General features: G+C 42.3%; 32 protein-coding genes, 2 tRNA genes, 3 rRNA genes and 3 pseudogenes (2 of these 40 only partly in view). 29 read left to right on the top strand and 11 right to left on the bottom strand.

From position 1 onward, the window contains the following. Positions 1 to 732 carry the beginning of an ATP-binding cassette domain-containing protein gene (locus AC4CU3_RS09110; protein ID WP_005401769.1) on the bottom strand. It extends 1,209 nt beyond the left edge of the window, so only the first 732 of its 1,941 coding nucleotides appear in the window; it begins with the start codon at positions 730 to 732; its stop codon lies beyond the left edge, outside the window. A gap of 276 nt (positions 733 to 1,008) precedes the next feature. Here AC4CU3_RS09110 and AC4CU3_RS09115 point away from each other — a divergent pair, with 276 nt between their 5' ends. From AC4CU3_RS09115 to erpA, 6 genes and pseudogenes are all read left to right on the top strand, one after another. After that, positions 1,009 to 1,623: an IS607 family transposase gene (locus AC4CU3_RS09115; RefSeq protein WP_005402019.1), complete on the top strand. Its 615-nt coding sequence runs from the start codon at positions 1,009 to 1,011 to the stop codon at positions 1,621 to 1,623. Beyond that, a complete protein-coding gene (locus tag AC4CU3_RS09120) occupies positions 1,620 to 2,774 on the top strand; it encodes an RNA-guided endonuclease InsQ/TnpB family protein (RefSeq protein ID WP_005402020.1) in 1,155 nt (384 codons plus the stop codon). Before AC4CU3_RS09115 ends, AC4CU3_RS09120 begins: the two co-directional genes overlap by 4 nt. 141 nt (positions 2,775 to 2,915) lie before the next feature. After that, positions 2,916 to 3,621: pseudogene (locus tag AC4CU3_RS09125) on the top strand (putative solute-binding protein); the annotation flags it as partial. Between the two features lie 254 nt (positions 3,622 to 3,875). Then, positions 3,876 to 4,886, top strand: a complete 1,011-nt coding sequence (locus tag AC4CU3_RS09130; RefSeq protein ID WP_005401767.1) for a putative solute-binding protein — start codon at positions 3,876 to 3,878, stop codon at positions 4,884 to 4,886. Positions 4,887 to 5,116: 230 nt separating this feature from the next. Further along, positions 5,117 to 6,118, top strand: coding sequence for a putative solute-binding protein (locus AC4CU3_RS09135; protein ID WP_005401766.1), 1,002 nt, complete (start codon positions 5,117 to 5,119; stop codon positions 6,116 to 6,118). Between the two features lie 118 nt (positions 6,119 to 6,236). Then, on the top strand, positions 6,237 to 6,572 hold the full coding sequence (gene erpA / locus AC4CU3_RS09140; protein WP_004697409.1) for an iron-sulfur cluster insertion protein ErpA: 336 nt from the start codon (positions 6,237 to 6,239) through the stop codon (positions 6,570 to 6,572). A 46-nt stretch (positions 6,573 to 6,618) separates the two neighbouring features. Here the strand turns inward: erpA and AC4CU3_RS09145 are convergent, their stop codons facing one another. The 6 genes and pseudogenes from AC4CU3_RS09145 to grpE all read right to left on the bottom strand — a co-directional run bounded on the left by AC4CU3_RS09145 (position 6,619) and on the right by grpE (position 13,066). Beyond that, on the bottom strand, positions 6,619 to 7,920 hold the full coding sequence (locus tag AC4CU3_RS09145) for an IS4 family transposase (RefSeq protein ID WP_039891156.1): 1,302 nt from the start codon (positions 7,918 to 7,920) through the stop codon (positions 6,619 to 6,621). A 113-nt stretch (positions 7,921 to 8,033) separates the two neighbouring features. After that, complete coding sequence (locus tag AC4CU3_RS09150; protein WP_005401765.1) at positions 8,034 to 8,408, bottom strand: hypothetical protein; 375 nt, start codon at positions 8,406 to 8,408, stop codon at positions 8,034 to 8,036. Between the two features lie 115 nt (positions 8,409 to 8,523). Continuing rightward, positions 8,524 to 9,435, bottom strand: a complete 912-nt coding sequence (locus AC4CU3_RS09155) for a matrixin family metalloprotease (protein WP_201952982.1) — start codon at positions 9,433 to 9,435, stop codon at positions 8,524 to 8,526. 83 nt (positions 9,436 to 9,518) lie between these two features. Beyond that, positions 9,519 to 10,343, bottom strand: a pseudogene (gene blaOXA, locus AC4CU3_RS09160) (OXA-211 family carbapenem-hydrolyzing class D beta-lactamase). Positions 10,344 to 10,457: 114 nt separating this feature from the next. Beyond that, positions 10,458 to 12,398 (bottom strand): molecular chaperone DnaK, encoded by a 1,941-nt coding sequence (gene dnaK / locus AC4CU3_RS09165; protein WP_125275024.1) that lies wholly within the window; start codon positions 12,396 to 12,398, stop codon positions 10,458 to 10,460. A 119-nt stretch (positions 12,399 to 12,517) separates the two neighbouring features. Further along, positions 12,518 to 13,066 (bottom strand): nucleotide exchange factor GrpE, encoded by a 549-nt coding sequence (grpE, locus tag AC4CU3_RS09170; protein WP_490738138.1) that lies wholly within the window; start codon positions 13,064 to 13,066, stop codon positions 12,518 to 12,520. 922 nt (positions 13,067 to 13,988) lie between these two features. Here grpE and AC4CU3_RS09175 point away from each other — a divergent pair. Further along, positions 13,989 to 14,216, top strand: coding sequence for a hypothetical protein (locus AC4CU3_RS09175; protein ID WP_201952980.1), 228 nt, complete (start codon positions 13,989 to 13,991; stop codon positions 14,214 to 14,216). A gap of 136 nt (positions 14,217 to 14,352) precedes the next feature. On the opposite strand, the gene AC4CU3_RS09180 is transcribed toward AC4CU3_RS09175, so the two are convergent. Next, complete coding sequence (locus AC4CU3_RS09180; protein WP_201952979.1) at positions 14,353 to 14,901, bottom strand: hypothetical protein; 549 nt, start codon at positions 14,899 to 14,901, stop codon at positions 14,353 to 14,355. A gap of 199 nt (positions 14,902 to 15,100) precedes the next feature. On the opposite strand from AC4CU3_RS09180, the gene AC4CU3_RS09185 reads away from it, so the two are divergent. Then, entirely contained in the window at positions 15,101 to 16,174 is a 1,074-nt protein-coding gene (locus AC4CU3_RS09185) for an alpha/beta hydrolase (protein WP_279746225.1), read from the top strand. A 47-nt stretch (positions 16,175 to 16,221) separates the two neighbouring features. Here the strand turns inward: AC4CU3_RS09185 and AC4CU3_RS09190 are convergent, their stop codons facing one another. Further along, a complete protein-coding gene (locus AC4CU3_RS09190; RefSeq protein WP_201952974.1) occupies positions 16,222 to 16,890 on the bottom strand; it encodes an acetoacetate decarboxylase family protein in 669 nt (222 codons plus the stop codon). Between the two features lie 96 nt (positions 16,891 to 16,986). Here AC4CU3_RS09190 and AC4CU3_RS09195 point away from each other — a divergent pair, with 96 nt between their 5' ends. From AC4CU3_RS09195 to AC4CU3_RS09275, 17 genes and pseudogenes are all read left to right on the top strand, one after another. Continuing rightward, on the top strand, positions 16,987 to 17,556 hold the full coding sequence (locus tag AC4CU3_RS09195; RefSeq protein WP_004697389.1) for a peptidylprolyl isomerase: 570 nt from the start codon (positions 16,987 to 16,989) through the stop codon (positions 17,554 to 17,556). 427 nt (positions 17,557 to 17,983) lie between these two features. Further along, positions 17,984 to 19,521, top strand: a 16S ribosomal RNA gene (locus AC4CU3_RS09200). A gap of 61 nt (positions 19,522 to 19,582) precedes the next feature. Continuing rightward, a tRNA-Ile gene (locus AC4CU3_RS09205) sits at positions 19,583 to 19,659 on the top strand. Between the two features lie 68 nt (positions 19,660 to 19,727). Beyond that, a tRNA-Ala gene (locus AC4CU3_RS09210) sits at positions 19,728 to 19,803 on the top strand. A 395-nt stretch (positions 19,804 to 20,198) separates the two neighbouring features. Next, positions 20,199 to 23,092 (top strand): 23S ribosomal RNA (locus AC4CU3_RS09215). A 170-nt stretch (positions 23,093 to 23,262) separates the two neighbouring features. Beyond that, positions 23,263 to 23,377: ribosomal RNA gene (rrf, locus tag AC4CU3_RS09220) — 5S ribosomal RNA — on the top strand. Together the 16S, 23S and 5S rRNA genes with 2 tRNA genes alongside form the textbook arrangement of a ribosomal RNA operon. A 367-nt stretch (positions 23,378 to 23,744) precedes the next feature. Beyond that, positions 23,745 to 25,103 (top strand): MFS transporter, encoded by a 1,359-nt coding sequence (locus tag AC4CU3_RS09225; RefSeq protein ID WP_078425160.1) that lies wholly within the window; start codon positions 23,745 to 23,747, stop codon positions 25,101 to 25,103. A 144-nt stretch (positions 25,104 to 25,247) separates the two neighbouring features. Next, positions 25,248 to 25,806, top strand: a pseudogene (locus tag AC4CU3_RS09230) (DUF4256 domain-containing protein). 964 nt (positions 25,807 to 26,770) lie between these two features. Beyond that, on the top strand, positions 26,771 to 28,249 hold the full coding sequence (locus tag AC4CU3_RS09235; RefSeq protein WP_395001111.1) for a sodium-dependent transporter: 1,479 nt from the start codon (positions 26,771 to 26,773) through the stop codon (positions 28,247 to 28,249). A 10-nt stretch (positions 28,250 to 28,259) separates the two neighbouring features. Beyond that, entirely contained in the window at positions 28,260 to 28,403 is a 144-nt protein-coding gene (locus AC4CU3_RS09240; protein ID WP_081313279.1) for a methionine/alanine import family NSS transporter small subunit, read from the top strand. 323 nt (positions 28,404 to 28,726) lie between these two features. Further along, positions 28,727 to 31,378, top strand: coding sequence for a hypothetical protein (locus AC4CU3_RS09245; protein WP_490738139.1), 2,652 nt, complete (start codon positions 28,727 to 28,729; stop codon positions 31,376 to 31,378). Positions 31,379 to 31,393: 15 nt separating this feature from the next. Continuing rightward, the gene (locus AC4CU3_RS09250; protein WP_490738140.1) at positions 31,394 to 34,051 is read left to right on the top strand and encodes a hypothetical protein; all 2,658 of its coding nucleotides are present in this window, start codon (positions 31,394 to 31,396) and stop codon (positions 34,049 to 34,051) included. Next, the gene (locus AC4CU3_RS09255; protein ID WP_490738141.1) at positions 34,038 to 37,937 is read left to right on the top strand and encodes a prealbumin-like fold domain-containing protein; all 3,900 of its coding nucleotides are present in this window, start codon (positions 34,038 to 34,040) and stop codon (positions 37,935 to 37,937) included. The genes AC4CU3_RS09250 and AC4CU3_RS09255 overlap by 14 nt, the downstream gene beginning before the upstream one ends. 497 nt (positions 37,938 to 38,434) lie before the next feature. Further along, the gene (locus AC4CU3_RS09260) at positions 38,435 to 38,929 is read left to right on the top strand and encodes a hypothetical protein (protein ID WP_490738142.1); all 495 of its coding nucleotides are present in this window, start codon (positions 38,435 to 38,437) and stop codon (positions 38,927 to 38,929) included. Between the two features lie 46 nt (positions 38,930 to 38,975). Beyond that, positions 38,976 to 41,705 carry a beta strand repeat-containing protein gene (locus tag AC4CU3_RS09265; protein WP_490450352.1) on the top strand — a complete coding sequence of 910 codons (2,730 nt, stop codon included), beginning with the start codon at positions 38,976 to 38,978 and terminating at the stop codon, positions 41,703 to 41,705. Between the two features lie 161 nt (positions 41,706 to 41,866). After that, a complete protein-coding gene (locus tag AC4CU3_RS09270) occupies positions 41,867 to 47,812 on the top strand; it encodes an SdrD B-like domain-containing protein (protein ID WP_490738144.1) in 5,946 nt (1,981 codons plus the stop codon). Further along, positions 47,812 to 48,363: a hypothetical protein gene (locus tag AC4CU3_RS09275; RefSeq protein ID WP_078425152.1), complete on the top strand. Its 552-nt coding sequence runs from the start codon at positions 47,812 to 47,814 to the stop codon at positions 48,361 to 48,363. The genes AC4CU3_RS09270 and AC4CU3_RS09275 overlap by 1 nt, the downstream gene beginning before the upstream one ends. Positions 48,364 to 48,449: 86 nt before the next feature. Here AC4CU3_RS09275 and rsmB read toward each other — a convergent pair whose 3' ends face one another. Continuing rightward, the gene (rsmB, locus tag AC4CU3_RS09280) at positions 48,450 to 49,754 is read right to left on the bottom strand and encodes a 16S rRNA (cytosine(967)-C(5))-methyltransferase RsmB (protein WP_078425151.1); all 1,305 of its coding nucleotides are present in this window, start codon (positions 49,752 to 49,754) and stop codon (positions 48,450 to 48,452) included. Next, the gene (fmt, locus tag AC4CU3_RS09285) at positions 49,754 to 50,713 is read right to left on the bottom strand and encodes a methionyl-tRNA formyltransferase (RefSeq protein ID WP_490738146.1); all 960 of its coding nucleotides are present in this window, start codon (positions 50,711 to 50,713) and stop codon (positions 49,754 to 49,756) included. Before fmt ends, rsmB begins: the two co-directional genes overlap by 1 nt. Before the next feature lie 471 nt (positions 50,714 to 51,184). Here fmt and ilvD (AC4CU3_RS09290) point away from each other — a divergent pair, with 471 nt between their 5' ends. From ilvD (AC4CU3_RS09290) to AC4CU3_RS09305, 4 genes are all read left to right on the top strand, one after another. After that, on the top strand, positions 51,185 to 53,014 hold the full coding sequence (gene ilvD / locus AC4CU3_RS09290) for a dihydroxy-acid dehydratase (protein ID WP_490738148.1): 1,830 nt from the start codon (positions 51,185 to 51,187) through the stop codon (positions 53,012 to 53,014). A 481-nt stretch (positions 53,015 to 53,495) separates the two neighbouring features. Further along, positions 53,496 to 55,181, top strand: a complete 1,686-nt coding sequence (gene ilvD / locus AC4CU3_RS09295; protein ID WP_270428714.1) for a dihydroxy-acid dehydratase — start codon at positions 53,496 to 53,498, stop codon at positions 55,179 to 55,181. A 71-nt stretch (positions 55,182 to 55,252) separates the two neighbouring features. After that, positions 55,253 to 56,551 carry a hypothetical protein gene (locus tag AC4CU3_RS09300; RefSeq protein WP_234965027.1) on the top strand — a complete coding sequence of 433 codons (1,299 nt, stop codon included), beginning with the start codon at positions 55,253 to 55,255 and terminating at the stop codon, positions 56,549 to 56,551. 202 nt (positions 56,552 to 56,753) lie between these two features. Further along, positions 56,754 to 57,671, top strand: partial view of an IS701 family transposase gene (locus AC4CU3_RS09305; RefSeq protein WP_176537626.1) — the 5' portion only. It continues 111 nt past the right edge of the window; only the first 918 of its 1,029 coding nucleotides appear in the window; the start codon lies at positions 56,754 to 56,756; its stop codon lies off the right edge, out of view.

The raw sequence follows: 57,671 nt of genomic DNA on the forward strand, positions 1-57,671 counted from the left end.
TTGTTGTGCTAAACGTTCTGCACGAGTGGTTTCAAAGGTGGAATAGTTACCGCTATAGAGGGTGAGTTCTTGATTTTCGATATGTAAAATACGGTTGGTAATCGCATCTAAGAAATCGCGGTCATGCGAAATTAAAATTAGGGTGCCCGTATAGGCATTTAACCAATCTTCTAACCATAAAATAGCATCGAGATCTAAGTGGTTGGTCGGTTCATCCAGTAATAATAGATCCGAACGGCTCATCAGGGTACGCGCTAAGTTTAAACGCATCCGCCATCCACCAGAGAAACTCGAAACCAAGAGTTGGTTTTGATGTTCCATAAAACCCAGACCGGCCATAAGCTGAGCGGCTTTAGCGGGTGCGGAATAACCATTAATTTCGTCGAATCGGCCATGTAAATCAGCCAGTTCAGTGTCAGTTAACTGTTCAGGATGGTTGAGCTGTTGTTGAATGTTCCAATATTCTTCATCACCGGTCAGGACGAAATCAATCGCAGCCATATCTAAGGCTTTTACTTCCTGCGCCATGTGTGCCACCGTCCATACGGCAGGGCGGCTCAGGGTGCCATCATCAGGACCTATCGAGCCTAAGAGAGCAGCAAACAGGGTTGATTTTCCAGCACCGTTGACACCGGTGAGACCAACTTTCCAACCCGGATGGATTTGCATGGAGGCTTTTTGAAATAACACTCGTCCACCACGGCGCAATGAAACTTGATCAAGCTGAATCATGGAACTATCAAATATCAGAAAAAGGTGCGCCTATTCTAATGGATGCGTCAGCAAAAGACTAAACATTCAAAATTTATCTGAACTGAAATCTCTAAGGGTTTCTTTATAAGGGGAGGATGAAACCATTTGACCTTTGGTCGGAAAGCTAAAAGTTGACCTTTTTTGACCTATATTGAGGAATAGCACACAGATATATTTCCCCCAGTAAAACAAAAAACATGAAGGGTTTGTAACTGCTAATTGAAATCTACTTATTTCTATACTATTATATACAACATGAGTAAATATGTAAGCATTAGCGTTGCAGCTAAAACATTAGGTGTTTCCATTCAAACATTAAGGCGTTGGGATGAAGAAGGCACTTTGGTTGCAGATCGAACCCCTAAAAATCATAGACGATATGATCTGAGTAAGATCACGCCTGAGCAAATACACAAGCCCGATAGTCAACTTCAAAGGAAAACCATTGCATACGCAAGGGTATCGAGTCATGACCAAAAAGAAGATTTAATTCGACAGCAACAAGTTCTTGAAATGTACTGTGCAAATCAAGGTTGGACGTTTGAATTAATCTCCGATCTTGGTTCGGGTATGAACTATAGAAAAAAAGGCTTAAATAAGCTGCTAGAAGCAATCATGAATGATGAAATCGGACGTTTGGTTTTAACGCATAAAGATCGCTTATTGCGGTTTGGTGCTGAGTTGGTTTTTGCCTTATGTGAAGCTAAAAGCGTGGAGATCGTCATTCTTAATAAGGGTGAAAATTTGTCTTTTGAGGAAGAACTTGCTCAAGATGTTTTGGAAATCATTACAGTGTTTTCGGCAAGATTATATGGTAGTCGTAGTAAGAAAAACCAAAAGTTAATACAGGCAGTCAAAGACGCACTATGAGCCGATTCATACGAGGGCATGTAATCCAATTACTGCCAAATAATAAGCAAGCAAGTCATTTCGCTCAAGCGAGTGGTGTTGCTCGTTTGTCGTATAATTGGGCTTTAAAAGAATGGCAACGTCAATATAAAGCAGATAAGGAATATAGAGATCAGTGTGACTATTATGGCGTTCAGGTGGATAAAAAACTTCTAAATAAACCATCCGAAGCTAAAATAAGAAAGCACTTAAACTCGTTCAAGCGTGAGAAATACCCTTTCATGCTTAAAGTGACCAAATGTGCGCCACAACTTGCGATTAAGCAATTGGGTAGTTCATTTGATCGTTTTTTTAATGGTCAATCCAAATATCCAAAGCCTAGAAAAAAAGGCGTAGATGATCGCTTCTCATTATCAAATGACCAATTCAGCATTAAAGATAGAAAAATTAGTATCCCAAACTTGGGTTGGGTAAAAATGACTGAGGATTTGCGTTATCAAGGAAAAATATTATCAGCGAAAATATTTAAACAGGGTGGTAAGTGGTTTGCTTCGATTGCTGTTGAATTAAATCAGCCTGAGAAACTTCACCCCAAAACAGGTTTATCTGTTGGTATTGATTTAGGTGTTTCCAGTCTTGCCACTTTATCTAATGGCGAGGTTGTTCCATCAAGTGCGCCACTAAAGAAACAGCTTGCCAAGTTAAGACGACTTGCTAAGTCTTTTAGCCGTAAAAAGAAAGGTAGTCAAAACAGAGAAAAAGCGAAAACCAAGCTCTCTCGTTTGCACTACAAAATATCATGCTTGAGAAAAAACAATCTTCATCAAGTCACATCTGATTTAGTTAAGCGATTCGATCTGATTGCGATTGAGGATTTAAATGTGAAAGGTATGGTACAAAACCGTAAGCTCTCAAGAGCCATATCGGATATGGGCTTTTATGAGTTCAAGCGACAGTTGATTTACAAGGCTAAACAGCATGGCAAATCAATACTTTCTGTTGGACGATTCTTTCCAAGCAGCAAGATGTGTTCGAATTGTGGTGAATTAAACCAAAACCTGACACTTGCAATGCGTGAGTGGCGATGTTCATGTAACACCCTGCATCACAGGGATATTAATGCTGCCATCAATATTCTAAAACATGCAGATAAAGAATTGGTGGCTACATAAGCCACCAATGGCGGTGAGTTACACCGTGACAGCCTATGGAATTGAGGTAATCCCAAGCGCAATAGCAATTGGTTCTTGATGATGAAGTAGGAATTAAACATTAAACCCACGTAAGTAGGTTTAAGTAGGTTTTAAATAACGGTACCGAGCAATAAAATTGCACAAAAGGCGGTGGAATATGTACTCGATCCAAGAAATACCAAACGCATGACCACCACGCTGCAAGGGGACAGTTATGAAGTGGCAGGCATTGGCTTGATTGGTTCAGCTTATATTTTTGTCAAAGACCGAAGTCTGAACACTATTGAGAAAGCACAAGGTAAAAAATTTGCCATCCTGCATTATGACCGCGCACAACGAGTGATGGTGGAGCGGGTAGGCGCTGTACCTGTAATGTCGGATATTTCCAACTTTATAAAAAAGTTTAATACAGGCGAAGTCGATGTGGTTGCTGCACCTGCATATGCCTATAAACCACTAGAAATTGAAAAAGGCCTAGGCTCTAAAGGGGGCTATGCTTAACTTTCCCGTGGTCAATGTCACTGCAGATTTAATTGTTAGACCCGAGCGTTTTCCTGCTCAATTTGGTGAGCAATCACGGCAATGGTTTTTACAAAAAATCCCGCAATCCTTTGCCATGGTGCAGCGACTAGAAGCTGCCATTCCAAGCAAAATCTAAATGCAGCTCAGCAAAGAAGACAAAGAAAAATATCAGCGCTTGCTACGGGAAGGGCGCATTGATTTAACCAAACAAGGGATCTATGACCCAGGCATGATGCGCGTGCTGAAAAAAGCCCGCTGTACGGTTGAACGCACCAATTTTGAATGTTCATTGGGTGGTGAATAAGGCGAAAATCTGTATTTCTTTGTAATATTAAGCATCATTCATGTAAAACGGATGATGCAGGCTTTTTATTTTAATATGATGAATTTAAAATGCTTTTACTAATCCTGTGAAAATAAAAATGAGAGAAAAGAAAAAAATTTGCCCAATTGACGGTGGTTTTTGAGTAAATGCTCTATTTTTTTAATTTTAACTTGCTTAATATTTTGCATGTGTATGGACACCTGTTAAACAACAAAACGAACAAGGACACAAGAATGAAAAAATTAACCCTCGCACTCGCTGCTTTTTCTGCTTTGGGTGTGGCGTCAACAGCACAAGCGGCTAAAGTGGACATCTGTGTATTTGACTTGCTTGGCAAATCTGGTGAGTCGTATCAAATGGCGCAAGAATGGGCTTTGGCGGCAAAAGGCTGGGGGGCTGAAATTAATTTAATCCCTCGTCAAGATGAAGCCGTTGCCGACAACGACTTTAAAGCAGGCAAGTGTGATGGCGTGTTTATGACCGCTATGCGTGCACGCCAGTACAATAAATTTGTCGGTTCTATTGATGCTTTGGGCGGAGCGCCAAGCAATGCCATTGCACAACGTGCAATTACTTTTGCATTGGATCAGCGTAATGCGACCAAAATGGTGACCAATCTTGGAGGTAAAAAATATGAAGTGGCAGGGATTGCACCTTTAGGTTCAGCTTTTATTTTTGTACGCGATAAAAGTATTAATTCCATTGAAAAAGCGGCAGGTAAAAAGTTTGCAGTCTTGGGCTATGACGATGCCCAAAAAATCATGGTACAACGCGTCGGTGCGCAAGCGGTGATTTCCGATGTGTCTAACTTTGTGGCGAAGTTTAATAATGGTCAAGTCGATATGGTCGGCGCACCGGCTTATGCCTATAAGCCCCTAGAAATTTATAAAGGTTTAGGCACGAACGGCGCCATGTTTAACTTCCCTGTACTACAAGTGACAGCTGACTTTGTGATTCGCCCAGATCAATTCCCCGCAGGCTTTGGACAAAAATCGCGAGATTGGTTTGTGAAAAACCTACCGAAAAGCATCGCGATGATAGGCCGTTTAGAAGCAGGCATTCCTGCAAAATACAAAATGAATCTCAGCGCAGAAGACAAAACCAAATATCAAAAAATGTTGCGTGATGGCCGGATGGATATGACCAAACGAGGCATTTATGACCCAGCGATGATGTCAGTCTTGAAAAAAGCCCGTTGCTCGGTGGATAAAGCCAACTTTGAATGCTCACTGGGCGGTGAGTAATTTGACGAGTGTAATCAAAGAAAGCTCAGTTTAATTGAGCTTTCTTTTTTGCTTTTAATCGACCGATTTAAATGCTCTTGAAGCGGCCAATTTGTATAGCGCGTAGGAAATGAGTGGTTTTGAACCGAATGAAGTGTCATTCGGGGCATTAAAAAATAACAAAGAGCACAAGTGAATGGCTCATCACAATAAACAACAATAAGTCAAAAGGAAGATACATGAAACAGTGGATGAAAAGCCTCAGTGTCGGGACATTAGTCATTTCTGCAACAGCGATGACACAGGCCAAACAAGTGGTTTGTGTATTCGACTTAGTCGGTAAAAATGGTGATGTGTATAGCCTGATGAAAGATTATCAGTTGGCGGCTAAAAACTGGGGCGCGGATATTGAACTGCGGGTCGGACAAAATGAAGCCGTGATTGCTGAGGATTTTAAAGCAGGAAAATGTGATGCCATTAGTGTTACAGGCATGCGCGGGCGTCAATTTAATTCGTTTACGGGTTCACTTGACGCGATTGGCGCGATTCCCGATCTCAATTTAGCGGTTAAAGTGATGCAAGGTTTGGCCAGCCCAACTTTTGCTAAACATATGGTCAATGGCAAGTACGAAGTGGCAGGTGTTATTCCTGTGGGGGATGCTTTTTTAATGGTGAATGATCGTAGCATCAATACTGTAGCGAAAGCTGCAGGCAAGAAAATTGCGGTTTTGGACTATGACCAAGCGCAAAAAGTCATGGTTCAACAAATTGGTGCGCAAGCTGTGAGTGCCGATGTCACGAACTTTGGTGCAAAGTTCAATAACGGTCAAGTCGATATTATTGGTGCGCCTGCTGCGGTTTTTAAGCCCTTAGAGTTACATAAAGGCTTGGGAACGAAAGGGGCGATTGTGAATTATCCGATTTTACAGGTCACAGGTAATATCATTATTCGTCCAGATAAATTCCCTGCAGGTTATGGACAAAAATCACGGGAATGGGTTAAAGGCCAGCTGCAGCGTGCATTCGGTATCTTGGGTAAAATGAAAGCTGAAATTCCGCAAAAATATTGGATGCAGGTGCCCGCTGCAGATCAACCTGGTTATCAAAAGATGATGCGGGAAGCACGAATTGATCTCACCAACCGCGGTATTTACGATAAGCGAATGATGAAACTGTTATGGCAATTCCGTTGTAAGCAAGCGGCGAAAAACTTTGAATGTGGACTACAGGATGAAAATTACAAACAATCTTGAGAAAATTAGTCTGATTTGACTTTAAATATTCAAATAGGGACCATATATTGAGTATGCTATACTCGAAATATGGTCTTTTTGATTTGAAAGACAGCTGAACCGAACTGAGGAATCTAAGATGAATGCCCAAGCACTTGAACTAAGCGACAATGCCGCAAATAAAGTACGTCAATTACGTGACAGTGAAGGTAATCAAGATTTAATGCTTCGTGTATATGTCACGGGCGGTGGTTGTTCAGGTTTTTCTTATGGTTTTAACTTTGCTGAAAACCAAAATGAAGACGACGCAGAATTTATCAATGGTGATGTGAAAATGTTGGTTGATTCATTGAGTTATCAATATTTGGTCGGTTCAGTGGTGGATTATATTGAAGGTTTAGAAGGATCACGTTTCATCGTGCAAAATCCAAATGCAACCACGACCTGTGGTTGTGGTTCATCTTTCTCGATCTAAACCTGATCTGATTAAAAAAGCCCTCATGATGAGTAATGCCAGTCAGTTAAGAAATTGACTGGCATTTTCTTGGGTACTTTTGAGGCTTTATTTTGACGACTCTAGGGCATTGCCTTGATCTTCTTTCAGGCAAAACAAACATTTTAGACTGTTCCAGCAAACGCTCTAAATGCTTGGGCAAATTCCCTGCCGATTCCAGCGGAGTATGCCTTAATATATTGATAATGCTGATTGAAGCAATATGGAAACTGATACGCAAAGGGCTGACTTTCGCCCGTTGAGCCATAAATTTCATTTGCCTTCTAAGAATATTATAAGCAATCAATACACCCCATAATTCCTGATACACCAATTCAGGCTGCTTGCTTCTTAAATGCATCCCATCTTGCAGGTCGCTCTTGATTTCACGGTAGCACATCTCGATTTCCCAGCGCTGAGCATACAGCGTACTGACCTCTTCCAGAGGATAAGCCTTTGAATCTAATAATGATGTAACGTATCGTCTAACCCTTCCAGACTGTTCAGTTTCAATCAGGCGGGCTTCCCAATAGTCACCTAAATCCGGATTCAGTTTCTTCGCTCTTGGAGAAACAGGCATTCTGATTTGAAAGTCATGCGCTGAGTTTTTCCTGATAATTTCATAGCGCAGATTGTCTTTAGCCCGCATAAGCCAATGGCAGTTTTCCCGAGACTGCCACCCTGATAAGAAATCAGCAGAGAAGTAGGCCCGGTCAAATAAAGTCAGGCTATTTGCAGGCACTTTCAATTTCTTCGCTAAAGTCAGCTCGCCTTGATCCATACTTCCAATCCCGGCATCAATCACTTCATGAGTATTGGTGTTGATCAGGCAAACCGCTCTGGCTTGCGGCCAAGGTGCTGCTATCGTTTTGCCTTTGGAAGAACCGAAGTGCCTGAAGTTCTCATCTGTGTGGGGCATGGACCAGACGGCTCCATCTACAGCGCAGATGCTTAGGCCATGAAAGGCGGAATATTGCGGCTGAGAATCTTCAAACCATGTCTGACTCAGTGTATTGAACAGGACATTTAAAGGCTCCAGACCCAAGCGCTGTCTGGCCTGCACTGATGCGCTTGGGGCGCAGCTTTCAGCCGTGCCAAAAACCAGCTGCAGCTGCTGAACAACATACCAGATGGGCTGGTCGCGGAACAATGCAAGTCCAATAACTAGCCATACAGCATGCTCTGCGGGGAGTTTTCTTTTTCTGACCGATGCTTTCCCGGTCCGTTTTAAACAGTCTTCAATCCAGTTTAAATCAATTAATTCGCTAAAATTAGAAAGTGAAGGAGCTGTCTGCTGAAATGCTGAACTTAAATTCTGAGAAAAAGTCATAAAAAAATGAGCGTATCTGGATACGCTCATTTTTACCGCATTTCAGCTATTTTGTCTTAACTGATCAGCATTACTGCATATGCAGGGCTTTTTTTATATGCAATCATTCGCTTTCAATCGAGTTTAATTGCATCGAGTAAGTCAAAAATAATCGTGGTGACATCTTGGCTTAAGTCACGGTTATTAAAAACTTCATAGGCAGTAATGGTGACATCGGTGTCACTCGGTAACAGTTTCTGTTCTTCTTCGATCAAGTCATTGATCGGTAAAAGCGTCTGTTTCACTTCCAGATGTAAAACATCCTTAAACTCTAAATTTTCATCTTCAAGTTCTAACAGTTGCTCGTTGAAATAGGGCAATAGAATAGAATGGAGATAAGGTTGAATCTCAACAATATCAAAGATTTCGATATCACGAGTTTCTTCAATCGTACTGATGTGGTCATTTACTTCGATTAAGATATGGTAGTAACTCACATTCGTCTCCAAAGCTTCTAGTGGATATTCAATTATTTACAATAACACGAACCCGAGTCAAGATGTGCTGTGATTGTATTTCATACACCCATTAAAATTAGGGGATTATTTTTAGTAATCCATCACTTCAACGGGCATTAAATAACGCAATATCAGCACTTTGTAAACGAAAATTCTGCATATTTTGCTCTTCTAGCATTGGGTACATCAGGGCTTTCGGATCATTATGATGTTTCATTCCGAGGGCATGGCCAAATTCATGCGCTAAAGTCAGACGTAAGTCTTCTTTGGACTCAAACTCATAAATATGAATTTCACGCCCATTGAACAGTCCTTTATCAAATAGACGGGGTTGAAAGCGCTGGTTGAACTGGTCGATGGCCAGATTATGGCCTTGATCCAAACGGTTCAGTTCATCTACCTTTTGATTGTAGGCATTCACTTGCAGGTTAAAGCTGGCAATTTGTTGGTCTAAAACGTGTTGCTGTTGACGCAGCTGCACCAAACTCTGTTGTACTGTAGCTTGCTGCGAAGCAGGGACTCCGCCGTGCTGGTTATACTGACGGATCATGGCATTATAGTTTTGGCTAAGGTCTTGTAGACTCTGTTTTTGCACATCTAAAGCCCCTGAGTGACGTGCCAGATTTTGCTGCATGGCTTTGAGTTCATTATTTTTTTGATTCAGCCCGTGTTCATTTTGTGTCAGTTTAGACAGTTGATCACGGCGTTGTAACGACTCATCTTGACGCTGGTCATAAATGAGTCGAATACTGAGCTGAGCATTGGGGTCATAGACAAAGTAGTCTTGGCCCAAACCCTGCTTCCAAATATCCGTGGCTTGCTGGCTAATGTACTTTAACTCATGTTCACTGAGACCAAAACGCGGATCGACTTCCGCAATACGATAGCGAATACGCTGATCGAATGGATGGGTGAGTCGATCCAGCAGTGGATTGAGACGCAGCTGGGGCTGTTGCATATTTTGATACAGAATCAATCCTAAAAAGCACAGTAAAGCAAACAAGAGACTTTGACGCATATTTCATTCATATATCTTTATTTTTAGCTACTTTAGCGTAAAAAATACCTTTGCAACATAAAAAATACGTCTTCTCTATGGGCTTAAATTATTCCCAGTGCTGTCAGATTTTGTTTGATCAGTTGCTCACGCACGCTGGCTGAAATCCCTGTTTTCATTTGCATATTCAAAGCAAAATACACTTTTTCACCTGTTGCTGTTTCGCCCCAGCCTGTCCACCAGCCCACTTGCGGTTCTAGGTCCATGCACTAACCTGATTTTGCATAGAGTTTATAATTCGGTTTTTGTTCAATCAGTAGGATATCTTGTACTGTATGTTGCACATCTGGCTTAAAAGCGAGTTGTGTATTGGCCAGCTTCTCTACAAAAAGGACTTCTTGAAGAGGCGTAATTTGCAGTGGACCGACTAACCAAAAATTATCGACAACGATGCCAATCTGTTGATTGCCATATCCAATGCGTTGTACTTCTTTTTGTATTAGGTCTAGGCCAATGCGCCGTGCTAGCTTCTGATAAACAGGAACGGTAGATGCTTGCATGGCTTGCCCTAAAGTCATGTCTTTTTCCTAAGTAGGGAAGCTGCGCTTTTGACCATCCCATTTAAACACCTCGGTGCTGGTTGCTTTACCATGTTCTAGTCCGATTAAGGCATTCAGCATTTTAAAGGCAGAGGCGGGTACATAGGGTGTCTGAGCACGGCTCAAGTCATTGCCGTAGCTGTGTAAGCCATACTTATCCTTAATGAAAATCACCCCAGTGGTTTGGAGTTGATCGAAGCCCTGTTGGATCTGCTGCTGCGCACTTTGTTGCTGTTGGTTTTTAGCTGTTTCTACGGAGGGGCTTATTGTTGTACATGCGGAACCGAAGGTTGTAATGAGGACGATGAGTCCCAACTGTATAGTTTTCATGGGTGGCTAAGATCTAAATTTTTTATCAGCCTAAGGTAAAAGTGGAATGTGAAACAACAATATTGAGGTAATAAAAAACCGCGCTTTCGCGCGGTTTTTTATTAAAGAGACAAATTATTTTTTGTCATCTTTTACTTCAGTGAACTCAGCATCTACAACGCCATCGTCCGCTTTTTGTTGTTGACCAGCGTCACCACCGAATGCATTCGGGTCGAACCCTTCAGCACCGCCTTGACCTTGCGCAGCTTCATAAGCGCGTTGCGTAATCGGCATGATGATGTTTTGAAGTGCTTCAGTTTTCGCTTTGATGTCTTCTACATCATTTTCTTTAGTCGAAGTTTCAAGCTCAGCGACTGCAGTTTCAACAGCAGTTTTTTCGTCAGCAGTTACTTGCTCGCCTAGATCTTTCACTGCTTTTTGAGCAGAAGACACTAATGCATCCGCTTCGTTACGTGCTTTCGCAAGTTCTTCAAACTTACGGTCTTCTTCAGCATTCGCTTCAGCATCTTTGATCATTGCTTCGATTTCAGCATCAGACAAACCTGAGTTTGCTTTAATCTGGATTGATTGCTCTTTACCAGTGCTCTTATCTTTAGCCGATACTTTTAAGATACCGTCAGCGTTAATGTCGAACGATACTTCAATTTGTGGCACACCACGTGGAGCAGGTGGAATGTCGCCCAATTGGAAGTTACCCAACAATTTGTTTTGCTGTGCCATTTTACGTTCACCTTGGAACACAGAAATGTCTACAGCAGGTTGGTTGTCCGCAGCAGTTGAGAACACTTGAGATTTCTTCGCAGGAATCGTGGTGTTTTTCTCAATAATTGCTGTTAACACGCCGCCCATGGTTTCGATACCAAGTGTCAACGGAGTAACGTCAAGAAGAAGTACGTCAGTTTTGTCACCAGACAATACCGCACCTTGAATCGCAGCACCCATTGCTACCGCTTCGTCAGGGTTCACGTCTTTACGTGGTTCACGACCGAAGAACTCTTGTACTTTTTGTTGTACAAGTGGCATACGAGACTGACCACCCACCAAGATCACATCAGAAATCTCAGAAGTTGAAAGACCTGCATCTTTAAGTGCAATACGGCAAGGCTCGATTGTACGTTCAACCAAATCAGCCACTAAACCTTCAAGTTTCGCACGCGTTACGTTGATCACTAAGTGTTTAGGACCAGTCGCATCCGCCGTGATGTACGGTAGGTTAATTTCAGTTGCATTTGACGAAGAAAGCTCGATTTTTGCTTTTTCAGCTGCTTCTTTCAAACGTTGTAATGCAAGTGGATCTTGTTTCAAGTTGAAGTTTTGTTCTTTCTTGAACTCTTCAACCAAGAACTCGATTAACGCGTTATCAAAGTCTTCACCGCCAAGGAAGGTATCACCGTTAGTCGACAATACTTCAATTTGTTGGTCGCCATCAAGGTCTGCGATTTCAATGATAGATACGTCAAAAGTACCACCACCTAAGTCATAAACCGCGATTTTACGGTCGCCTTCTTTTTTGTCCATACCGAACGCAAGTGCAGCAGCCGTTGGTTCGTTGATGATACGTTTAACTTCTAAACCTGCGATTTTACCCGCATCTTTAGTTGCTTGACGCTGTGCATCGTTAAAGTAAGCAGGAACCGTAATCACAGCTTCAGTTACTGTTTCACCTAAGTAATCTTCTGCAGTTTTCTTCATCTTTTTCAAGATTTCAGCAGAGATTTGTTGTGGTGCAAGTTTCTTGTCGTTTACTTCAACCCAAGCATCACCATTGTCAGCTTTGATGATTTTGTAAGGGACAAGACCGATGTCCTTTTGAACCGCTTGGTCTTGATACTTACGACCGATCAAGCGTTTGATTGCGAATAATGTGTTTTTAGGGTTAGTCACTGCTTGACGTTTTGCAGACTGACCCACCAAGATTTCGCCATCTTTATACGCAATAATCGATGGTGTTGTACGTGCACCTTCAGCGTTGTCGATCACTTTAACTTTGTCGCCTTCAAGTACAGCGACGCAAGAGTTTGTTGTACCTAAGTCAATACCAATGATTTTAGCCATTTGGATGATTCCTCAAAAATTTTTGCAATGTTTTTGCTTGTTATTCGATATGAGAGCCGTTCAATTTTTTTCAAGTGATAATCAAGAAAAAATTTTACAAACTCTCGAATTTATAGAGTTTATGCGCCAACCATGACCATTGCTGGACGAAGCAAACGACCATTTAAGGTATAACCTTTTTGTAATACCGTTCCGATCTCGTTGGCTTTCGCATTTGGATCAATCCCGACTGCTTGATGCAAGTCCGCATTGAAACCATTTGCTGTATCAACTGCGACCACACCAAATTTTTCCAGTGCAGTCAGTAACGATTTCAACGTCAGTTCCACACCTTCAAACATTGGTGTTTTTTCCTCACCCGATGCGCTAAGGGCACGTTCTAAATTATCCACTGAGTCCAGTAACTCTTTTGCGAATTTTTCGAGAACGGTGTCTTTATGCTTCTCTGATTCACGTTGAATACGCTCTACACTTTTTTGTGCTTCGTATACAGCATTTGCAGTGCGGGCTTTTTCAAGTTTTAAACTTTCTTCCAGATTAGTGATCTGGGCTTGTAAATCTTCAACTGAAACTTCAGCTTGCTCCGTTTCAGCTTGAGTTTGCGCTGTTTGTGAATCCGCTTGCTCTTGCCCTAGATCTTGAGCTTCTTGATTTTGCTCAGTCGCCATTGATTTACTCCGTTTAAATGGGTTCTTAAACATGTACAGTCCTTCAGGCATCAGTGTTAACTGGGTTAATCTGAACTGCCATGCGTTATTGAATTCAGGATTACTACAAAAGGTCGGGGCAACAGCCAAAAATTCAAGCGGCTTCAGTGATTAATTCATGTATTTTTGGTAAAAAATTGCTGAAATCAGGCTTTCTTGGTGCTTATTCTGTCCGAAGGTCCATTTCCAATCTGGCTTTAGTTTTTTTATGTTGAAAAAGGCTAATCGTTACATTGAATTATTTTAATCAAATTTATCTGTTTTACTAATTTTTCGATTGTCCACATAATGAGTTCATCAGCGGTGATCATACTTTGTGGAGAGAGCAAAGTATGGTGACTGCGACCTATTTGGATAGTTTGGGGAAACCCTCCTAATTTAGAGATTTAGGTTTTTGAATCGTACGTCTCCCAAAAGTACTTTATTCAGTGCAAAGGTATAATGCTGTCAGGATGCTTCGAGCTTTGTGCTCAAAATTCGATTTTTAAGGCTGTAGTTTCTGTATTTTTGTATGCTTTTTCGAGCTTAATCCACCTTGGGTTAAGCTTTTTTTTGCTTCAAATTTAAAAATAACATTATTTAATCGTGTATCAGCATACAGGAGTTCTGCAATGCTGAAGAGTTGATGGGCCAAGTATAGATTTCCTTTTGTGCTGCTCATCGAAGAGAGAAACAATGAAGAATCAGCACATTAACTTGCATTGCTGTTGAGATGTAGTGCTAAGGCGGCATTTGTGCGCAATTAATAAAAAATTGCACAAGTTGTACTCGAGTCTGCAAAAACTACAACTCAGCACGTGTGTAAAAGTTTTCGGATTTGACAAAGATAGGCAGGGCAAAGTTTGGCTTTGCTATTTTGTATGACGTAAAAGGAAATGGAAGAATGTTAAATAAGAAAACTGCATTATTGTCTCTAGCGCTTTTAGGTTCAGCATTTGCGATTGTGGGCTGTAGCTCAAATGAAACCAGTACATCGCCTGAGTCCGCTCAAGTGACTACTGCACCAGATGCAACAGCAACCGTTGAGGGAAGTGCTGGAGTCGAGGTTCAAGCAGATCCTGCGGCTCAGATTGAACCCATCCAATCTACACCTGCGACAACACAACAATAAAGCTTAAAAGAGAACTTCTCTTACACTCGCTTTGTTAAAGACCTTCACAGGATGCCGTGAAGGTCTTTTTTTTAAGAGTAAATCACTAAAGCTGCTCAGCCGTGTTATTTCATCAGTCTGATGTAGGATGACGATTTTATCGTTCTTGACGTGAGTTATCCCAACCTTTGTTTTGATCTCGGCGTTGATCATCGGGACGTTGCTTGCGATCGTTATTGGATTGTTTGCGTCGATCTTCAGTACGTTGACGCTCTTGCTCACGACGTTGGCGTTCGGCATTTTGTCGTTGCTGACGTTCAGCATCATAACGTTTGCGTTCTTGGTTTAATCGCTCTTGATCACGCTTTTTCTGTTGCCAGTCTTGATGACGTTGATTGGTGATCCGTTTGCGCTCAGCCTCAATACGTTGCCGTTCTTGTTCGCGGTTTTGGCGTTCCCATTCAGCATGTCTTTGGCGGTTTCGGTCTGCCTCGCGACGTTCACGCTCGATGCGGTTTTGTCGTTGTTGGTATTCCCAACGTTGGCGGTCTCGTTCACGTTCATAGCGATCATGCTGGTCGTAGCGTCGATCATCATAATCATAGCGGTGGTCGTAGCGTCCGTCATAATAGCCATCCTCAGGAAAAGCCACACAACCAACAAACAAGGTGCTGATGAGTGAGAGGAATATTATTTTTTTAGTCATGGCAGGTCTCCTTCATAAAAACGGAGTAGCAAAACACTCCTAAATCGGCATAAAAATTGTCAATGACAAGCTCTTAAAAGAAGATTAGCGTATAGGACGTATTGCTATGTATCTTGATGTGAAGACTTATATAAGAGAATGGTCACGTAAGTGCTGATCATGTAGAGAATATGAAGAACGATAAAAGGATATTATTGACATGGGCGTGTTGAATCAAACTTTACAACAATGGGTGGAACAAGGCCAAGGCAGTGCGGCCCGAGTGATTGATCGCTTACCGACAGTAGCACAAGAAGGCTTGGTTAAAGCGCTGGGTTATCCTCACCAGTTTGAACAACTGGACCCCTTTATTAAATGCTTAATGGCAGCTCAATATAAGCAAGGCAAATCGGGCTTTATTTTTGAAGACTACCATCGTTCGCGTAAATTGTTTGATCATCAAATTCAAATGTTGACCGCGAAACCCAGCGCGGTAAAACAAGTGGAAGATTTACGTCTACCTGTACAAAGTGGAACTGTGTTTGCACGGCATTATCATCCTGCACCGAATAAGAAACTTCCGATGCTGGTGTTTTATCATGGCGGCGGCTTTGTGGTCGGCAGTCTCGACAGTCATGATGAAGTCTGTCGCTTACTGGCGATCCATGCCAAAGTGCAGGTGCTCAGTATTGATTATCCTTTGGCGCCAGAAGTTGGCCCGAATGTATTGATTCAATCCTGTGAAGATGCTTTGGCTTGGGTGTATCAAAACCGTCGTCAGTTCAAAATTTTGAAAAACCGAATTGCGGTGGCAGGCGATAGTGCAGGTGGTAATATCAGTGCCGTGGTGGCACAGAGAACTGCGGCAAAAGCTTATGCACCAAGTGCACAACTGTTAATTTACCCTGTGGTCGATTTCAAAAGTCGCCATCCATCGTTCTTTGCTTATAAAGATGGACTGACCTTAACGGGGCAAGATGTCGATAGAGTGACGTCGTTGTATGCTGAACAACATCAGGTAGCTCTGGATGATCCTATTGTTTCGCCAACCTATGGCGTATTAAAAAGTGTCGCACCCGCTTTTGTCATCACCGCAGGTCATGATTTATTGCATGATGAAGGTGAAATTTATGCCATCAAATTAAAGCAGCAGGGCAATAAGGTTTATTATCAGAATTATCTAGATCAACCCCATGGATTTGTGAACTTCACCATAATTTCTCGTCGGGCAAAAAAAATCACCATAGAAATGGCAAAGAATTTTAGAAAATTTTGGGATAAGAATGCCAAATAAAAAAGCATGAATTTTCAAAAGAATGTTTCACGTGGAACATTCCTTTTTTATTTAGAGCGGATTTTGGCTTCTGGAAAAACGAGCTGAAAGCTCGGGACATAAAAACTTTGTAGAGCTTTGGCTTGGCTAAAGTCTGGAAAGAGGGTGGTATGGTTTTGCCATTCAAATTTTTTCAGTTTCATTAGCTTCGCGCGAAACTGTGGAGAAAACTCATAACGTTGACCTTGCCACGCTTGCTGTATTTTGAGCATGGAACGTGGAATGTGATGACTATTAATATAAAACGGACGTGCTTTTTTACATTGGGTGAGTGTTAAACACAAGGTTTGGTTTTGAGTCTTAAGCTGGCATTGTGTAGTTTCATTCTGCGTATGCCAATCAAACTGAGCGAACTCTTTCGGAATTCCCCAAAGTTGTTGACCATGTTCAACTGAAATCTGTGTAGACACATAAATTTTAGGAATCGAGCTTAAACGCCGTTTGCTCAGTAAAGGATGGTCAAGCAAAAGCAGTTCATCATAAGGTCCAACAGGGGATTGATGATAACGAACCAACATGATTTGAACCACACGACCAATCGGGGAAGGCGCGATACGAAACGCTTTATATTGTCGGATAAATTGCGGACTGATCCAATAATTCAAAATAAAGGCTTCACCTTGTAAATGCCAAGGTGGAAATTGACTCAATTGAGACAGGGCTAAAGCTTCATTCATCGTTATTCTCGTTTTCTTAGAAGAAGTAGTGTTTTATTTATACTGAACGATTAATATACCGAAATCTAATAACATCTGAATGCTGTGAGTAACGAAATGTTAAAGAAGAGTTTAGTTGCAGTGGCGGCTACATGTATGAGTATGGCGGTCATGGCAAATAACACGATTGTTGAAATGAAAACATCAATGGGCAACATCGAAATTGAACTGTTTAATGATAAAGCACCAATCTCAGCAAAAAACTTTGAAGACTATACGAAAGCTAAGTTTTATAACGGCACGATCTTTCATCGCGTCATTCCGGGTTTTATGGTGCAAGGTGGGGGCATGACTGCTGACCTGATAGAAAAACCAACACGACCAGCCATTCAAAATGAATCAAGTAATGGTCTATCGAATAAACGTGGCACTTTGGCGATGGCACGAACCAACCTACCGCATTCTGCAACCAGTCAGTTTTTTATTAATGTGGTGGATAATAACTTTCTAGATAGAAGTACCAATAACGCAGGTTATGCGGTTTTTGGTCAGGTCACTAAAGGTATGGATGTGGTGGATAAGATTACTAAAGTACCGACAGGACGTGCAGGGCCACATCAAGATGTACCAAAACAACCTATTAAAATTCTCAGTGTGAATATTAAAGCAGCAGCAGTGCAAAAGTAATGAAAAAAGAGAGCAGAAATATTAAATCTATATTTCTGCTTTAAAATTATTGGGTTAAGTGCGTGGTTGTATATTTTTGAACCTTTTTAGTGCGTAAAAATACAACACCCGATAAAACAACCAGTTAAAAGCACTTGCAAAGATTTCGTAATGGTCTAGAATGCACCCCATACCGACGAGATAGACGGAAACGAACGAAGCACGAAGTGCTGAGTTGTTAAGTATATTGAGTCCAGCTTCTAGCACTGACGAGGTGTTAGAAAGATCATTAAGAGATTATGAAGAACAACTTGTGTGGATTTTTACTGATTGATCGATCGAAAATATTTCATTGATTGATGGTAAAAATTACTCGAAGTTTATTTGAGAAATATTTGTCAGAAAATTGATGAGCCAAGATTTGTAGCCATAAGCTACTAATGATTTTTAACTGAAGAGTTTGATCATGGCTCAGATTGAACGCTGGCGGCAGGCTTAACACATGCAAGTCGAGCGGGGAAGGGTAGCTTGCTACCTAACCTAGCGGCGGACGGGTGAGTAATGCTTAGGAATCTGCCTATTAGTGGGGGACAACATTCCGAAAGGAATGCTAATACCGCATACGCCCTACGGGGGAAAGCAGGGGATCTTCGGACCTTGCGCTAATAGATGAGCCTAAGTCAGATTAGCTAGTTGGTGGGGTAAAGGCCTACCAAGGCGACGATCTGTAGCGGGTCTGAGAGGATGATCCGCCACACTGGGACTGAGACACGGCCCAGACTCCTACGGGAGGCAGCAGTGGGGAATATTGGACAATGGGCGAAAGCCTGATCCAGCCATGCCGCGTGTGTGAAGAAGGCCTTTTGGTTGTAAAGCACTTTAAGCGAGGAGGAGGCTACTTAGATTAATACTCTAGGATAGTGGACGTTACTCGCAGAATAAGCACCGGCTAACTCTGTGCCAGCAGCCGCGGTAATACAGAGGGTGCGAGCGTTAATCGGATTTACTGGGCGTAAAGCGTGCGTAGGCGGCTTCTTAAGTCGGATGTGAAATCCCTGAGCTTAACTTAGGAATTGCATTCGATACTGGGAAGCTAGAGTATGGGAGAGGATGGTAGAATTCCAGGTGTAGCGGTGAAATGCGTAGAGATCTGGAGGAATACCGATGGCGAAGGCAGCCATCTGGCCTAATACTGACGCTGAGGTACGAAAGCATGGGGAGCAAACAGGATTAGATACCCTGGTAGTCCATGCCGTAAACGATGTCTACTAGCCGTTGGGGCCTTTGAGGCTTTAGTGGCGCAGCTAACGCGATAAGTAGACCGCCTGGGGAGTACGGTCGCAAGACTAAAACTCAAATGAATTGACGGGGGCCCGCACAAGCGGTGGAGCATGTGGTTTAATTCGATGCAACGCGAAGAACCTTACCTGGTCTTGACATAGTAAGAACTTTCCAGAGATGGATTGGTGCCTTCGGGAACTTACATACAGGTGCTGCATGGCTGTCGTCAGCTCGTGTCGTGAGATGTTGGGTTAAGTCCCGCAACGAGCGCAACCCTTTTCCTTATTTGCCAGCGGGTTAAGCCGGGAACTTTAAGGATACTGCCAGTGACAAACTGGAGGAAGGCGGGGACGACGTCAAGTCATCATGGCCCTTACGACCAGGGCTACACACGTGCTACAATGGTCGGTACAAAGGGTTGCTACCTAGCGATAGGATGCTAATCTCAAAAAGCCGATCGTAGTCCGGATTGGAGTCTGCAACTCGACTCCATGAAGTCGGAATCGCTAGTAATCGCGGATCAGAATGCCGCGGTGAATACGTTCCCGGGCCTTGTACACACCGCCCGTCACACCATGGGAATTTGTTGCACCAGAAGTAGGTAGTCTAACCGCAAGGAGGACGCTTACCACGGTGTGGCCGATGACTGGGGTGAAGTCGTAACAAGGTAGCCGTAGGGGAACCTGCGGCTGGATCACCTCCTTAACGAAAGATTGACGATTGGTAAGAATCCACAACAAGTTGTTCTTCATGACGATGTATCTGAGGGTCTGTAGCTCAGTTGGTTAGAGCACACGCTTGATAAGCGTGGGGTCACAAGTTCAAGTCTTGTCAGACCCACCAAATCTGACTAACAAGCATTGTTAAATGCTGAATACAGAAAAACAGAGACATTGACTTATTGATAAGCTGGGGACTTAGCTTAGTTGGTAGAGCGCCTGCTTTGCACGCAGGAGGTCAGGAGTTCGACTCTCCTAGTCTCCACCATATATTGTTCATCAATATATAAGCTAAGTAGTTAGATTATAGAAATTAGTAAGAAGTAGACATTAGTTTGCATTTTATTAACTTCTGTGATTTATCACAGTTTCCTGACCTGACGAAGGCTGGAAAAATCATTAACAGAATATATTTGAGTTGAAATAATTTGTTCATACTCGTTTTTAAGATCGACATTAACAGTGATTTATTACTGATTGATGAAGGTTGAAGAAATGAGTTACTAGCGAAATTAACTGAATCAAGCGTTTTGGTATGTGAATTGAATTGAAGCTGTACAGTGTTTAAGTACACAGAGCAACAAACTGTAAGGAAGTGATGAGAAATCATCATAGACTGTCTTAATCCTACTTGTAGGGATTAACGACTGTTTGGGGTTGTATAGTCAAGTAATTAAGTGCATGTGGTGGATGCCTTGGCAGTCAGAGGCGATGAAAGACGTAATAGCCTGCGATAAGCTCCGGGGAGGCGGCAAATATCCTGTGATCCGGAGATTTCTGAATGGGGAAACCCACCTGTCATAAGGCAGGTATCGTATGATGAATACATAGTCATACGAGGCGAACGAGGGGAAGTGAAACATCTCAGTACCCTTAGGAAAAGAAATCAATTGAGATTCCCTCAGTAGCGGCGAGCGAACGGGGAAAAGCCCATTAAGTCATATCAGTTTTAGTGGAATGCTCTGGGAAGTGCAACCATAGTGGGTGATAGTCCTGTACACGAAAGGGCTGATATGATGATGTCGAGTAGGGCGGGGCACGTGAAACCTTGTCTGAATATGGGGGGACCATCCTCCAAGGCTAAATACTCCTGACTGACCGATAGTGAACCAGTACCGTGAGGGAAAGGCGAAAAGAACCCCTGTGAGGGGAGTGAAATAGATCCTGAAACCGCATGCATACAAGCAGTGGGAGCCGACTTGTTCGGTGACTGCGTACCTTTTGTATAATGGGTCAGCGACTTACATTCAGTAGCGAGGTTAACCGCATAGGGGAGCCGTAGAGAAATCGAGTCTTAATAGGGCGTTTAGTTGCTGGGTGTAGACCCGAAACCGGGTGATCTATCCATGAGCAGGTTGAAGGTTGGGTAACACTAACTGGAGGACCGAACCCACTGTCGTTGAAAAGCCAGGGGATGACTTGTGGATAGGGGTGAAAGGCTAATCAAACTCGGTGATAGCTGGTTCTCCCCGAAAGCTATTTAGGTAGCGCCTCGGACGAATACCATTGGGGGTAGAGCACTGTTTCGGCTAGGGGGTCATCCCGACTTACCAAACCGATGCAAACTCCGAATACCAATGAGTACTATCCGGGAGACAGACTGCGGGTGCTAACGTCCGTAGTCAAGAGGAAAACAATCCAGACCGCCAGCTAAGGCCCCAAAATTATAGTTAAGTGGGAAACGATGTGGGAAGGCATAGACAGCTAGGAGGTTGGCTTAGAAGCAGCCACCCTTTAAAGAAAGCGTAATAGCTCACTAGTCGAGTCGGCCTGCGCGGAAGATGTAACGGGGCTAAAACTATATGCCGAAGCTGCGGATTTGCAATTTATTGCAAGTGGTAGGGGAGCGTTCTGTAAGCCGATGAAGGTGTATTGAGAAGTATGCTGGAGGTATCAGAAGTGCGAATGCTGACGTGAGTAACGACAATGCGAGTGAAAAACTCGCACGCTGAAAGACCAAGGGTTCCAGTCCAACGTTAATCGGGGCTGGGTGAGTCGACCCCTAAGGCGAGGCCGAGAGGCGTAGTCGATGGGAAATTGGTTAATATTCCAATACTTCTATGTAATGCGATGAGAGGACGGAGAAGGTTAAGTCAGCCTGGCGTTGGTTGTCCAGGTGGAAGGTTGTAGGCATGTATCTTAGGCAAATCCGGGGTACTGTATGCTGAGAACTGATAGCAAGCTGTACTTGTACAGTGAAGTGGCTGATACCATGCTTCCAGGAAAAGTCTCTAAGCTTCAGTTACATAGGAATCGTACCCGAAACCGACACAGGTGGTCAGGTCGAGTAGACCAAAGCGCTTGAGAGAACTCTGCTGAAGGAACTAGGCAAAATGGTACCGTAACTTCGGGAGAAGGTACGCTGCCGACGGTGATAGGATTTACTCCTTGAGCTATTGGCAGCCACAGAAACCAGGCCCCTGCAACTGTTTATTAAAAACATAGCACTCTGCAAACACGAAAGTGGACGTATAGGGTGTGATGCCTGCCCGGTGCTGGAAGGTTAATTGATGGGGTTAGCGTAAGCGAAGCTCTTGATCGAAGCCCCAGTAAACGGCGGCCGTAACTATAACGGTCCTAAGGTAGCGAAATTCCTTGTCGGGTAAGTTCCGACCTGCACGAATGGCATAATGATGGGGGCGCTGTCTCCAGCAGAGACTCAGTGAAATCGAATTCGCCGTGAAGATGCGGTGTACCCGCGGCTAGACGGAAAGACCCCGTGAACCTTTACTGCAGCTTGACATTGAACTTTGATCTTACTTGTGTAGGATAGGTGGGAGGCTTTGAAACCGAGACGCTAGTTTCGGTGGAGCCAATCTTGAAATACCACCCTGGTAATATTGAGGTTCTAACTCTGTCCCGTTATCCGGGACGAGGACCATGTCTGGTGGGTAGTTTGACTGGGGCGGTCTCCTCCTAAAGAGTAACGGAGGAGTACGAAGGTGCGCTCAGCGTGGTCGGAAATCACGCGTAGAGTATAAAGGCAAAAGCGCGCTTAACTGCGAGACCCACAAGTCGAGCAGGTACGAAAGTAGGTCTTAGTGATCCGGTGGTTCTGTATGGAAGGGCCATCGCTCAACGGATAAAAGGTACTCTGGGGATAACAGGCTGATACCGCCCAAGAGTTCATATCGACGGCGGTGTTTGGCACCTCGATGTCGGCTCATCTCATCCTGGGGCTGAAGCAGGTCCCAAGGGTATGGCTGTTCGCCATTTAAAGAGGTACGCGAGCTGGGTTTAGAACGTCGTGAGACAGTTCGGTCCCTATCTACCGTGGGCGTTGGAAATTTGAGAGGATCTGCTCCTAGTACGAGAGGACCAGAGTGGACGAACCTCTGGTGTACCGGTTGTGACGCCAGTCGCATCGCCGGGTAGCTATGTTCGGAAGGGATAACCGCTGAAAGCATCTAAGCGGGAAGCCTACCTCAAGATAAGATTTCCCTAGGACTTTATGTCCTCTAAAGAGCCGTTGAAGACTACGACGTTGATAGGTTGGATGTGGAAGCATAGTGATATGTGAAGCTGACCAATACTAATTGCTCGTGAGGCTTGACTATACAACACCCAAACAGTTGGTGTTGTGGTTCAAATCACTGCAAACAACTTGATTTAGTTATAAAGCTAGATACAATATCCAACTCAAATATACCTGTTAATAACTCATTTGATGAAAGTTAGGCATACACAATGTGTAAATAAGACCCAACGAATAGTCATAAACAGTTGTGCTGGCGACAATAGCAAGAGTGAACCACCTGATCCCTTCCCGAACTCAGAAGTGAAACCTCTTAGCGCTGATGGTAGTGTGGAGTTATCCATGTGAGAGTAAGTCATCGCCAGCTCATTAATTCTAAATCCCCCTCCGCTAATCGCTGAGGGGGATTTTTTTATGCAACATATATTCAATAATTTAAATAAAGAATTATTAAGTGGGTAAGAAGAGAATTAGAGCGGAGAATACACGCTAAATTATACAAAAATACATTTATATAAATGAAAATTATGTGAAACATCTACCATTTATCAAATAATTTGATGTAGTGCAAATTATTTTTCGTCATTTTCATACAACTTTAGTCTAATTTTTTCAAAAAAAGCCGTTTCAATCGTTTTATTTATAGACAAAAACTGAATTATGATTCATTTTATGTAAAAGTGAATTTTAATTCATTTTTTATAATAAAGCTCACAATTGGAGGTGAGGGAAAAATGACAGCGACAAGAATGAATGTAAATGCTGTAATCGATCAGGCTAAGTTTAAGCCTTTTCATTTAACGGTTGTTTTGTGGTGCTTATTCGTCGTCTTGTTTGACGGTTATGATTTAGCAATTAACGGTGTGGCTTTACCGCTTTTAATGAAAGAGTGGGGCATGACGGCCGTTCAAGCGGGAATGTTAGCCAGTACTGCCTTAGCAGGCATGATGTTTGGTGCAATGTTATTTGGAATGCTGGCTGATAAAATTGGCCGTAAAAAAGTCATTATTATCTGTGTTACGTTGTTCAGTGGATTCACTTTTGCGGGTGGCTTCGCATCAAACCCGACTGAATTTGGTATTTTACGCTTTATTGCGGGTCTTGGAATTGGTGGTGTATTACCGAACTTGGTCGCTTTAACTTCGGAATATGCGCCGCAGAAGTTTCGTAGCACCTTGGTGACCGCGATGTTTAGTGGCTATGCGATGGGCGGGATTATGGCAGCACTGCTAGGTGTTGCGTTTACACCGACCTTCGGCTGGAAGATCATGTTTTTCATTGCTGGTATTCCATTACTATTTATTCCAATTTTATGGAAATTCTTACCTGAATCAGTCACTTTTTTAGTGAAAGACCAGCAAACAGAAAAGGCACGCAGCATTATTCAACGTCTGGTACCTGAAGAGACTGTAACTTCAGATACTGTTCTAGTGCTGAACGAAGCGAAAGTCCCTGATGCATCTGTCGCTGCCTTGTTTAAAAATGGCCGTGGTATGGGTACAGTTTTATTTTGGTGCTGCTTCTTCATGTGCTTATTGATGGTTTATGCCCTAGGAAGCTGGTTACCAAAACTGATGATGGCTGCGGGTTATTCGATGGGCAGCAGTTTAATGTTCCTCCTTTCCTTGAACATTGGTGCGGTGATTGGCACTGCTGGTGGTGGTGTGCTTGCGGATCGTTTCCACTTGAAACCTGTCATTATTAGCATGTTGACTGTCGGGGCATTTGCATTGGTGGGTTTAGGCTTTAATTCACCACAACCTGTAATTTATTTATTGGTTGCACTTGCAGGAGCTGCTTCAATCGGTTGTAGTATTTTACTATATAGCTATGTGGCGCAATATTATCCATTGGCTGTTCGTTCAACTGGGTTGGGTTGGGCATCAGGAATTGGCCGTGTGGGTGCAATCGTGGGTCCAATTGTCATTGGTGTATTGTTGGGCATGGAATTACCACATAAGTTGAATTTTATTGCTGTGGCAATTCCTGCGGTACTTGCTGCGATAGCAGTTTCTTTTATCCGTTTAAATAGTGCTGAAGAAGCAGTTAAAACTCAGGTGAAAGTTTCAAGTTCAATCAAAGCATCTTCTTAGTTAAATCTTAAATAAATAAAAGGCTCTCGTTGTGAGGGCCTTTATTTTTTTCAAAATAGATGTACCGTTGGATGGTATTTGATCGTGTTTGAAGGAGAGTGCTATGCTAAAGGCAGCTTTAAATAGGGCAGTACAATAACAATGATTAAGCAGCAGAAAAAACTCGAACCTGAGCAAAGTGAACGTTTATTCAACATCCTAGAACAGCGTTTTCAGCAGTACACTGAACGTCATATGCAAATTAGTTGGGCATTTGTCCGAGAACAACTTTTGCAGTCTCCTGAAAAACTATATGCGTTACAACAAATGGAAATAAGTGGTGGTGAGCCCGATGTCGTGGCTTTACCGAATACACAATGTGTATTTTTTTGATTGTTCAATTGAGTCCCCAAAAGGGCGACGGAGCATGTGTTATGACCGAGAGGCACTATTGAGTCGCAAGGATCATCCCTCTGAAAATACAGTGCTCGATTGGATACAGGCTTATGGCTTAAGCTTAATGACTGAGCCACAGTATTATCTTTTACAACAGATCTTTAATTTTGATTTGAAAACATCCAGTTGGGTTGAAACTCCAGCTGAATTACGTCAGCAAGGCGGGGCGATCTTTTGTGATCAGCGCTATGGTCGTACGTTTACCTATCATAATGGCGCTGCTTCATATTATGCGAATCGAGGATTTCGGACTTATATTCAGCTTTAACAGTGGAATATAGATAAAAAGAAACCCCGACATCCTGTCGAGGTGTCTTTGTATTTCAGTGCTTAGATACAACTCCTGTCATATCTCACATCCTGATGCTCAAACTGATTATTGTTATTTTAAGTTTGGGAAACGTCCTGTTTCCTGATGATTTAAATATACAGGGCGGTGGCTGTTGTTCATACAGCATTTTAACCACGCTATTTGTAAGTCTAAGCTGACAACAGTGAATAGCTTATATATTTTTGCTTAGTGCTTTAAATCGGCATCGTTTAAATAGCCTGATTAATGCTGGATTGATCTAGTGAAACTGATGATGCCCTACGTAATGCCTGGCTGTGATGGTTTCTCTTCTAAATATATTGCATCACTGGTCTATCGAATTTGTAAATTCGACTGCGCTGTAAGTACAGAATAATATTAAAAAGCCGTATTCATGCATGTGATGTTCATCAGAAATATGGCCAATGTTCCTTGATGGGGTGAATATTTGAATAAAAATGTGAAAAGTAATGTTTTTGTGCAAGGAGTTGATCGCTTTAGTGTTCTTTGCATTGATTTTTTCAGTAGGTTGAGCATCGATGCCCGATCTTCAAATTCTGTGCAGGAAAATAGGTGCAATAAATCATTCCAAAAAGTTTGTTGATTTATAACTAATTTTGTACAATAAATAAGCTGATTAATTGAACGGTTGAATCAGCACACATTATAAAAATGGAATATTTGAAGCAGAAATTACAGAATATTTTTATAAAAGTGAGTATTGTTGAACCATATAAAAGGGAAGTTTAATCGACACACTTTAACCAAGGTTTTGTGAAAACTCCTCTGTTTGTCATTTAGAACCTTGTACCCAAAAGGTCGAAGCTAAATCAAACACTCAAGATTAATATTAAATGGTTCTTTTTTGTTGCGAGATAACCAAATAAAAAGCAATTAAAAGGGACCTAGGTTTAGGTGTTTTATGTCAGGAACTCGTGAAAACTGGACATCACGATCTGGTTTTATTATTGCAGCTGTAGGTTCGGCTGTAGGTTTAGGTAATATTTGGCGTTTCCCTTATGTTGCTTATGAAAATGGTGGCGGTGCCTTTCTTATTCCTTATTTATTGGCGTTAATTACCGCTGGTTTACCTCTGTTATTTTTAGATTATGCAACGGGACACCGTAGTTCGGGGTCACCACCTAAAGCCTATCGGGCTTTGTTTAAAGGCGGTGAAACGCTGGGTTGGTGGCAAGTCTGTGTGTGTATCATCATTGGTTTGTACTATGCCAGCGTACTGACGTGGGCGGGAAGCTATGTTTACTTCTCGATTGGTCAGGCCTGGGGCAGTGACCCTGAAAGTTTCTTCTTTAATACCTACTTACAAACTTCGAAAGCAACAGGTTTCGATTTTCAGTTTGTAAGCCATTTATTCTGGCCAATCGTGGGAATTTGGGCACTGACCTTAATTATTCTGTTTGGTGGGGTTAAAAAAGGTGTTGAATTATCGAATAAGATTTTCATGCCTTTATTATTCGTTTTATTCACCATTTTAGTAGTGCAATCACTTCGTTTACCTGGTGCAGCAGAAGGCTTAAATGCATTCTTTACACCGAACTGGTCTGCGATGATGGACTATAAAGTGTGGTTGGCGGCATATGGTCATACCTTCTTCTCGCTTTCCGTGGGTTTTGGGATCATGGTGACTTATGCATCTTACTTAAAGCCAAAGACCAACTTGACTGGTTCGGGGCTGATCGTTGGTTTTGCCAATGCTTCAACTGAAATTTTGGCGGGTATTGGTATTTTTGCTGCATTGGGCTTTATGGCGCATGCCGCAGGCAAAGAAGTTCAAGATGTGGTGAGTGGTGGTATCGGTTTGGCCTTTATTGCTTTCCCGAAAATCATTTCAAGTCTTGGAGCAGGTGCTGATTTATTCGGTCTATTGTTCTTCTCATCATTATTTGTTGCCGGTATTTCTTCCATGGTCAGTATCTTGGAAGTGCCAATTGCAGCGATGCAGGATAAGTTAAAGTGGAGCCGTAAAAAAGCAGTGACCATTATTGGTGGTGGTAGTGCACTGGTTTCAGTGATCTTATTCTCCAGTGTGAATGCGATTAAACTGGTAGATATCGTGGATCACTTTATCAATAACATCGGGATTATCGGTGGTGCATTATTGTCGATTATCAGTGTGGCGTGGTTTAAGCGTTCTGCATTGATTGAGCTTCGTGATCACGTGAACCGTATTTCTACCATTCAACTCGGTAAGGGGTGGGCATTTACTTTAACTGTCATCACGTCATTGATCTTGTTAACGACATTGAGCATGACCGTATTTAACTTACTGAAAAACGGTTACGATAGTTATAGCATGAGTCTACAGGGCGTATTTGGATGGGGCAGCGTGATTTTCTGTGCTGTCGTTGCAATCATACTCAGCAAAATGAAAGATCGCTAGGAGAGCATAAATGAATACTTCAGCAATCGTGATGATGATCATTTCAATGGTGTTTTTATGGGGGGGACTTGTGTTGTCTATTCTCCACTTGATGAAAAACCCTGAAGAACTCGATGAGGTTCTTGAAGAAGTGAAAGACCAGCATACGTTGTAATACTTGATTTAAAGTTTAGTAGCCCTGAAATAGGTATCTACTTATTAAAAAACGCTCGATGAACTTCATTGGGCGTTATTTTTTCTATGAGAGTGTATGAGTTAGTGTCATCAACAGTTTCGATAAGCCTTTTTTTGATGAGTTGATTTGGAGCTTAGTGTTCACGACAATTTGGCTTGAAATAAATAAGAATTTAAATGACCAGAAAGCATAAAAAATATCCTGTACAAATTTTATCTAATAAATATGCAATCACAATAACAACTATGATACAAAATAGTATAGAATTGTGACACAGTTTGTACTTTTGCTGGCTAATTCATATGAAAATTAACAAAAAGAAATTTTCTGCTCTGTCGTTTTTATTTTTTTTTTCATTAGAAGCACATGCATTTCCACAACCGGGAAGCTATATTTCTAACGTTGCATCTGGGGACTATACCGATGAGATGGGGAATGTTTTATTGGTCAATTCCAATCCCGTGGCATTGGAAGTGCAAAAAACGTACTCACTGACTTTAGTACAAAATCAAAACCAATATGGTGTGGTCGGTGGGGCTGTGAATCTGCCACATGTGTTAACCAATACAGGTAATACGGCTGATCGATATACATTGGGCCTAGTACAAAGTAGCACGGATAATTTTGATTTAAGTAATGTGAAGGTCTATGCAGACCGCGATCAAAATGGTTTACCAGATAATACTGAAGACTTATTGGTAGGTTCAATTGAGCTCAATGCGGGTCAATCTTTAGCAGTTGTGATTGTGGGTAGTATCCCGACCAATGTTTCTTTTAATCAGCTCAGTAGTTTAGACCTCAAAGCTGTGAGCCAGCAAAATACGACACTTTCTGCACAAGTCACAGATACGATTCGCGTTGTCGATGATGCTGTGATTTCTCTCGTTAAAGCGCAAAGTACAAGTGAAGGCAATATTGGTGATTTGATTACCTATACTTTGACCTATCGAAATACAGGGACAGCAACACGTCGTGTCGTGCTGCAAGATGTGTTGGATGATTCTTTAGAATACGTATCTGGGTCGGCAGTTTGGAATCAGAATAGCACAGCACTCACCGATGCAAATGATACAGAAGGATCTGCCAATACGGGAATTTCCTATCAACTTAAACCTGATGGGAAGAGTCTAGAAGCCAGTATTACGGCTGTTGCACCGCTCACATCAGGCACACTGGCTTTTAAAGCCAAAGTGAAACAAGGTGCGACCAATAAAATTCCAAACACGGCAGGTTTTGTACAATACGATACAGATAGTACCACGGTAAAACTGAGCAGTTTCTCCAATACAGTCATTTACAACTTGGCTGCTGTCTATGGGGTGGTTTTAAATAATAAATCCAGTTCAGCAACGAACCTTGGTAACCCGAATAGCAGTCCCGATAACCTAGTGGTTCAAGCCAGTTTGAAACCAGGGCAAGAAGTTTTCTTTAATAACTATGTTTGGAACATCGGCAATACCACAGATACTTATAATTTAAGTTATAGCTCAAACAATAACAATCTACCTAGCTGTGCCACAGTTAATTTTTACACGCAGGATGGAAAAACTTTACTTACGGATACCAATGGTGACGGTAAAGTCGATACAGGCTCGATTTCAAATGCGGCGGTAAAACAAATTCAGGTTGGGGTATCAGCCTCTACAGGCTGTACCAGCAGTGGCAACACTATCAATATTGATGTGGTTGCGACATCCATTGCTTCAAGTGCAGTCTCTGACCCGATTCGTAACCAAATTACAGCTTTAATTGCTGCATCCAGCAGTAGCGATTTATATAATGCAGACCAATCTGGTTTAGGCGTGGGGATCGTGGATAACGCCGGTCAACCCTTACGTACGGTTAAAGTTACTTCGGGTAAAGCGGTTTTTCCTTTGGTGGCAAAGAATAATTCAACCCAAGCCAATAACTATAATTTGTATGCATCCTTTAGCGCGATTGATGTCGCCAATATTATGCCTACCACTAAAGCAGGTTTTAGCGTCAAATTTTATGAAGGTGATGCCAGCTGTCAAACGGTGGGTAAGCAAATTACCAATACGGGAACCTTAGGTGCAGGAGCAAGCAAGGCATATTGTGCAGTGATTGATGTTGACGTAAGCCAACAGAATTTTACAGCGCCGATTTGGTTTGCGATTCAATCACCAGTTAATCAACAAGCGGACTCGATTAAGAACCAAATTGAAAGTAATGTCGCACGCTTACTCACCCTGACCAATGATCAGCAAGGTCAGGTAAGTGTGGGTGGCACGATTGTCTATGCGCATACTTTAAAGAATTTGGGCAATATTGCAGAAGGTGCAAATGCAGGTTCTCAAGTGAATTTGAAAGTTGTACCACTTAGAAATGATGGCTTTGTTTATACCCTTTATTATGATGCAAATAAAAATGGTCAGATTGATAGTGCAGACCAAATTATTAGCGCAACAACCAGTTTAAATCAGCTTTTGGGTAGTGCGGGCTTATTGGCGCAGGCTGATATTCAACTTTTACTTAAAGTTCAGGCGGCCCCTTCTGCAACAGAAGGTGTGGTGAGCCAGGCGGATATCGTGGTTGAAGTTTCTGATTTTAATGGCATTCATTTAGATAACTTAAAAAATACAGATGTGACCACGGTTGCAACGGGGCATTTACAGTTAGTTAAAACACAAGCAGCGAATAGTAGTTGTACCACTACTAATTTAGCATCTTTGAGCTATTCCACCCAGTTGGTTTCAGTCAAGCCAAATCAATGTGTGGTGTATAAGCTGACACTTAAAAATGATGGTGGTTCAGTGGTGAAGAATGTGCAGTTTAATGATGTTGTTCCAGCTTATACCAGCCTAGTAGGAACGCCTGTCATTGTTCCGTCAGGTACAAATTTATCTTCTGGTGACAAAGTTTCTGCTTTGGTGAGTAGTTTAGATCCAAGCCAAGAAGCCAATTTCTACTTTGTTATTCGTGTTAACCCTTAAGAGTAGGCTCGGAAAATGTTTGCAGAAAAGAAAATGATTCGAAATATGCGTATTGCCATGCTGAGCTTGTTGGGGGCAACAGCATCGACTTGGGTTTTTGCTGATGCTCTGGTCATCAGTAACATGGCTGTGGGTGAATACAAAGAAGAAGGCTCTACCGTAGTTCAAGTGGCACGTTCCAACTTGGTTCAAACAACTGTTATTCCTCGGTATGAATTTCTTTTAAACAGTGATCGGACGGAATATGTGCGTCCAGGTCAGACGGTTTATTATCATCACGTTTTAACCAATACCGGGAATGAACGTGATCTTTATAATTTGGTGGGCAGTCAAGTTGCAGGTGACAGTTTTAGCCATAGTAATATTGAGATTTACTTGGATGCCGATCGAAATGGTGTTCCAGACAATAATACTCCCATTAATCAATATAGTTTAATTGCTGGAGAGGCGGTTGCACTGATTATTAAAGCAGTCATCCCTTCAACAGCTACAGTGAATGGACTAAGCCGGATTCGACTTACCGCAACTTCCATACAATTGCCAGCTGCTCCTCTGAGCAATACAGATACATCACGAATCACAGATCAGGCAGCTTTAAACTTAACCAAAAGCTTTGATAAATCAACAGTGGTGAATGGGGATATCGCAACAGTCCGTTTAACCTATTTCAATAATGGTAATAATAGTGGCGTGGTCAATATCAGTGACTTGTTGGATACCACGCAGTTGACTTATGTCACAGGTAATGAAAACTGGAATGGGCAAGCACTGAATTCTGCGACAGGCAGTAATGATCCAACAGGCATTAATTATTACCTTGACACGGATGGTAAAACGATTCGTGCGCAAATCACCAATGTCCCTGCGAATGCGCAAGGCTATATTGAGTTCCGTGTTCGGGTTGCTCGTACTGCACCCGGTGAGATTCCCAACTTTGCCAATATGGACTATGACCATGACAGTTCGACTACCACGCCTAACTTAGTCACCCAGTCTAACACTGCTGTGTTAAGCATTAAGCCGATTTATGGGGTGGTCATTAATGCGGATGCAAGTAGTGTAAGTGGTAATGATCTATTAACTAAACCTGCTGTGAGTAGTGGTGGAACTGTTGTCTTTGAGAACTATGTTTGGAATACAGGAACGGTGGCTGATCGGTTTAATTTAAGTTTTAACAGCCATAATTTACCGACAGGGAGTGTATTGGAATTCTATCGTGCAGATGGCGTCACTCCACTGTTTGATAGTAATAATGACGGTATTGTGGATACAGGAACTTTGGCAGCAGGTGCAAATCTACCTATAGTCGTTAAAGTAAGGTTCCCAACAGATTATGTCGATACAGCCGATACGACCTATAGCATTGTCCCTAAAGCTCAGTCGATTTCTGACAGCAGCAAAACAGATACCGTGCTCGATACAACCTCTTTGATTCAGGGTGTTGCTGCTCGGATTGTGGACTTGGTGAATAGTCCTGAAACCACAGCCAATGGTGCGGGAAATGGCAACGTATCGAATGGAAGTTCGCCGTGGAAAACTTTAGCTGGAGTGAATAACCAAACAGTAGTGTTCCCGCTTATGGTACGTCATACAGGTCAAGCGACGACATATAATTTTAGTGCCGATGCCGATAATAATTTTGCGACGGTTGCATTGCCAAGCGATATCAGTTCGGTGCGCTATTTTGCTTCATCAACCACAGACTGCTCGGTGCTTGGAGCAGAAATTACTTCAACGCGTTTGCTGAATAATGGGGAGTCTCAGCTCTATTGTGCGGTTGTGGAAATTCGAGCAGACGCAAAAAGTACAACCCAGCCGATTCCAATTTATTTTAAAGTGGCTTCTTCTAGTTTGCCTACCTCAGCACCAAACAGTGGCTATGATTTAATTCAGAATGCAATTACGATTAGCTCAAATGCGAGTCAAGGTGGGGTGAGTTTAGAGCCTGATTTACGTGGGCAAATTGCACCAGGAGGCAGTATTGTTTATACCCATACCTTAAAACCGTGGGGAACGTCTGTATTGTCAGCAATGGATAATTTAAGCGTTGCCAATGATCGAACTGGCTTTACCACAACACTTTATTATGATGCCAATAATGATGGGCAGTTAGACGCGTCTGACCCGATTATTCAAAACTTATCTATTGTGAATGCTTCTATTCTTAGCAGCAAAGCACAGATTCGTATTTTTAATAAAGTTGAGAATACCGCATATAACACGGTCGGAGTGGTAAATACCTCTGTGATTAGCCTAAAAAATAGTGCAGGTACGTTATTAGACACAGCAACAGATATTACCACCATCACTAGTGCGCCTGTGCGTCTAACTAAATTACAAGCCAAGGATAATAATTGTGATGGTGTAGCGGATACGGCGTATACCTCAAATGTGTTACCGATCACGCGTAATTCAGATGGTTCTGGGCAATGTGTTTTGTACCAATTGACAGTGAAAAACTTGGGGGCTTCGGCCATTGGGCGATTTAATTTTTATGATTACACCCCTGAAGCGATGGTGATGAGTAAAGCACCAAGTTGTACAACCTGTGAAGTGGGTTCATTAACTGCGCCAGCACTTGGACAGCCGGGTGCAATTAAGGGTTCAGTTGCGGCAATAAAAAGCAATGAAAGTCATAGCTTAGAGTTTGGGGTGAAATATGTGGGGAATTAATAAACAAGCAAGGAGTTGCAGTGCTACGCATTCACAGATGCTCAAACTCATGCACACACTTCGTACTTTGTCATTATTCATTACGAGTTTACTTTTTGTCACGCTTGTAAATGCTGCAACGCCTACACTTGAGATTATGTCGAATTCCTATACAGGAACACCTTATGTGGGAGGGACGGTATCAGCACAAAGAAATACCTATGTATTTAATGCAAATAACCCGAATGATAATACTGGTTCCTTAAATTATTTTCCAAAAATCAATGTTGATTACACATTAACAAATCAACTCTACGATTCAAATAATGCGCCAGCTTTGGTGTTTGGTGCAGATTCTACAGCGAGTAGTTCTGCATTAGCTGTATATACTCGATTGGCTGATCAAGGTAGTCCTCTTAGTTCTCATTTTTCGTCTACTCGGACTTTACCCAACCAAGGGATTGATATTAATTCAAACTACGGTTTACGTATGACTGTGGATACCAGTCGATTTGTTGGCAGTGCAGCAAACACTTCAACAGTAAACAATGGGTTGGGCTATCAAGCTGGGGAGGTGACTTTAACTTGGGATAGACCTGTTAGAAATCCAATCATTAATATCTCTGGATTGGGGGGTGTGAGAACGACTACAAGTAATGGTCAGGTTGTTGATCGTTTTGGTATTTCTGCACAGTTTAAATTAACAACAACTGCGAATGTCAGTGATGTATATGCTTTATCGGGCATCAACTTTTCTGTGACTAATAATGGTGAGATTCGTAATACCTCTACATCACTTGGCCCAACGGCTAGTGATGGTGGGGCATCTGGAAGTATTCAGGTTTTAACTTCTGCTCCGATTACAGTTTTGAAATTTAATGTCTATGTACGTACGGACAAAACATCTGGAAACATTACGAAGGGATCAAATGATAGTACCTTACGTGATGCTTTTGTGTTTAGCAGTTCTAGTGTTGACTCGATGGTTGGGGATTTAGTTGTTTCTAAAACCAATAGTACGACTCAAGTGTATTCAGGTGGAACGACAACTTATACCGTACGTGTGGCTAACAATGGCCCAGATACGTATACAGGAACATTACTCAAGGATGTGGTTGGGACAGGTTTAACCGCCACAGCTGTGGCCTGTAGTACTACAGTTGCCAATAATAAATGTACCACTGCCCCAGCTCTCAGTGGTTTGGGCTCGATTGATACTGGAGCTTTAGCTGCTGGTGAATTCTATGAAATTTTAGTGACGGCTCGTGTTGATGCTACGGCAGGTAGTACAGTAACGAATACTGCTACGGTGGATTTGCCAACATTAGGCTCATCTACAGGGGCAAGTTGTACAACTTTAAATAGTGATGGCATCACCCGTTCATTTAACTCAACCACAGGTGCATGTACGACAGCAGACCAAGATACTGTGCTTGCTTCCGCTGATCTAGAAGTCTCAAAAACATCAGATAAAACAAGCTATGATGTAGGCGATGTTGTGAAATACACCATTAAAGCTTGGAATAATGGTGCAACTGGAGTTACAGATGCGGTATTAGCTGATAATGTTCCAAATAATATTGCCAGTTTATATTGGTCATGTAAAAGTTATGGAACTGCTGTTTGCCCAAGTAGTGTAACCAATGAAAATGAAACAAATAGTTTGAGTGCAAATGGACTAACTTTACCTGCAAATGGTAAAGATGTGAATTATCTAGAATTCACAGTTACAGGTTTAGCTTATAAAAGTGGTTCCGTAACCAATATGGCTTCGGTGACAACAGCAACTTTCGAGAATAACTTAACCAATAATTCTTCCTCGGTAGATATTATTATTAATTCAAACTCACCGATTACCAATGGCAGCTCACAAAACCAATGTTTATCTGGGCAATCGGTTAATTTGGTTTCAGATACCGCTTTTAGAGCATATTTGGTCGATAATGCGAGCACTGCTTATGATAATGCTTTAAAAACGGCAGGGGCTAACCCGACTATTGTGCCAAATTCAGTCATGTATGGTACGGGCGCAAATGGTGCATTGCAGTTAAAAGGACGTTTAAATTGGTCAAATGGTAGCCCTAAAACAAGTACCAGTGGGGCAACTTTAAAAATTATGGTCGATGGTGTTGTGTATGCCACGCTTGTCACGCCTGCGAAAAGTTCAAATACTCGAGCTTCATTTACGGCGTTTAATGGTGCGCAAGTGGACACTACGGATTATGCGATTGGATCGTATGGTACTGACCCAGTGGCTATCAATTTTACGATTACTTTGCCTACAACAGTAACAATGGCCAAAATAGTACGGACCGAATTCCAAAATGTTCGGCCAAATACCAGCACTTATGTGGGGGATGATATTGGAATTGGGTTTAATGAACTTAATGTTTGTCTTAAGCCGACTTTTGAAATGAATAAAGTGTCTGAAAATGGCACAGACAGCTTCAACTTCAGCTCTTTTGCAAACTTGAGCAATGCCAATGCTGAAACCATTACTAGTGGAGAAGTGGTAACAACTGTTGTTGGGACTGCACAGTCTGTACGCTTAAAGAAAAGTACCTCTCCTGTTGAGCAAGGTTCTTTATTGGCTTATGCGACACCGAATACCGCCATTAGTTTTGCTGAATCTGCCTCAACGTTATATTCGCTCAAGACGGTAGAGTGTACGGATACGAATACAGCTGTTTCGGGCAATAGTACAGGTAATTTGGGTAGTTTAAGTGGATTGACTCAAACGATTCCAGCAGCGAATGTGAAATTTGCATCCAAGTTTGTTTGTCGTGTGACCAACAGCAAAAATGCTGGCTATGTATTCTCTGGTCGAGTGTTTAATGATAACAGTGGTACGACAATGGTAGATAGCAATGCTTACAATGGCATAGAGGATATTGGGGAGTTAGGAATCGCGGGTAGTGTCGTAGAACTTCAAGATTGTTCAACGCAGGCAGTGTTAGCATCGGCTACAACGGATAAAAACGGGGACTTCAGAATACAAACTTTGCAAGATGTATTCTCGAGTCGCAGCAAAGTTTGTCTAGTACAGCGTAATGTAAATGGTTATGACTCTGTAAGTGCGAAACAAAAAGGTAGTGTGCTTGAGAAAACAACAAATGATCTTTTTGAAATTCCTAAGGTTCAATCTGTCACCAGTTATGAAGGCTTCTTATTTGGAGATGCCGAGTTGCAATTGGTCTTAAGCCAAAATGGACAAAAAACCATTGTGGCTGGGGATGTCGTGGATTATCCGCATGAATTGATGGCTAAAAGTGTGATGAATGTGCTCAATTTAACGGAAAGCAAAGAGCAACAACCTGCAAATAATCAGCCTTGGCAGAGTTTGGTTTACGTGGACAGCAACTGTAATGCACAGTTAGATAAAGGTGAGAGCTTACTGTCGACTCGTACCATCAAAGCCAATGAAAAAGTCTGCTTGATTCAGCGAGTGGTTTCACCAACCACAGCACAAGGTGGCGATCGGTTTATTACGAGTTTTAAAGTCAATGGAAAAGGAACTTATAGCACTGCCACAGTGAAAGAAAGTAATAGTGTGAATGACATTACGACGATTGGGACTGCAGGTTTAAACATCACTAAGTTGGTTCGAAAAACATCTACATGTCCTGCACCTAGCAATAATTCCACGCCATTTACTGTGTCAAACCAAGCTGCGAAAGGAGATTATTTGGAATATCAAATGACCTATACCAATAATTCGAACAAAAACTTAGTTGATGTTGTTTTAAAAGATAGTGTTCCAGTGGGTACGGTTTATGGAACGATGTCGTGTACAGCTACTGGTTGTCAAACTGAAGCAAATGCAGGGCAGTTGAAATGGACAATTCCTGGTGTGTTGGCACCGAAACAAAAGGGACAAGTGGGTTTCTGTGTACGGATTCCCGATTAGTTAATTTTTGATATGGCAAGCCCCTTCTGGGATCTACAGGAAGGGGCTTTTTATTGCTCATTTTTATAAAAGGGAGATGTAGTTTATTTATTTACTTGAAAAATATATTAAATAATAAGCGTGGGTTGAGTAATTTAAAGACAGTTATAGCGTCTATTTTGTTCAGATGGTTCTCTCAGAAAAATAACATTTAGGACTCTTACAGAGCATTAAAATTTTTACTAGCAGCTGTCATTTTTTGTATCTTTTACAAATGTTTCACTATGTAATTTGGTTTTAAAATAAAAATATAATAAATATCAGCAACTTGATTGTTATTTTTGATTTTTTGTATTCACTAAAAAAAATACAAGGTGAACTGGTTAACATTTTTTTTAAATAATGTATGGTTGTTTGTGTGATTTTTGTTTAACATTGCTTTGGAATTTGTTGCATTAATTTATAAAAAAGTGATTAGTGTCACAAAAATTTCGCATTGGTTCGCAGTGGATAAAATCATGTTAAACAAAAATTCTATGCTGAAAAAAATGACAATTAGTTTGATGTTTGTTGGGGTTGCTGCCAGTGCGATGGCGGTAACAGCAGCGACCAATAATGAGCCTGTCTCTGTTCAGCTTAAAGCGTTCAAAAAAGTTGTAGACAATAAGGGGAATGCACAATTTAAAGCTGCAGACTCAATTAAACCGCAGGATGTGATTGAGTATCGTGCGACTTATACCAACAACACGACAGGTAATATCAAAAGCTTAAAGGCGACATTACCTATTCCAGCAGATACTCAATATTTGGGTGCAAGTCTGCCTTCAGGTGCACTCGCGAGCACGGATGGTGTCAACTTTGCAGCAATGCCATTAAAGAAAAAAGTAGATGGCAAATTGGTCAATATTCCACTGAAAGAATACCGCGCTTTACAGTGGCAAATTGCAGAGTTACCAGCGAAAAAGTCTGTAACGGTTAGTGCACAAGCCAAAGTAAATACTTCAAACGATTAATTTCTAAATTTTACACACATCATTCCGATGGAGTCGGGGGACTTTCATGTCTATGAATTTGAAAACAACAAAGCGAAATAACCTTTATTTGTCAATTGCGACAGTCTTAGGTGGGTTTGCTTTCTTTGCTACAGGTACTACACATGCAGCTGCACCAGCTGCGGGTACGAACATTAGTAACATTGCAACAGCATCGTATGTGGATGGTACTTCGACTACACGCACTGTCACTTCGAATGAAGTCAAAACGACTGTTTTGCAAGTGGGTAGTTTCACACTTGAACAAGACCGTAGTGCGACTGCGAATCCGAACGGTGTGGTGACTCTATCACACGTCTTGACCAACACTGGTAATGGGACAGATGAGTTCACACTGAATTTGGCCAATGTAGCAACTGGTGATGCATTTGATTTCTCAAACATTGCGATTTATTTAGATGCGAACAAAGACGGCGTGCCAGATAATAATACTAATTTGGCAGGTCAAAAAGTTACCCTAAATGCTGGTGAGTCTGTAGGTTTAGTGGTTGTGGGTACAACTGCATCAACAGCGAAAGCGGATGATTCGGGTCAGTTAACATTGTCTGCGGCAAGTGGCTATATTACTGTTCCAGTGGATAAAACCAAAACCAACACTGATACCGTTAAAATCGTAGGTGGCGCGGTGATTCAAGTCACTAAGTCAGCGAATGTCACTGCTGTAACTCGTGGCGATACAGTGACTTATGAGTTGACCTATAAAAACACAGGTAATGCCGACGCAACTAATTTAACCATTGAAGATATCCTGCCAGCAGGTGTGACTTACGTTGCTGAATCGGCACGTTGGAGTGGTCAGACTGCTCCATTGACAGATGACGCGAATGATGAAACTGCTGCGAAATACAAGTATGACAGTGGTATATTAACGTTAGTATTGGCATCAGTGCCACGTAATAGCACCGGCAAGTTAACGTTCCAAGTCACAGTCAACGCAAGCGCACCAGCGGGTAAAATTACTAACATCGCAACATTTGACCCAGATGGTCCAGGTAAAGAAAGTCCTCAACCTACTAACCCGTATGATGTCACAGTTCAGTCGACTTATATTGGTACGATCAATGATAATAAAACAGATACCTATTCGGATACACAAAAAGATATAAGTGTTTCTACTAAGGATGACTTGATCACAACAACAGCGGTTCAAGGTTCACCGATCTTATTTGGTGCGTCAAGCTTAACTGAAGATATCTGGATTCATAACTTAGGTAATGTGACTGAGACATATAATATTGAAGTCGACAAATCTAAGCTACCACCAGGTTCTATCGTTGAATTGTTAAAGTCAGATGGTAATACACCATTAACGGATACCAATGGTGATGCAAGTGTAGATAGTGGTCCATTGGTATCTGGTGGTCATCTTGAAATTTCGGCGCGTATTACTTTACCAAGTGGTTATACAGGCCCTACGCCATTTGTCGCATTGGACACAATTTTAACCATTACACCAGTACATGGCACTCTACCCGATAAGATTACTTTACGTATTACTGACATCACTGCTTCTAAAGTCGATTTGAGTAATGGTAAGGGTAATAAAGACTATTTAGAAGATACCCCACTGACAGGTGAAGGTGCATATGTTGCAGGTAATATTGTAACGACAGTAACGACCAAACCTGGTGTTGCAGGAACATTCCCGATTGCTGTGACCAATGGTGGTTCAACTGCAGACAACTATAACTTTGGTACAGATCAACCATTACCATCTGGTTGGACTGTCGAATACTTTGTTGCTGATTCAGCTGGTGTATGTTCTTCAACTAAAGTGACCAATACAGGCGCAATTCAGCCAAATGCGACGGCTTACTTCTGTGCCAAAGTGACACCTTCAGCAAATGCAACACCTGCAAATAGCCAAGATATTGTCTTCACGATTAACTCTCCTGCAACGGGCTTAACCGACAAGATGAAAGATCGTCTTGTTGTAGAAGCTGTGCGTGGACTGTCGTTCTTAGCTGATCAACAAGGTCAGGTCGCTCCAGGCGGTACGATTGTTTATAAGCATACTTTGACCAACAACGGTAACGTTGTAGAAGGTGTGTCTGGCGGTAGTACGCTTCCTTTTGCAATTACGCATGATCCATCCACATCTGGTTTTGTTACGTCTGTTTATGTAGACAAGAACAATGACGGTATTGCGGACTCAACTGAACTAGTTACTGGAAATGATCTAACAGCTTGGTTAGAAAAAACGGGTGGAACAACATCTGCGTTTGATGGACTTTCTCCAAATGAAAGCGTCAGTATTTTGGTGAAGGTTGAAGCGCCAAGTAATGCAACTGCGGGTCAGGCCGATCTATCTATTGTAACCATCACTCCGACAGGTGAGTTGAACAGTATTGCTGCCCCAGATGCTGTCACTGTAACTGATAAAACTACAGTGAACATTGGTCAAGTCCGTTTGGAAAAATTACAAGCGCTAGACGCTGATTGTAATGGCGCTGAAGAAGGCAATTTCGGAACATCGACGCTTCAAGCAAAACCTGGTGCTTGTATCATTTACCAAATTAAGGCGGTGAATGATGGTAACCAAGCGGTAACTAAAGTTGTGATTACAGATGCGGTACCAAGTTATACCACTTTAGGGTCAACACCAGCAGCTGCTTTAGATCCTGTATCAAAAGGTTCAGTGTCAAATACAGCAAACAACTTGAAGTCAACTGAGTTTGCTTTAGCACCTTCTGAAACGGTCACAATGAAGTTCAGTGTTAAGGTCGATGGACAATAATTAAGTCATAACATTAATAACTATTTTTGTGGATAGGCATTGTCAAAATGCCTATCCCTTAACCTTGTTTTACTTGGTATTGGGGTATTTTCGTGATTAAACGAGTTCAGCCGCTATATAATCATAAGATCAAGCTCATTTTCTCAAGCTTAGCAACCGCTATGGCTTTGGTAAATCATGCTTATGCTGTGATGCCTGCTGCTGGGCAAAATATCACCAATACTGCGTATGCAAGTTTTGTACAAAAGGACGGTTTGATTGGTCAGGCCGTTTCTAATACTGTTCAAGTGACGATTAATCCCCAATATGTCATTAGTCTGACTTCACCAGCTCGTCAGGAAATCAATGCCGGTGCAAAAGTTATTTGGTTAAACACTTTAACTAATCACAGTAATACACAAGCCGATATTTCAATTGATAAAAATTCGGTTCCAGAATTATCCAATATAAAAATTTATGTCGACAGTAACCAAAATGGTGAGTTTGATCGTTCAGACTTATTGGTGACGGGGCATTTGAGTTTAGAAAGTGGTCAAAAAGTTGACCTATGGGTCGTGGCTGATTCATCGAGCTCTTTAAATGATAGTCAACAAGTTGATTTACCGCTGCGTGCATATGTTATTCAAGATCCAACAGCTATTGCAGATGCTATTAATGGCTTAATTAGTTTTTTACCACAGTTAACGGCAACCAAAGCAGTCGATAAAAGTAGTTTCGAACCAAAAGCGGGTCAGTCTTACGATTTAACTTATACCTTAAACGTAAAAAATACCTCTACGCGCAACTCGGGTACTAAGCCGATTGAGGTCGATGGTCAAACCATTAATGCTGTGGTGTTATTGGACGAGTTACCAGCAAACACCACGTTTAAATCAGCAAAAGCAAATAATTCCAATGCCTTGATTTTATATCCATTAGGGCAAGATAAATTTACCCAGCAGATTCCGAACGATAAATCACTCATCAATACTTTAGTGGTGGCTTATCCGCAAGCGCTAGCAGCCAATGCGACTGAAACGGTTGAACTGGTTGTGACGATGAACTCTAATATTAGTCGTACATCGATTTCGAACATCTTTAGTGTTGAGCATGGCCTAGTCTCAAGTATTAAAAAGACTCTGTCGAATGAAGTGGTCACCACAGTGGGTGGAAGTTCTTCCATCACTAATAACACCAAAGATTATTCTAATATTTTAGCGACTGGCAGTTTAACTAAGCCGTTGTATATTGCAGCAAATAGTGCCATGTGTAATGCCACGCGCAGCAGTGTAGACAAAGTTAAAATCAAAGTTCAATCGACGAAAACTGGTGATATTGAATATGTACAGGGTGTTGAAACAGGCATCAACACAGGCATATTCCGGTTTTCATTACCTACTCAGGAGTCTGCGACAGCACAGCAGAATGATCAAATTCTACAAACGGTTAAGCGCGATCAAGTGGTTGTTAGCTTAACGGATTGCTTGGATGAAAATGGTAACTCCACAACCAGTATCAGTGATGTAGATACCAATGTACTCATTGATCCATATGGTGTGGTTTTTGATGCCAAAACCAATCAACCTGTTGCGGGTGCAACCGTTACTTTATTGGATGCGAATGGCAAGCCTGCTGAAGATGTTGCTTATAAACTAGATGAAACCACAGGGAACAAAGTTGCTATTCCTGCAAAGCAGGTAACCAATAGTGATGGTGAGTTTATTTACCCTTATGTTGAAAATGGTACTTATAGCTTATATATCGACACCTCAACGATTGCGGGTGGAACCCACTATAAATTTACCAGTGACAAAACCATTTATAATAATTTTGATCAGCGTGTGGTCGATGCATCATGGTCTTATGGCGGAAACTTCACTTTAAAAACAGGTGATGCTGCACTCAATATTGATATCCCAATCGACCCAGTTGATATTGTGACACCAATCAATGACAAATTGGTCATTAAAAAAGAAGTGGTGGGCGATAAAACAGCTGAGATTGGTGACTTTAAAGATTATATGGTGACGGTTGCCAATATGGGTGACTCAACACTGTATGACGTCAATATGAAAGATACTTTGCCACATGGCTTTGTGTATGTATCAGGCACTACCCGTGTCAATGGTCAAAAGAGTAATGACCCACAGGGTGGTAAAGGTCCTTATTTAACTTTAGGTTTAGGGACACTGACATCGAAACAAGAAGCGAAAGTTCAATACCGTGTGTATGTCGGTCCAAATGCTTTAAGTGGCGATGGGATTAACCGTGTTTATGCACAGGATAATAAAAATACGACTTCAAATGAAGCACAAGCGGCAGTCAAAGTGTCACCAGGGGTATTTAGTCCAGATGGTTTCGTGGTGGGTAAAGTATTTACTGACTGTAACCGTAATGGGGTGCAAGATGCGGGCGAGCTTGGTGTTCCAGGTGTTCGTATTTATATGGAAGATGGTAACTTTGTGGTCACTGACCGTGAAGGGAAATATAACTTCTATGGCATTAAACCAATTACCCATGTCCTGAAAGTCGACAATACCACTTTACCGAATAATGCTGAGTTGGTACTGATCAGTAACCGTCAAGCGGGTGATCCAGCTAGCCGATTTGTGGACCTAAAACGCGGTGAATTGCACCGTGCCGATTTCGCGATTGCAGATACAGCAGGCGAATGTAGTCAGGCGTTGGCAACACAAATTGAAGCGCGCCGTAGCAAAATTGATGCACAACTTGATGCACTTGAGCAAACCTTACGCCAAGATTTAAACGTAGATGCACAGAGCAGTTATGTGACTGATGTTCAAGGTCAGCCTGCAAGTGGTTGTATTAGTGCTTCAGGGGCTTCGGCAAACTGTAATATTGAATATAAAAAAGAACAGATTAAAGACGTTAAAACGGTTCAAGTTGAACCTGTTAAAACACCAACGATTTTAGATTTAGAGCAAGAACTACAACGTTCTGAGTCGAACCAACTTGCAATTTTGAATTTAAATGAACAGCAAGTGCTACCTGCTCAACAAGCAACCATTCAGGTGAAGGGTGCTTTAGGAACTGACATCCGTTTATTTGTGAATGACGAGCAAATTTCGGAAAAACGTATTGGTAAAAAAGCAGCTTATCAAGAGCATGGTGTTGCTGGTTTAGACTTTATTGGTGTGCCGCTGCTTGCAGGCAAAAACACAGTTGCAGTTCGTCAGTACGACAGCTTTGGCAATTTACGTGACCAACAGCAAGTGACAGTAATCGCACCAGATGCGATGAGCCAACTGGCTGCGCAGCCTGTAGAGCAAGTGGTTTATGCCAATGGCAAAGACGTTTATCAAGTTATTGTTAAGGTGCTTGATCGCAATGGCACGGCTGTTGCAACACGTACCCCAATTACGATAGAAACATCGGTGGGAACGGTTCAACTCAAAGATTTAGATCCAGATAAACCGGGTATTCAAGTTTTTGCTGAAGGTGGCTCACTGGTTATCCCAGTTCTTGCGCCATTAGAAGCGGGTTCAGGTGTACTGCGTATTCGTAGTGGTATTTATGAGCAGACAGTTCCTGTTCGCTTTTTAGCAGAATTGCGCCCAATGTTGGTTGCGGGGATTATCGAAGGTTCATTTGCACTGAATAAATTTGACCCAAAAAATTTATCACAGAGTTCGACTCAAGATGGGTTTGAAGAAGAACTGAATGATTTATCCAGTTCAGGGGATGGTGAAACCGCCATTCGTGGTCGTGCGGCTTTATTCTTAAAAGGAAAGGTGCGCGGAGATTATTTACTGACTTTGGCTTATGACTCGAGCAAAGAAAATAATCAGCGCCTATTCCGTGATATCCGTCCAGATGAATATTACCCCGTGTATGGCGATGCATCAGCGAAAGGCTTCGATGCACAATCCACCAGTAAACTTTATGTCCGTGTGGATAAAGGCCGTTCTTATGCCATGTATGGGGACTATGTTACACGTACAGAAAATGACGAAGGGCTTTCACTGGGTCAATACAGCCGTTCATTGACAGGTCTGAAGTCAACTGTTGAAGGGGATCGTTACCAAGTTTCGGGCTTCGCAGCACGAACCAATGCAACGCAAATCGTGAATGAATTACGTGCAATGGGGGTTTCTGGCCCATATTCTTTAGGTATTGATACCGACGATATTTTAGAAAATAGTGAAAAGGTGGAAGTGATTGTTCGTGATCGTAACAATCCAGGTTTGATTATTGCACAGCGTACTTTAAATCGCTTCAGCGACTATCAAGTAGATACCTATACCAACAGTATTTACCTGACCTCACCGTTGAGCAGTATTGATGAAAACCTGAATCCTGTTTATCTACGGATTACGGTAGAGTCGGATCAAGGGGGGCAGGAATATACCGTTGCTGGTGTGAATGGTCGTTATAAACTCAATGACAAAGTGACGGTGGGTGGCTCTTATATTCAAAATGATGATCCTATGGATCAAGAGAAAATTGCCAGTGCCAATACCGTCATTCATTGGAATGATAAGACCAAACTGATTGCGGAATATGCATATTCTGACCACGATGCCCTAAACCTTGACCAATTGACAGATGTGAATGCATCAAATAGTAAAGACACATCTGGTGATGGCACAGCGGCACGCGTTGAATTGGAATACAAAAATGACAAGGTCGATTTACGTGCTTACCATCAACAAGCAGATGAAGGTTTCCGTAATGCGGCGTCTTCAATCAGTTCAGGGCGCAAAGAAAGTGCAGTCAAACTTAATGCACGTTTAGATCAGTTTGGTATTTTACGTGTTGAAGCGGTACGGACTGAAGATAGCGTGAATGAAGGTGTTCGTCATGGCGTGAGTGCTTCGATTGAGAAAGCGATTAACCGTATTGTAAGTTTAGAGCTGGGTGCACGTTATTATAATGAGTCAGCCAATGCAGCCAGTGCTTCAACCCAAAATGTTGAAACGCCATATGACGGTACCACTGTGCGCGCTAAATTAAAAACAGCACTCCCTTTTGATGGTTCAAGTGCTTTCCTAGAATATGAGCAAGACATCGCGGATAGTGACCGCCGTGTATTTGCTGTAGGTGGTGATGCACAAGTTTATAAAAATATTCATGCCTATGCGCGCCATGAGTTCATTTCAAGTATAGGCGGATTATACGAGCTCAATGACACGCAAAAACGTAATACCACCGTTTTTGGTTTAGACAGTGAATATATGCGTGATGGCTCTGTGTTTAGTGAATATCGTGTACGTGATGGTATGAGCGCACGTGAAGCTGAAGCCGCGATGGGTGTGCGTAATCGTTGGCAGCTTAAAGAAGGGCTATTCTTTAATACCAGTTTTGAAAAAGTAAAAGTCTTTGAAGGTGAAAATAAAGATTCACTAGAGTCTACCGCTGCGACTTTGGGCTTTGAACACCTTTCCAATCCACGCTGGAAAAATGTGGCACGTATAGAAGGGCGTTGGTCTAATCAAAGTGATAGCTATTTAAATACTTTAGGTACCGCGTACAAGTATTCAGACGAAGTGACCTTATTGGCTAAAAATGTCTTGAATATTACCGACAATAAGTCTGCAGATTCTGGCGATCGCGTGATTGACCGTGTTCAGGTCGGTGCTGCATATCGTGATTTGGCAACCAATCGTTTTGACTCATTGAGCAAAATAGAATATCGCTACGAGAAAAATGAAACAACGCTGAATGATCCATATGAGCGCAATGTTTATATTATGTCTCATCATATGAATTATCATCCAACACGTTCGGTGCATGTATCTGGGCAATATGCGGTTAAATATTTGGATGAAACTTATGATCTACTGCAAACCAGTGGTATGACTCAAATGCTCAACAGTCGTTTTATGTACGACATTAATGAGCGTTGGGATGCAGGAGTGAATGCTGGCGTGATGTGGAACAGTGTTTCGGATGGAACCAAGTTGATGGCAGGGGTTGAAGTGGGTTATCTACTAGCATCGAACCTTTGGGTTTCAGGTGGATATAACTTTGTGGGCTATCAAGATAAAGATCTGATTGATAGTGATACAACGATGGATGGAGCATATTTCCGTTTCCGCTTCAAATTTGACGAAAACTTATTTAACAAAAATAAGCCTTCAGTCAATAAAGCCTTGGAGCCTAAATAATGTTGAAACATCATGCTAAACATGTGTTGTGGCTTCTAGCTTTGGGTACTGTGGTGGCGCATGCTGCAGAGGTCCCTGTCAGCTCAAATTATCCAGTTTCGCAGCAGCAGGTGCATGAGCAATTGCACACTGCAATTGAGCAAGCGATGGACGTACGAGACAAGTACCAGTTAGAAAAAGCACGAACATGGCTGAGTTATGCTGACCATGAATATAGTGAAAAAGCGAAGCGTCAAAATATTGATCTGATCTATCAGCAGGTTTTAGAGATTGTATATGCAGATCAGCGTGCAACGTTAAGTGTAGAAACAGCAATGCTAGCGTTTTCCCAACTGATGCGCCGTGATTTATGGACGCGTGCCGCAACCCTAAAAACACAGACTGGGTTTCAATGTGCCTATAAAGAACTTGCACAAGCTGAAGTGAATTTGGTTTGGGCAGCTGCTGAGTACCGTGAATTGGGTTGGCATCATTCGCGTGAGATTTTTGCTTCAGCAGAACGTTTGATGGATCAAGCCACTTATTTATCTGAAAACTGTGGCACACTTTAACTTAACGCAGTTCGCTTTTTAGAAAAATTGCAGCAACTGCAATCAGTACACACATGAAAAAAGGAGCCTTTCAGCTCCTTTTATTTTTAAATCTTTTCAATGCGACAATAATAAAAACCATCGCCACGCCCTACTTGTGGGAGTAGTTGGCGACCATAAATCTGCTCAATACCCCAATCGGCATCAATTTTAATTTCTTTCGCATCCGTATGTTCAGCAAAGAAGTCGACCATTTGCTGTTCATTTTCGGCTTTCAAAATCGAGCAGGTGATGTATAACAATGTGCCGCCCACTTTGAGCTGTTGCCACATATTTTCAAGAATCTGCTTTTGCAGCTGTACCGTTTTGGCAATATCCCCTGACTGACGCAGCAAACGGATATCGGGATGGCGACGGATCACCCCAATGGCAGAGCAAGGTGCATCCAGTACGATACAATCTGCAAGCTCAGGCGATGTCCATTTCACCGCATCTGCCGAGATAATGTCGACATACTTTTCATTTAAAGCCAAACGCTCTAAGTTTTCAGAGACACGTTTTAAGCGCTTTTCATCTTGGTCGAGTGCAATCAGTTTTTTCGGCTGATACATCTCTAAAATATGCGCTGTCTTGCCGCCAGGTGCTGCACAAGCATCAATTACAAATTTGCCATTCAAGTCGGGTAACAAAGTTGCACAGAGTTGGGCATGTTCATCTTGGACTGAAAAGCCACCCACCTCAAAACCCGGCAGGCTTGGGATATGCAGACTGTCATCCAGCACAATGCCGACATTTGAAAGTTCACAGGCATGGGCTTCAATGCCTTCATCTTCTAAAATTTCCAGATATTCGTCACGGCTGACTTGTAAGGTGTTGACGCGCAAGGTTAACGGTGCAACTTGTTTCAGCTCGTAGCTAATTTCAGCCAGTTGCTCACCCCAGTCCTTTTTCAAACGTTTGGATAACCAACTTGGCAAATTTGAAGCTTGTTCTAGAACATCGTAGAACTGTTCCGTTTCACGTGTTGCACGGCGCAAAATAGCATTCACCACACCGCTTAAGCTTTCCATACCCAATTGTTTGGCTGCTTCTACCGTTTCAGAAATCGCGGCATGCGCTGCAACGCGGGTACACAGCAATTGGTATAAACCCACATATAAACAGGTTTCAACGACTTGGTTTTCCAGTGGCTTAGTCAACAACGGTAAAGTCACTTGTTTAAGCGCATGCCATTGGCGTAAACAGCCAAGAACTAACTCATGGTACAAGGCACGGTCTTTGTCAGACACAATTGCCATGTGTTGCTGAAGCACAGATGCCAGTGATTGACCATTTTGGACAGCCAATAACGTTTTAACAACCTGAGCACGTAAGTTTAGGGTCTTACCTGAGGCGTGGGGAGATTGTTTCATTATAAAATTTGTCCAATATTCAGTTTTTGGGTTTGTAAAATTTGTACGGCATTCAGTGGCTTACCACCTGGCCATTGCAGAGAGCTTAAACACACCGCATGTTCATCGCCACAAGCGACATGAACACCTTGTTTATCAATGGCTAAAATGGTCCCTGCAGCTTGAGCTTGGGCATTTTCTTGAGACAACATCGAACCCCAAACGCGCAGATTATTGCTTTCATCCAGTGCGATAAATGCGACAGGCCATGGGTTAAATGCGCGAATATTACGGTCAATTTGCACCGCTGTTGAAGTCCAATCAATTTGCGCTTCAGCCTTAGAGAGTTTGTGTGCATAGACTGTCAAAGCTTCATCTTGCACTTCGCGGTTGTCTAAATAGTGCTGCAATGTGCTTTCAGAGGCTAACACTTTGACCGTCGCTTCAGCCCCTTGGAGTGCCAGTTTGTCATGCAAACTTGCAGAGGTATCTGTAGCTTCAATCGGGCAGTAGGTTTTATAAATCATATCGCCCGTATCCAAACCTGCGGCCATTTTCATAATGGTGACCCCAGTTTCGGTATCTCCAGTAGAAATTGCGCGTTGAATAGGTGCTGCACCCCGCCAGCGTGGCAACAGCGAACCGTGAATGTTTAAACAGCCATATTTAGGCGTATCCAAAACCACTTGAGGCAAAATCAGGCCATAAGCCGCCACCACCATCACATCTGCATTTAAGGCTTTCAATTCAGCCTGAGCCGCTAAGCCTTCTTCAGTTGAAGACTTAAAATGCAGCGGTTGATAGACAGGAATATCATGTGCTAAAGCCAACTGCTTCACGGCTGAAGCGGTAAGTTTCTGCCCACGACCTGCTTTACGGTCAGGTTGCGTATAGACGGCTACAATTTCATGTTCTGTTTTTAGGAGAGCGTCTAATGCCACAGCCGCAAATTCGGGCGTGCCTGCAAAGATGATTTTCAAGAAATACTCGGAAAAAAGGAGAAGATTAAAACAATTATAGCAAAACTCGAGCAGCTACAGATTTATCCTGCATAAAAAGCCGATAGAGCGGTTCTAACTGAATGATGTACGAGAGTTTTATTCAAAAAATAGCGCAAGGATCCTTGATAGCTTATCGCTCAAAATTTGTATTTCATATAAATAAAACTCATGCAAAATTTAAAAATTATTCATAGAAGTTTTGTATTGCAAGGCGATTGAACGGGTTATAGTAGTTTCCACATGCAATTGAATGTCAGCTCATCGGTTAAAATGTAGCGCGCAAACATACTGCCTTCGATAATTTAGGTCGAGATGCCTAAAAACGAGATTTACGCAGAATGCGAATATGTTATGTTTAAATTTTTGACAGTTTGACACTCTCAGAACTCAGATTTTAGCCAGAGTGAATGTGGACATTCATCTCAAGCACAACTATGTTGGAAAAGTACAATGCCTGACTATCGTTCAAAAACATCAACACACGGAAGAAATATGGCGGGTGCGCGTGGCTTATGGCGCGCTACGGGGATGAAAGATGAAGACTTTGGTAAGCCGATTATTGCGGTAGTCAACTCATTCACTCAATTTGTACCGGGTCACGTTCATTTAAAAGACTTAGGTCAACTTGTGGCACGTCAAATTGAGGCGGCAGGCGGCGTAGCTAAAGAATTTAATACCATTGCGGTCGATGATGGGATCGCGATGGGACACGATGGCATGCTGTATTCATTGCCTTCACGTGACTTGATTGCGGACTCGGTGGAATACATGGTCAATGCACACTGTGCTGATGCTATGGTGTGTATTTCAAACTGTGACAAAATTACCCCGGGCATGTTGATGGCGTCTATGCGCTTGAATATTCCAGTGGTGTTTGTCTCTGGCGGGCCGATGGAAGCGGGTAAAGTGAAAATCCGTGGCAATGAACACGCGATTGACCTTGTTGATGCCATGATCGTCGCAGCAGATGACAGCTTCACTGATGAAGAAGTGGCTGAATACGAACGTTCAGCTTGTCCAACCTGTGGTTCATGTTCAGGCATGTTTACTGCAAACTCAATGAACTGTTTAACCGAAGCTTTGGGGCTATCCCTTCCGGGCAATGGTTCAACCTTAGCGACCCATGCGAATCGTAAAAAACTATTCGAGCGTGCCGGTCAGTTGATTGTTGAAATTACCAAACGTCATTACGAACAAAACGATTACAGCTTGTTGCCACGTTCAATTGCCACCAAAGCAGCCTTTGAAAATGCCATGACGCTTGATATTTCAATGGGCGGTTCAACCAATACTGTTTTACACTTGTTGGCAGCGGCGCATGAAGCGGAAGTTGACTTTACCATGACTGACATTGACCGTTTGTCACGTAAAGTGCCGGTACTGTGTAAAGTTGCACCTGCAAAGCAAGATGTGCACATGGAAGATGTACACCGTGCGGGTGGTATCATGTCGATCTTGGGTGAGTTAGACCGTGCAGGGCTATTGGATACGTCTGTACCGACTGTGCATGAAAAAACCTTAAAAGATGCTTTGGACAAGTGGGACATCATCCGTACAGAAGACGAAGACGTGTATCAATTCTTCCGTTCAGCACCGGGTGGTGTCCCGACGCAAACCGCATTTTCACAAGACCGTTACTACTCTCGTTTAGATGGTGACCGTGACAACGGCGTGATTCGTAATGCTGAACATGCCTTCTCTCAAGATGGTGGTTTGGCTGTGCTGTACGGCAATATCGCACTTGAAGGCTGTATTGTGAAAACAGCGGGTGTGGATGATTCCATCTTGAAATTCAACGGCACGGCACGTGTATTTGAAAGCCAAGATGCAGCGGTAGAGGCGATTCTAGGTGGAAAAATCACTGCTGGCGATGTGGTGGTGATTCGTTACGAAGGTCCGCGTGGTGGTCCGGGTATGCAAGAAATGTTGTATCCAACCAGTTACTTAAAATCGAAAGGCCTTGGTAAAGACTGTGCTTTACTCACCGATGGTCGTTTCTCGGGAGGTTCATCAGGTCTATCGATTGGTCACGTGTCGCCTGAAGCGGCTGAAGGTGGTGCAATTGGTTTGGTGGAAGATGGCGACCGTATCGAGATCGATATTCCAAACCGTAGTATTCACTTAGCGGTGGATGAAGCAACCATGGCTGCACGCCGTGAAGCACAAGAAGCCAAAGGCTGGCAACCTGCTGAACAGCGTCCACGTAAAGTGTCTAAAGCCTTAAAAGCTTATGCGATGCATACTACCAGTGCATCTAAAGGTGCAGTACGTGAAATTTAATTGGTAGTTTTTTACCGATTAGAAAGAGCACTCCATTTGGGGTGCTTTTTATTTAAAAGTCATTCGTTCAGCACAATGGAGTCTTAAATAGGTTTCTCAAATTGCAGTTGATAACCTTCGGTTCGACCTACTTTTGTTTCGGCAAAAGTAGGCAAAACCATTGGTCGTCCGCAAAACCTGTTTATTTTCTGCATTTAAAAGAATGCCTTGAAAAAACCGCCCATTGAATCGGCAATTACTTCGTCTTGCACTGCAAATAAAAGCAATGCTTTTATTCTTGCTCAGGTTGCGGACGACGTTTCCGTGTATCAGACAACCTGATGGATTCAAGATCAATATGTTAAGACCGTGAAGAGCTTGATGGGGATTGACTCAAAAGTCTCATTGTACTTTTATGTCTAGCCTGCTTTCTATACAATAAAAACAGAAAAAATTGCCAAGACTGTAGAGCAATACGCAGCCATCGCTAAGGACAAATACAATGAGTAAAGACAATATCCGCGAACATTCAGCCCCAGTTTATGAAGGCATTGAAAATGCACCCGCACGTTCCATGATGCGTGCCACAGGCTTTAAAGATTCAGACTTTACTCGTCCCTTTGTCGGTATTGCTTCGACGTGGGCCAATGTCACGCCGTGTAATATGCATATCAATGAACTGGCACGTGAGGCTGAAAAAGGGGTCAATCAAGCTGGTGGTAAAGGCATTATTTTTAATACCATTACCATTTCAGATGGCATTTCTAACGGCACTGAAGGCATGAAGTATTCTTTGTTGAGCCGCGAAATTATTGCCGATTCGATTGAAGCCGTGGTGGGCTGTCAGGCCTATGATGGAGTGATTGCCATTGGTGGTTGTGACAAAAATATGCCGGGTTGTATCATGGGTTTGGCGCGCTTAAACCGTCCGGGTTTGTTTGTTTATGGCGGGACCATTAAGCCGGGCGCAGGGCATACCGACATGATTTCTGTCTTTGAAGCCGTGGGTCAACACGCCAAAGGTGAAATCAGTGCCATTCAGGTCAAACAAATTGAAGAAGTGGCACTGCCGGGGCCAGGTTCTTGTGGCGGTATGTACACTGCAAACTCGATGGCCTCTGCGATTGAAGCTTTGGGCATGAGTTTACCGGGTTCATCTGCGCAAGAAGCAGTTTCGGATGACAAGCGGATCGACTGTCAAAAAGCAGGTGAAGCGGTGATGAATTTGCTGCGCTTAGACCTGAAACCACGCGACATTATGACCAAAGCTGCATTTGAAAACTCAATTAAAGTGCTGATTGCCTTGGGTGGTTCGACCAATGGTGTGCTGCACTTACTGGCAATGGCACATACTGCTGGGGTTGAGCTGAGTTTGGATGATTTCGTCCGTATTGGGCAAGATATTCCCGTGGTGGCCGATGTACGTCCATCTGGCAAATATTTGATGTCTGAGCTGATTGCGATTGGGGGCATTCAACCGCTGATGAAGCGTATGCTGGATGCTGGCATGCTCGATGGTTCATGTTTAACCGTAACTGGAAAGACCTTGGCGGAAAATTTGGCTGAGGTCGAAGACTATCCAGAAGGTCAGCAGATTATTTTACCGTTCGACGCGCCAATTAAAAAAGACTCTCACTTGGTGGTACTTAAAGGTAACCTGTCTCCAACAGGTGCTGTGGCTAAAATTACCGGCAAAGAAGGTTTGTATTTCGAAGGGCCTGCGCGTGTCTTTGAGGGTGAAATCGGTGCGATGCGTGGTATTTTGGACGGCGAAGTTCAAGCGGGTGAGGTGGTGGTGATTCGTGGTGAAGGGCCTAAAGGTGGTCCGGGTATGCCTGAAATGCTGAAACCGACCTCAGCGATTATTGGTAAAGGACTCGGTAAATCTGTGGCGCTGATCACCGATGGTCGTTTCTCTGGCGGCAGTCATGGTTTTGTCATTGGACATGTAACCCCAGAAGCCTATGAAGGCGGGCCAATTGGTCTAGTGCAAAACGGAGATCGCATCTCGATTAATGCCGAAACCCGCGAAATGACGTGGCATGTTTCGGCAGAAGAAATTGCAGCGCGTCAAGCCGCGTGGGTGAAACCGCAACCGAATTATCGTTATGGGGCTTTGGCCAAGTTTGCAAAACTGACCACTGGTGCGGAAAAAGGCGCGGTAACTGATCTAAATTTAGATGTCTAATTGATCATTTTGCTGTGAATTGATATAAACCCTTGTAGTACTTTCAAGGGTTTAATTTAGAGGCTTTGCTCATGTCACTGTTGCGTCGATGGTTCGATCCGATTCGATCGCGTTGGTTTTATCAAAAACCGATTCGTCAAACGGTCGTATCTACAGAACAAGGCTTGAGTATTCATTTACGCCTCGACGATGTATATAGCTATTTAGCGGTTCAGCAGTTACCACAAATTGAAGAAATTTTAGCGGATGAACTGAAGCCATTGAAGGTGGTCATTTCCAGTCAGGCTGCTGAACCTCCGAACCAAATGTCGGCTTTGGAATGGCAAACTTATTGTTTAAATGATGCCAAAATTCTGTCGCGTCAGCACCGTTTTAGCTTTCACGAAACGCCAGAACAACCCAGTCCAGAGGCATTGAGCCAAGCAGAAACCATCTTGCGGCATACGCCGCTGCGTGGGCAGGACTTTTTGTATTTGCTGGAAGATGTGTTTCACATGCTGTGGCAAAAACAAGAAGGTAAGCTGCGCACCTTATATGCGATGGCCAGCCGTCATCATCAAGAGCAAAACTTTCCAGAACGTATTTTTAATGATGATGCGGTACTGGCCAGTTACTTCCAGCTCGGTGACCGTCAGTATCATGCCGTCGATGATCTGCTGCGTTTAACGCGTCGTTTAAAACAACAAAAATTATTTACCGATAACCCAATTTTCTTGATCAATCATATTGATTGGCGTGAGCATTTGATTAGTGATGCTGAAGAGTTAAATGAAATTCAGGCGCTCGATCCAGAGTTAGATCTATACGTTGCGCTAGAAGATCCAATTTCATGGTTGTTATTGGCTTATATTAAAGAAGAACTGGCCGATTATTATAATATTCAGCTCAATGTCTACCCGCTCAGTTATCACGGTCGAGACGGATTTGATTGGAGTTTGGCAACGCGTTTATCCAAACGGACAGAAATCAAATTCACACCGTTTTGCCGTCCGACGCAAGCAGCCACTTTGGCGATGGCACAGTTATTTTATAGCGTACCTGAAGAGCAGCGCGTTGATGCCATGTATCGGATTTTGAAAGCCGTTTGGACCCAAGGCAAAGATTTATCCTTTAAATCGCATTTTGATCAACTGATGCAAGAATTGGAAATCACAGCATTGATCATCGAAGATGTGGAAGCCAAGCTTCAAGAAAATGACATGCTCTGTGAAATGAAGTCCCAGCCTGATTTCCCTGTGATTGAACTGCGCGTGGATGGACAGAGCTATGTCTTTAATAGTCTGTATCGCGTCTGGATGATTGAAAGTATTTTCAGTAATGTGCTGGAAGATCAATATAAAACCGACCCTGTGGATGAAAGCGAAGGCTGAGTTTTGTATATATCTTATTGATCAAAACAGCCCAATTACACATGAAACCCAAAGCCGATGGTGTTTCTAGACTGAGTCATTGAAGTGCTTATTAATAATGTTAATGAGGTTTAACAATTAAATTCATTGTTAAATTTTATTAATAATAGGACTTACGCATTGACGGATTCAAAAAAGTATTAAAATACTTTATAAAGTATCTGTGATCAGACGAATTAAACATGCTTCTACAGCAACTTGTACATTACCCATTTATATGGGCTTTCTCATGACAGAACCGAACTCTATTAGCTGCACACAACTTGCCGAGACTTATAACATCTCGCATGATAGTGTAAATCGCTTTCTAGAACGTGAAGACTACACACCTCACGACCTATATCAAGAAGCAATTCAACATATTGATAATAATAAACTTATAGTCAGTATTGATGATACTGTTTTAGATAAACCCTATAGTCAACATATGGACTTGGTTAGCTATTTTTGGTCAGGCAAACACCACCGATCCGTCAAGGGTATTAATCTCATTACCTTGTATGCGACAGATCAGAATGGTCAAAATATTCCAATTAATTTCCGAATTTATGACAAATCTGAAAGTAAAACCAAGAATGATTACTTTATGGATATGTTAAGTGAAGTACTCAGTTGGGGTGCAAAGATTCAATTTATTACAGGTGATAGTTGGTATTCATCGACTGGAAATCTAAAAACCATAAGAAAATATGGTATTCGATTTATGTTTGGTATCGACTGTAACCGTAAGGTTTCCCCAGAAAAAGGACAATGGTTTCAACTGCGTTTATTGCCGAATTTCCATCAGGGTCAAGTGGTCTGGCTCAAAGATTTTGGCTTTGTACAATTATTTAAGACTCAGTTAAAAGAACAGCAGAGGTTTTATATTGTGCATCAAGATGAAGATGATTTATTGTCCTTTGAGGGTTTTCATGAATTACATTCAAGTCATTGGAAAATAGAACAATATCACCGAGTGATTAAACAGGTTTGTCATATTGAAAAGTTTCAAGTAAGACGATCTAAACTGATTTCGAATCATATTTTTTCAGCCTTGATGGCCTACGTTGAGATACAAAAGAACCAGTTTGAGCGGATCTTT

It is taken from the genome of Acinetobacter sp. 802_lipA, from assembly GCF_058242885.1.

Coding starts and splice junctions, on each gene's coding strand:
- ilvD (WP_270428714.1), top strand. CDS start 53,496: ATGAGTAAAGACAATATCCGCGAACATTCAGCCCCAGTTTATGAAGGC.
- AC4CU3_RS09270 (WP_490738144.1), top strand. CDS start 41,867: ATGGCTTTGGTAAATCATGCTTATGCTGTGATGCCTGCTGCTGGGCAA.
- ilvD (WP_490738148.1), top strand. CDS start 51,185: ATGCCTGACTATCGTTCAAAAACATCAACACACGGAAGAAATATGGCG.
- AC4CU3_RS09145 (WP_039891156.1), bottom strand. CDS start 7,920: ATGACTTTTTCTCAGAATTTAAGTTCAGCATTTCAGCAGACAGCTCCT.
- AC4CU3_RS09225 (WP_078425160.1), top strand. CDS start 23,745: ATGACAGCGACAAGAATGAATGTAAATGCTGTAATCGATCAGGCTAAG.
- AC4CU3_RS09250 (WP_490738140.1), top strand. CDS start 31,394: ATGTTTGCAGAAAAGAAAATGATTCGAAATATGCGTATTGCCATGCTG.
- AC4CU3_RS09265 (WP_490450352.1), top strand. CDS start 38,976: ATGTCTATGAATTTGAAAACAACAAAGCGAAATAACCTTTATTTGTCA.
- grpE (WP_490738138.1), bottom strand. CDS start 13,066: ATGGCGACTGAGCAAAATCAAGAAGCTCAAGATCTAGGGCAAGAGCAA.
- AC4CU3_RS09245 (WP_490738139.1), top strand. CDS start 28,727: ATGAAAATTAACAAAAAGAAATTTTCTGCTCTGTCGTTTTTATTTTTT.
- dnaK (WP_125275024.1), bottom strand. CDS start 12,398: ATGGCTAAAATCATTGGTATTGACTTAGGTACAACAAACTCTTGCGTC.
- AC4CU3_RS09175 (WP_201952980.1), top strand. CDS start 13,989: ATGTTAAATAAGAAAACTGCATTATTGTCTCTAGCGCTTTTAGGTTCA.
- AC4CU3_RS09185 (WP_279746225.1), top strand. CDS start 15,101: ATGGGCGTGTTGAATCAAACTTTACAACAATGGGTGGAACAAGGCCAA.
- AC4CU3_RS09235 (WP_395001111.1), top strand. CDS start 26,771: ATGTCAGGAACTCGTGAAAACTGGACATCACGATCTGGTTTTATTATT.
- AC4CU3_RS09130 (WP_005401767.1), top strand. CDS start 3,876: ATGAAAAAATTAACCCTCGCACTCGCTGCTTTTTCTGCTTTGGGTGTG.
- AC4CU3_RS09120 (WP_005402020.1), top strand. CDS start 1,620: ATGAGCCGATTCATACGAGGGCATGTAATCCAATTACTGCCAAATAAT.
- AC4CU3_RS09260 (WP_490738142.1), top strand. CDS start 38,435: ATGTTAAACAAAAATTCTATGCTGAAAAAAATGACAATTAGTTTGATG.
- AC4CU3_RS09255 (WP_490738141.1), top strand. CDS start 34,038: ATGTGGGGAATTAATAAACAAGCAAGGAGTTGCAGTGCTACGCATTCA.
- AC4CU3_RS09115 (WP_005402019.1), top strand. CDS start 1,009: ATGAGTAAATATGTAAGCATTAGCGTTGCAGCTAAAACATTAGGTGTT.
- AC4CU3_RS09190 (WP_201952974.1), bottom strand. CDS start 16,890: ATGAATGAAGCTTTAGCCCTGTCTCAATTGAGTCAATTTCCACCTTGG.
- erpA (WP_004697409.1), top strand. CDS start 6,237: ATGAATGCCCAAGCACTTGAACTAAGCGACAATGCCGCAAATAAAGTA.
- rsmB (WP_078425151.1), bottom strand. CDS start 49,754: ATGAAACAATCTCCCCACGCCTCAGGTAAGACCCTAAACTTACGTGCT.
- AC4CU3_RS09195 (WP_004697389.1), top strand. CDS start 16,987: ATGTTAAAGAAGAGTTTAGTTGCAGTGGCGGCTACATGTATGAGTATG.
- AC4CU3_RS09155 (WP_201952982.1), bottom strand. CDS start 9,435: ATGCGTCAAAGTCTCTTGTTTGCTTTACTGTGCTTTTTAGGATTGATT.
- AC4CU3_RS09180 (WP_201952979.1), bottom strand. CDS start 14,901: ATGACTAAAAAAATAATATTCCTCTCACTCATCAGCACCTTGTTTGTT.
- AC4CU3_RS09300 (WP_234965027.1), top strand. CDS start 55,253: ATGTCACTGTTGCGTCGATGGTTCGATCCGATTCGATCGCGTTGGTTT.
- AC4CU3_RS09275 (WP_078425152.1), top strand. CDS start 47,812: ATGTTGAAACATCATGCTAAACATGTGTTGTGGCTTCTAGCTTTGGGT.
- AC4CU3_RS09240 (WP_081313279.1), top strand. CDS start 28,260: ATGAATACTTCAGCAATCGTGATGATGATCATTTCAATGGTGTTTTTA.
- AC4CU3_RS09135 (WP_005401766.1), top strand. CDS start 5,117: ATGAAAAGCCTCAGTGTCGGGACATTAGTCATTTCTGCAACAGCGATG.